The following is a 54,760-nucleotide window of genomic DNA, read 5'->3' as shown; positions in this document are numbered from 1 at the left end:
ATTGCGCCTATCGAGTGGCCTTAGACTAAGCCGCCTTCGCCAATCGCAACTGTTGCTCCTCGATTTTCTTGTGAAGGATTGTGACCCATTCGCCATGCACATCGTGCTTGCGACAATAATCCAGTATCGTTTTCAATTCTGTAAGCTGGGCAGGCACCTTAACTGATATAGTGCGGATCATGTCGGCCTCGAATGGTTCATTGAAGCACTCGGGATTCGGCACCCCCACTGCCATGAAGTTAAGGCGAGTCCGCACGCATTTTTCGCAGCGGCCGCAGTTCACGGCCTGATCTTGTCCCTCCCAGCACACTTTGAGGGTGCGTTTCGCGATGGAGTTAGTGGCGACAAGGGCGGCCTTTTCGGTTCGCGAGTAACCGGCTCCCTCGTGGACTAAATCCAAGCCTGCGCCGGACAACAAGTAATCAGTCGCCGGCGTAGATCCCCATGGGAATACGAGGTTGTCGTATGGTTCGGAGCTTCCGAACAGGGCGTAGGAGTAATCCTTGTAGAACAGGTGCATTACGCCGGCTGCCTGGGCGGCAAAGCTGTGTTCCCAACTCTGCAACTCATACTGTCGAATGTTGGTTTTCACCAAGTACGGCTTGATCTTCAAGCCTGACAATAATGGTTCCACGCGCGACACGAGCCGGTCAAAGGCTTCATCGTTATCGTAGCGAACGTCGAAGCCGTGGATCATTACAGATGCTTTGAGCGGGTACGTCCAATTGTGCGACTGAGACTGGCGGACTGCTAGAAAGGTTGCGTCTAAGCCGCCCGAGAAGGCTGACAGCGCTGTCTCACTGCGCCGAAGGGAAAGCCAGAAGTCGCCAACCTCTTTCTTGGCTGAGATTTTGCACGCTTTGTATCGGTCGGGCATCAGACAAGCCCACGCCTCCTGGAATGCATGAGCATTTCGGATTGCCTTGCGGCTTACAGGAGCGTCAATCTCGAATACGTCAAAGCCTTCCATCGCCACGAAAAGGAAAAGAAACATCAGGCCATCGTGGAGAGACGAGGGTTTGAAGCCTGTATATCCTTTCAGATGGAAGTAGATGCCGCCGTCTTGTACTTCGCGCGGCAGGCCGTCGCCAATCAGAAAAACGCGGATCACCGTATCGTTTCCCGTTTTCTCTACGGCGGTTTTTAGGAGAAGCTTTCTCATGTYTGACGCAGTCCAGTGGTTGTGCGTCAATGTAATAACCCGCCGGCAGATTGCGAGCAAGGCATGCCCGGCCGGCGCACCCCAAGACATGTGCACCGGCCCGCGACTGGCTGCTGAAGTGAGCGCCTTGCCGCAACCCTTATGTGGTCGTTTGAAGATGCTGGATCAAGCCAAGCATAGGACCGGCAAGTTTGGACGCCTGCCGGCCCTACAGTCGCGGATAATAGGCGGGTGGAGGTGCCGCGACGGTACCCAACGAGGTACGGCAACCGCGAGTTCCTACCACCTTTGGATGATGACCTTAAGCATAGGACCGGCAGTCCGTGCTCCTGCCGGCCCACGGTCGCGGAGGAGAAACGATCCAAGGAGCCCGCGACGTCAGCCAAACTCGCCGCTTCGGGGCAAGTTCCAAGTGAGAGATAAAGAGGCCCGACATAGGCTCACGATACCATATCGAGCCCCGCCGCTAGGGATTGGGGTCTCTTCACGGCGGCTCAATCCTACACGCCGCTGTGTCGAAGAAACCCATAAAAAATGAGGGATGAAAAGAGAGGTCTGGGCGGGCTGCGATCTCCTCCCTGACCTCTCTGCCGCGTCGGGTCGGGGAGGACTGCCACGGCGATAACTGCGTATGACCGCCATTGCCTCGGCGCAATCTGTTCCTCTGGATCAGGTAAATATCAAATGAAAGAGGCCTGGTGGCTGCTACTCCACCAGGCCTCACGGCTGCGAATTTCGATCGAGGGAGATGGGCGTTCGCAGCGGCACATAGAACACCGTTCGTCCTGAATCGGTTCCCTCGACGTCGAATTAAATGTGATCCTGGCGCCGAGGCAGCGTTCCGCGACTAAATCGCGCCCTTTTGCCTGTCGTGAGCCCCAACGCTCACCTGGGGCATCTGGCCACAGCCGGTGAGCACCGTCAGTACCTCGACTTCTACGGTGAGGCCGGATTCGTGAACCCTGCGAATGGCTTTGTTCAGGATCCGCATGGCCTCTACCATCGCTTCTTCGGCTTCGGCGCGTTCGTCCAGTGTCGAAAGTTCAATGCTCATTTAGCGCTCCCTAGGCCGGCGAAAGGTAACAGCCATCCCGGCGATTGATAATTCCTAGCACATAATCAGGAGAGAAAACCATGTCACGACGCATCAACGCGGCGGCGGATTCCTATTACGTTTATCGCCCGATGCTCGACCTCATCGGCTTCACGGAAGGCACCGACAAGGGCGACGGCTATAACGAAACGCTTGCCTATGGCGCTTATACCGACGGCGATGTGAACCTCGTCGCGATGACGCTGGCGAAGCTCGACGCACTGCAGTCGCAGATGCTCAAGCATCCGAAGAACAAGCTGAACTCGTCCGCCTGCGGTCGGTATCAGATTGTCCGCACCACGGCTCGCAAGATCCGGAAGGACTTGCCCGATCGGTACCCGGCGACCCGCAAGTTCGACCAGGAATGCCAGGACGAGATGGCCTGCTACCTGCTCGGCATCCGTGGGATCGACAAATACCTCGCCGGCCGGCTCAGCGAGGACACGCTCATCAATAACCTCGCCAAGGAATGGGCGAGCCTACCGACGACGGCGGGCAAGGGGCACTATGGCGGCCAGCATGCCGCGGTCTCAACCCTCAAGGTCCGTTCGGTCCTGGCCGAGGTGAAGCGACGACACGCGGAAGGCCAGCCGATCGAGACGGTCGAAGTATCGGTTGAAAAGCCAGTCGTGCCGGAAAAGGTCGAGGAGAAGGTGAAGGAAAAGTCGAACTGGCTGACCTGGCTGACCGGCGGTGGTGGTCTGAGCACCATCGGCCTCGGTTGGCTGGCTGGCATGGATTGGCAGGCGATCGTCGCCGGCGGCGTGGTTCTGGTGGTCGTACTTCTCCTTTTCGTCCTGCTTCGCAGCCAGATCATCGCCGCCGTTCGAGAGATCAAGGCGGAGGTCGGCTGATGGCTGCTCTCTCGCGAAAGCTTCGGAGCGTCGAGGGCGGACGGCTGATGTTCTGGTGCCCAGGCTGTGATGGAGCACATCAGGTAGGCGTCGGCACCGGTCCCGGTCCTCGATGGGGATACAACGGCAATCCCGATGCGCCGACTTTCACACCTTCCGTTCTCGTAACCTACAACGGGCCCGACGCTGGCGTTGATGGTGCGCCGCCGGCCGTCTGCCATTCCTTCGTAACGGATGGGAGAATCCAGTTCCTCAGCGATTGCACCCATGCGCTCGCGGGGCGGACAGTCGATATTCCGGATTGGGAGGAGGCGTGATGACCTTCTTCGACTGGATGAAGCTCGGCGTCGGCGGTCTCGTCGGCGCCGCCCTGGTGGCCGCTCCTGCCTATTTCTACGGGCGGCAAGAAGCGACCGAGGCCGCCAAGATCGAAGCGGCCAAAAACGCCCTCAATCGCATCGAGAACCTGGAGAAGAACAATGCGAATTTCCGCAAGCTTTCGGATCGCGATCGTTGTCTTGTTTTCATGCGTGACAGCGGCTTGCCAGAGCGGGAATGCGACTGACGGCTCCGGCTATCAGATCGTGCGCTTCTCCGACGCTCAGGCGGCGCGGCTGGCCTCGCGGGATGCCACGGCAGGCCCGGCGATCGCCTCCAACAACGATCAGTGCCGGCAGGATGCCGGGTGCCGGAAGTAGGCYAGTTCACCGTCTTCCCCGGCGCTCGGATAACCGATCGCATCATTCGCGTGAGGTCGGGCTCACGCTCTTCACCTTCATCCGGATTGCAAACGGGGCAGGGCATTCCGGCCGCGCCGCAATGGCATGCCTTCGGGCCAGCCCAGGGCTTGTTCGGGTGAGCCTCACAGATCCAACCGGTATCGTCGCACTTATCGCATCGCATATCGGCACCATTCATATGCCGCAGCATTATACAGGGGACAGAACGTGGCACCAGCGGATGATAACGCGATGCATCAACAGATCGGCTCACTCACTGCCAAGGTAGATATGATCCTGGAGACTATGCGGAGGTCGGAAGAAAAGTCGGACGTCAGCCGCGCCTCCATGCATCGCCGGATGGACGAGATTGTCGATCGGGTGAGCAAGGTGGAAGCCTCGGTCGATACCGTTCAGGATGACGTGAAGGATATGAAGCCAGTCACCGAGGATGTGAGAAGGTGGAAGCTCATGGGCATGGGCGCCCTGGGTATGATGGGGATCGCCGGGATTGCCTTGGGCGTTTCCTTTGCCGACGTATTGAAGAGAATTGCGGGACTTCTCATGGGGCGCTGATCAGGCGCTCTTTCGAGCATTCCTCTTGATCTCTTCCCACTGTGGATAGTGTTCGAAGCACCACCATGTGACCGGCTCCGCCCTGGTCCTGGCAAAGCCAAACCCTCCCCACTGCCCACATCCGTCAATGCAGCAATAGTGATTTACGTGAACCGATGCCTCCGGCTGGCTGGTTCGTCCTTCGTCGGCCATGCTGCTGCTCTCCTGCGTTCAGTATTCGGTTTCCTGGGCGTTCCACCAACAGATTTCTATGGCGTCGGCTTCCTCCGGCGGTTCATCCCAATCGGCAGGAAAGCATTCCCACCACAAGGCGAGAGCGGCCTCGCGTGAGGCTGTGTCGGGCGGAATAACCTTCCCGTCGGCGAGCCATTCGCCATCTTCTCGCCGCTCCATCTTCTTGCGCCCGATCAAGGCGGCCAGCTCCACATCGACTTCGCGATCCGGCGCCTTCATTGTCGAGAGCCGTTCCATAAGGCGGCGATAGCGGATTTTGGGCTCTCTGGTTTCCCACTCAATCCTCCGCATTTCTCGTGCCCAGGCCTCCAGGTCGAGTTCCATCGCACTTCTCCCTTGAGCTACAGCAGCAAGCCTTGCGGCTCCGGCGCTGCTTCCTCGCGTTTCGGCAAGAGCACCAGTTCATCATCGGGCAGGGGCCTTTGCAGCTTCCTTGCCTCTTCCCAGGGTGCTGTTAGCCAGGTCTCGATCTCATCCTCGTTCCGCAGGATCACCGGCATTGCCTTCTGGTGGATAGGACCGACGACACCGTTCGGGTCTGTCGTCAGGAAGCCGAACAGGTCGCATGTGATCAGCCCGTCCTTGACCTTGCGGACACATTCCCAATCCTTCACCCAGATCCCGGCGAAGAACATCAGCGGTTCGCTTTCGTCGCCGGCGAACCATGCGTTCGGGATGCGGCCACCTTCGGCACTGGCCGGATCGGGTTCGGCAAATCGGGTGAACGGAACCACGCAGCGGTTTGCCTCTCCGAGCCACCGGCGCCAGTGCTGACTATCGACGCGGCGGATATTCGTCGTTCCGCGGTCGGGCTCCATCTTCAGCAGCTCATTGAAATCCACTTCCTTGCCCTTGGCCCGCAGCTTGTCGGCCCTCTTGCTCGCCGCGTCCATGAGCGCCTTTTGCGAGCTTGGCATTCCCCACCGCACCCATGCCGCCTCGCGCTCTCCAGCGTTGTTCCTGACGATCGGTGCCATCTGGTCCGGATAGACGTCCAAGGACGGCTGCAGGTTGCCCAGGCGGTCGAAGGACTTGGTCAGCCGCCGCATGGCTTCCTGGTTGGTCGAAACGTTGTAGAGATTGCACATTCCGCCTTTCTCCCCTTAAAGCTTCGTGTCGCGCCAGATCGGCTTTTTCACCATCCTGATTTCCACGAGCTCGCGGATCCGCATGCCGGCGATCTCGCTACCCATCACGTTCTTGAACTCCACTGCCATGTAGTCTTTCCGGCCGCATTTCTCACAGTAGAACCGGCGGTGGAGCTTCAGGACATGAACATCGCCCACGAGCTTCAGAATGTCCAACGGGCGGTACATCCTCGTGATCTTGCACCAGCAACACGACATTTTGACATACTGGCCGGCTGAATGCGCATCGGTCAGCCTGGGTATCTGCGCTTCCACCCTCGGATGGGCAAAGCCCTTGTATTCGACGCTAGGCATCCTTCCTCTGTCTGCCTTCCCGCACAGCAAGTTCCCTGGCCGTCATAATCATCTGTTCGCTCATCCCCGGCCATGTCCCAGCGAGCTGAGCATCATAGCAATCCTCGGCCGCCTTCGCCGCGAGCCGCGGCGTATCGGCAATTCCTGAAGCAGCGCAAAGCGCAGGACCATGCGGATATTCCGACAGGTCCGCGAACCATTGCCAAAATCCCATGTGATGCTTTTGGATGCTACCTACGCGCCATTCGCCATCGAAACCGGCAAAGTGGTCAGGCGCCTCCGGGTCGGTAAGACGCCATTTATACCGTGGGTCAGGACCTTCGGTTTTAGGCATGATCCCACCTCAAACAATCTGCGGACACGACTTCTCCTTCGCGCCGAAGCGCGTTCTTCTTTTGTAACTTTTCATAGGGAGCGCCGCCGCAATGCGGCTCCGATGTTCTGATTATGTTCTCATCCGATGCGATGAGTCAATGATGAATGTTATTAAGAGCTCGCTGATGTAATATCGGGCATGACCAAGCGCCCAAAAAAGCCAGCCTCCAAGCCGCTGCTCAATGAAACCGATCTGCCGCTCCAAAGCCGGCCGATCCGCAAGCGCGATCCCAAGCAGCCGCAACTCCCTTTCGATCCTATGCCCGAGCGGGTAGAGCCGTGCCTCGCGCTCCTGAAACCGAAGGCACCGCATGGTCCTGAATGGCTCTATGAGATCAAATGGGACGGCTACAGGCTGGCGGTGCATATCGAGCCGAACCGCGTTCGAATTCTTACCCGGAACGGCCATGACTGGACGCACCGGTTTCCGGCGATCGTTGACGCGGCGAAGGCGCTAGGCCCGACGACGATGATCCTGGACGGGGAAGCGGTCGTCCTTGACGAGCATGGCCTGCCGAACTTCGGCATGCTGCAAAACTCGCTCGGCGGCCGGGGCGGCAAGCTTCCCTCGCGAAACTCGCTTCTCTACGCCTTCGATCTCCTCTACTTCGACGGCCATGATCTGAGGGGCATGGAGTACGAGGGCCGGCGATCGATGCTGGAAAGCCTCCTCGTGGGCGCTGACGGCTCTATCCGGCTTTCCGAGACCTTTGACAACGATCCGGATGAAATGCTGCGCCGCGCCTGCCAATCGGGCCTGGAAGGCATCATCGCCAAGCACCGGGATCGGCCGTATCGATCCGGACGCACCGGCGACTGGCTGAAGATCAAATGCGTCCTCAGCGACAGCTTCACGGTCGTGGGCTACGAGCCATCGACGAAGGTGCCGGGTGCGATCGCAAGCCTTCTCCTGGCTGCGTATAAGGGCGTGGATCACGTCTATGTCGGCGGGGTAGGAACCGGCTTCAGCCAGGACGAGGCGAGGCGTCTCAAGAAGCAGCTCGACAAGCTCAAGACGAGACTGCCGCCAGTGATGATCCGCGGCAAGAACCTGGTGCTGACCGCTCCGGCACTGATCGCTGAAATCGAGTATCGTGGCTGGACCCATGACGGGAAGCTTAGGCATCCATCATTCAAAGGGATTAGGGACGAAGCGGACGCGGGTGATGTCTATCGCCTGCCCGATTGAAATCTATCAATATTGGCAGATGGCGATTTTGGGGAATATGGCCTATCCCAAGTGAGAACGGCACAGCAGGGAGGACTCGCCGTGGGGATTGTAGTTTACGGATACCAGATCATTCCGGGCGACGACGAGGATCTTCACTTCGCCACCACGCTAGAGGCGTGCATGAAGGATGCATCCGACCTTTTGAAGGATTTGCGCAATGATCCGGAGGTCAGCCCAACCGAGTTCGGCGCCAGAGCGGTATATGAATGCACCCTGAAGATGTCGGACCCTGCAACCCTTGTTGCCTTCCTCAATGAGCACACAGAAGCGATCGAGAATTGCATAACGGACCGTAAGCTGGTGACCGTCGTCGGGACTTAGGCGCAACTATTCGAGCTTCCGCTTCAGCGCGTACAGTAGCGCCTCCACTTCGGCATTCGCGCCGGCTGCCAGCATGAGGTTGTCCGCGACCTCGATGATCGCCGTTAGAACCTCCGTCTCCTCCCATCCCGCCTTCACCGCACCCTCGATGAGATCCTGCAGCGGTATCTCAACCGCCATCTGGCAAAACAGGTGTCGGTTCTCGTCTCCCATGGGGAGGGTTGGGGAAGGGATGTCGCTCATAGAGGAGAGGATAGGGCGGTTTCGAGATCGCAAAAGGTGAGGGGACGGCTTAAAATTCGATAATCAAATCAATGGTGCTTGGATTCCCCTCACCATTGGCGATTTTCATTGAAAACACTCATAAATTTGGAACTTCTGGCATTCCTACAGGGGTCGCCACTATCCCGCTTTTTTAGCCGGGCGCCCAAAGGGAACCACGGCTGTCGTGCGCTTCCTGCTTTGCAGCATATCGGTGGCATCATCGATAACTCTGGAGATTTCCCGCCAAGCTTTTTGATGGAGCCCGAACCTTCTTCGGATCGGGTTTTCATATTCTATGGTGGTCTGGAAAATATGCTCGCCTCGGCGGTCGAGTGTGCTTTGTACGCAGATAGCAGGGCTTAGCTGGAAAACTTCGTTTTTCTTCCAGAACGCACCCCGTCGTCCAAACAGGAACGTATCCACCGGATCGAGGGTGCCTTGCCTGCTAAGGCTTACAATGATTTCGGCAGCGCGTCGTGACATGATGTATCCCGCAGCACCGAAATGAGAGCTATGCAGTCGGTGAATGTCATACCCCTCCCAGGAGTGAAGGGAGTGCTTCGACAATCTCACGGGGCTTGCAAATGTTTCGAGCTTCAGGATACCGATGTCCCGGGGAATAGCCATTCTTCCGGAGAGAATGTCCGCAGCGTTATCGGAAAGATATATGTCATCCTCGAATACTGCTGCGTATTCGCTGTTTCCTTCAAGGAAATATTCCCAGCATTTTCCATGGCTCAGGAAGCAAGCTATCTCGGTGGGCTTTAAAAACCGCCACTGCCCGCTTTGTAGCGGTATTGCCCCACTTTGGCGGCCGTCGATCGCTGGAATTCGTTCACAGGCCAAACCAAGCTTGGCAAACTGATCCTGCATATGACGCCACCGGTCGGTGGAGCGATCCAGGTTGATAACGAGAATCTGCATAAAACTCTATTAGCTAGGTGAATATAGCCATGAACTTGTTGAAATATACGGTAGCAGCGGCAAACTATTCAGGTCAATGCCAAGCAAGAGCCAGTCGTGTGGCATCTTGCTGATCCTGTTGACTTGCCCACGGGTTCGCGGTGTCGTCCGAGTCTGCAGCAAATGGGCAACGCGGATGGATCAATTCCATGTTTGCGAAAATTTCGGCTTGGGATGAGCCGCTTCCACTCTTATATTAGCGATGCATCGGTTCCGCCGTCATGTACGGGGAAGACCGGATTTGGATTTCGCGGGCAGGACCCACGAAACGCGTCAAGCACATTCAATGGCTTTTAACCGGGCGGCTTCGGCTGCCGTGGCGGGTAGATTATTTGATTTCGTCCGGGGGTTCTCATGACCAAGACGATTCGCGCCGGCATGGCGGCCATGGTTTCCATTCTTCTTGCAGCGGCTCCGGCAGTTGCCGATAGCGGGCGGCTGATCTGGCAACCGGCCAAGAATTCGGACACCAGTTATTCGGTGAAGATGGGCATGCGCTTGCCGACCAGGCTCGAGCCCGAGGCTGGTATCAATATCGGGATGTCGGCCTCCAAGGGCGGGAGACTGGTGGAGACCCCGGTCAATGTCTGGGGCAAGGTGAAGACCCGGGTCATTCAGAGACCCGCCTATGAAAGCAACCGCGACATCGATTTGTCCTTCGATGCGCTGCACGGCAGCGGCGCAATCACCATGAACTACTATGACAAGCGCGTCGCGACGCCGACGATCGATGTCGAGCGGCGCAGCAGCTATGCGATGCGCTATGATGGCCTCGCGCAGGAGTGGTGCGGGTTGGAAACGAGCCAGTCGCTGCGCATCGCGCGCCCCGGCACGCTGGGGACCGCTCTTGTCGTGAAGGGCAGGGCGGCCGACAATTTCGGAACGCTCGGCGCCGATCTCGGGCTGGAGCAGAAATTCGGGAAGAATATGACCCTCAGCGGCTCCGTCGGGCGGACGACGACTTCGACCGATACCGCGGTCAACGTGAACGCCCGCTATTCCTTCACCTGGTAGCAGCAGCGCGCTCCTCGAACAGGTATCCTCGAAAAAAAAGGGCGCCTTTTGGCGCCCTTTTTCTTGAAAGTCCCGATCAGTGCAGGATCTGGCTGAGAAAGAGCCTGGTGCGCTCGTGCTGCGGATTGTCGAAGAATTCCGCGGGCGAATTCTGTTCGACGATCTGTCCCTGGTCCATGAAGATCACGCGGTTGGCCACCTGGCGGGCAAAGCCCATTTCGTGAGTGACGCAGAGCATGGTCATGCCTTCCTCGGCAAGGCTTACCATGGTGTCCAACACTTCCTTGATCATTTCCGGATCGAGTGCCGAGGTGGGCTCGTCGAAAAGCATGATCTTCGGGTTCATGCAGAGCGACCGGGCGATCGCCACGCGCTGCTGCTGGCCGCCGGAAAGCTGGCCGGGATATTTATGCGCCTGCTCGGGGATCTTCACGCGCGCGAGATAGTGCATGGCAATCTCTTCCGCCTGCTTCTTCGGCATCTTGCGGACCCAGATCGGCGCGAGCGTGCAATTTTCCAGGATCGTCAGATGCGGGAAGAGGTTGAAGTGCTGGAACACCATGCCGACCTCGCGCCGCACCTCGTCGATCTTCTTGAGATCGTTGGTGAGCTCGATGCCATCAACGACGACGCGGCCGGACTGATGCTCCTCGAGGCGGTTGATGCAACGGATCATCGTCGATTTTCCGGAGCCCGACGGGCCGGCGATGACGATGCGCTCGCCGCGCATGACCTTGAGGTTGATGTCGCGCAGCACGTGGAAATCCCCGTACCACTTGTTCATCTTGATGATATCGACGGCGACGTCGGTGTCGGAGATCGTCATTTTCTTGGGTTTGGCTTCTGCCATCTTTTTCCCCTTTGTTATCGTTTGCTGCCAGCTCAGCGCTTATGGCCGGTGTCTAGATGCCTCTCCATGAAGGCGGAGTAGCGCGACATGCCGAAGCAGAAAAGCCAAAAGATGAAGCCGGCGAAGATGAGGCCGGTCAGCGGCGTGACGGGCGTGATCCAGGTCGTATCGGTGAAATTCAGGCGCACGATGCCAAGCAGGTCGAACATGCCGATGATCGACACCAGCGAGGTATCCTTGAAGAGACCGATGAAGGTATTGACGATGCCGGGAATGACCAGCTTCAACGCCTGCGGCATGACGATCAGCCGGATTTTCTGCCAATAGCTCAAACCGAGCGAGTCCGCGCCTTCGAACTGCCCCTTCGGAATGGCCTGCAGACCGCCGCGGATGACTTCGGCCATGTAGGCGGAGGCGAAGAGCGCCACGCCGACGAGGGCGCGCAGGAAGTTGTCGATCGTCCAGCCGGTCGGCAGGAAGAGCGGCAGCATCACGTTCGCCATGAAGAGCACGCTGATCAGCGGCACGCCGCGGATGATTTCGATGAAGCCGACGCAGAGCGTGCGGATGATCGGCATGTTGGACCTGCGCCCCAGCGCCAGGAGAATGCCGATCGGCAGCGAGACGGCGATACCCACGAAGGACAGGATCAAGGTGACCATCAGGCCGCCCCAGAGCGGGGTTTCCACCTCCCGCAGCCCGAACGCACCGCCGTGCAGCAGGAAGAAGGCGACGATAGGCAGGACGCCGAAAAGCAGTATGGCGTTGAGACCCTTGCGCGGCAGCTTCGGAATCAGGATCGGCACCAGGAGCGCGATGAACATGACGCCGACCAGTATCGGGCGCCAGCGTTCGTCATAGGGGTAGCGTCCGAACATGAACTGCTGGAAGCGGTCCCCGATGAACGCCCAGCAGGCACCTTTCCAGCCGTCGGGCTGGATGCCGCCCTGAGCGATGGTCGTGCATGCGCTTCGGTCGGTGCCCGACCAGACGGCGTCGAAGAACAGCCAGTCGAGCACGCCGGGCAGCGCCCAAAGCAGGAAGACGATTGCCAGCACGGTGAGGATCGTATCCCTCGGCGTTGCGAGCAGGTTTGCCTTGATCCAGCCTGGGACGCTCCTGGTGCTGAGCGGGGCCGGCTCGGCCGGCAGCATTTGAGGGCGGACGAAAGCGACGTTCTTTGCGCTCATGATCTTATCTTTCCACCAGAGCCATCTTGGCGTTGAACCAGTTCATGAACAGCGAGGTCAGAATGYTGATGGTGAGATAGACGGTCAGCATGATGAAGATCGCTTCCACGGCTTGTCCCGTCTGGTTGAGGGTCGTGCTGGTCGTGGAAAAGAGTTCGGGAAAGCCGATTGCGACACCGAGCGAAGAGTTCTTCGTCAGGTTGAGGTACTGGCTGGTCAGCGGTGGAATGATGATGCGCAGAGCCTGGGGAACAACCACCAGGCGGGTCGTCATCGCCGGTTGAAGTCCGAGCGCGGAGGAAGCTTCTGTCTGCCCCTTCGGCACGCCGCGGATGCCGGAGCGGATCACTTCGGCAATGAAGGATGCCGTATAGAGCGACAGAGCCAGGTAGAGGGCGACGAATTCGGGCAGGATACGGGCTCCGCCCGTCATGTTGAAGCGGCCGGCAATCGGAGGGTCGAAGGTGAGGGGAGCCCCCGCAGCCAGGAAGGCAAGGATCGGCAGCCCGACGACAAGCCCGATACCCGTCCAGATGATGGGGAACTGCTGCCCCGTTGCCATCTGTCTCTTCGTTGCCCATTGCGCGACCGCGAGCGCGGCGATGATGCCGAGCACGAAGGCGATCGGAACGGCGACCGCACCTTCTCCCCAAATCGGTTTCGGGAAGGCGAGACCTCGGTTGTTGAGGAATATGTTGAACGGAAGGGCGATCGAATCCCTGACCTGCGGCAGGGTGTCGAGCACGCCCTTATACCAGAAGAAGATCACGAGGAGCACCGGGATATTGCGGAAGACTTCCACATAAACGGTGCAAAGCTTGGCGATCAGCCAGTTGCTGGAAAGGCGCCCCAGACCGACGAGAAAGCCGATGATCGTGGCGGTGACGATGCCGAGGGACGCCACCAGCAGCGTATTGAGAAAGCCGACCACGATGGCGCGGCCATAGGTGGAGTCGTTCGTGTAGGGGATCAGCGTCGTGCTGATGTCGAAGCCGGCGCGGCCGTTGAGGAAGCCGAACCCGGACGCCGTACCGGCGCGCGCAAGGTTCTCTGTCGTATTATCGAATATCCACCAGCCGGAGATGACGACGATTGCGAGTGCGAGTATCTGGAAGAAAATACCCCGATATTTGGGGTCGTAGACATAGGACCGGAGAGTCCTCGCCTCGGGAGGCGCGAGTGCAGCGTCTGTCATGCTAGCCAAATCCCCTTATGACCTTGTTCAGGCCTTCTTTTTCTTATGCGTTTTTATGAGTTCTCATGAGAGATAAGGCGGCCGGGGCCGCCTTATCAATTCACGATCCGGAGATCAGCGGACCGGGGGCGCGTATTGCAGGCCGCCCTTGGTCCAGAGAGCATTGAGGCCGCGCTCGATCTTCAGCGGCGTGTTCTGGCCGATATTGCGCTCGAAGACCTCGCCGTAATTTCCGACCTGTTTGATGATGTTGTAGGCCCACTCGTTGGTGAGGCCGAGGTCGGTGCCGATCTTGGTGTCGGCTTCGACACCAAGGAAGCGGCGGATGTCGGGGTTGGTCGATTCCTTCATCTCGTCGACATTGGCCTGGGTAATGCCGAATTCCTCGGCCTGTACCAAAGCGAAGCCGGTCCAGGTCACGATATCGAACCACTGGTCGTCACCCTGGCGGACGGCCGGGGCGAGGGGCTCCTTGGAGATGATTTCCGGCAGGATCATGTGATCGTCCGGATTGGAAAGCGACAGGCGCAGGGAATAGAGGCCGGACTGGTCGGTCGTGTAAACGTCGCAACGGCCGGCCTGATAGGCGGCGTTGACTTCCTCGAGCTTCTCGAAGACCACCGGGTTGTACTGCAGGTTGTTGGCCTTGAAATAGTCGGCCAGATTGAGCTCGGTGGTGGTGCCAGACTGAACGCAAACCGCGGCGCCCGACAGTTCGAGGGCAGACTTCACGTTCAGGCTCTTCGGAACCATGAAGCCCTGGCCGTCATAGTAGTTGACATAACGGAAGTTCAGGCCAAGCGCGGTATCGCGGTTGATCGTCCAGGTCGTGTTACGTGCAAGCACGTCGATTTCGCCCGACTGCAGCGCCGTGAAGCGGACCTGCGCGGTGGTCGGCGTGTACTTCACCTTGGTCGCATCCCCGAAGACGGCGGCGGCGATGGCCTTGCAGTAGTCGACGTCGAAACCCGTCCAGTTGCCCGACGCGTCCGGTGCCGCGAAGCCGGCAAGGCCGGTATTGACGCCGCACTGAACGAAACCCTTGGCCTTGACATCAGCGAGCGTAGCCGCGGAGGCAGCCGAGCCGAGGCCCATGACTGCAGCGCCAATTGCGGCTGACAGAAGCGTCTTTTTCATTTTCCCAACCTTTATCTGTTTCTTGAATTGATACACCGCGCCGCTCCCCTTGTTCTTTGAAATGCAGCCGGCGGCCCGCTGACCCTCCCGGCGCGAGCATTCCTATCTCATTCGTAAATATCCGCATGGTCAAGTGTCGCTCGTCCGAATTGCGGCGGAAACGAGGTAAATTCGTTAATCATGCCTGATTTGGGAGCAGATGATTATCAATTGAGCATCCGTTGCCGAAAATCTCGCCCGTGATCGCGCAGTGGTTGTCGTCGCGGTTCGGGACAGACTGCAACGGGGTTGACCCGCTCTGAACCGGCTGCAACAAAACAGCGTCGTTAATTTCCTTAATGAAAGCTTCCCCGAGAGATGAAGAAGAAAGATAGCTTGCTCGCCGATGCCGGTCCCAACACCCGTCTGGCGCATATCGGCCATGATCCCCACAGCTTTCACGGCTTCGTCAATCCGCCGGTCGTGCATGGATCGACGGTTCTTTTTCCCGACAGCCGGACCATGGAAACGCGAGCGCAGAAATATACCTATGGCACGCGCGGAACGCCGACCACAGATGCGCTGTGCAGGGCGATCGACGAACTCGAAGGTTCGGCGGGGACGATTCTCGTTCCGTCGGGGCTGGCGGCCATCACCGTGCCGTTCCTGGCCTTTCTCTCCGCCGGGGACCATGCGTTGATCGTGGATTCCGTCTACACGCCCTGCCGGCATTTCTGCAATACAATGCTGACGCGGCTCGGCGTGGCGGTCGAATATTACGATCCGGAAATCGGCGCTGGRATAGAAACGCTCATCAGGCCCAACACCAAATTGATCCACACGGAGGCGCCGGGCTCCAATACGATGGAGATGCAGGATATCCGCGCTATCGCGGATGCAGCGCACCGGCACGGCTGCATCGTGACCATGGACAATACATGGGCGACGCCGCTCTATTTCCGGCCGCTGGATTTCGGGGTGGATATCTCGATCCACGCAACGACGAAATATCCTTCGGGCCATTCCGATATCGTGATGGGCTCGGTCTCCGCCAACGACAAATACTGGCCGCGGCTTCAGGAGGCGACGATCACGCTCGGCATCTGCGGTGCGCCGGACGATTCCTATCACATCCTGCGCGGCCTGCGGTCCATGGGAGTGCGGCTCGAACACCACCAGAAAAGCGCGCTTGCGATCGCCGAGTGGCTGGAAGGCCGGGAAGACGTGGCAAGGGTTCTCCATCCGGCACTGCCGAGCTTTCCCGGCCATGCCATCTGGAAACGCGACTTCAAGGGCGCGAGCGGCGTCTTTTCCTTCGTGCTGAAGGCGGATGCACCGGAGAAGTTCAAGCCCAAGGCGCATGCCTTCCTGGATGCGCTCTCGATCTTCGGGCTGGGCTATTCCTGGGGCGGCTACGAGAGCCTCGCGGTCCATGTGAACCTTTCCGACCGCACAATCCGGAAAGCACCGGAGGAAGGGCCGGTGATCCGGCTGCAGATCGGGCTCGAAGATGTCGCCGATCTCAGGAGGGACATCGAGGCGGGATTTGCGGCAGCCGCCGCCGTCTGATCAGTCGGGGATGCTGTAGCCGTAGAGCCAGTCGAAATCCGCCGCGAGCGATTGCGGCGGACGCAGCGACAGAACGACGTCGCGGCCGAACCTGAGGGGACCTCGGGCATGGTAGGCGAAGCGGTTGAACGCGCCGCGTGCTCTCACGCGGGCAATGCGCGCGCCCCGCTCGGTTTCGAATTCGGAAAGGGCGCGCACGAGGGGCAGGGGGCCGGCAACCTTCGCCGCCAGCGCAAAAGCGTCCTCGATCGCCATGGCCGCGCCCTGAGCGGCGAAAGGCATCATGGCGTGGGCGGCATCGCCGATCAGCACCATGTCGCGACCATTCTGCCAGCGCCCCGCGCTCACCTCGTAAAGCGGCCAGAAGATCGGCTGAACGGCCTCTTCCAGCATGGCGATGATTGCCCTGTTCCAGCGCAGGAACTGCCGGAGCAGCATCCGCCGCTGGCTATAGGTCGTTTCCGCTTCCCAGGTCTCCCCGGGGTTCATGCCCGAAGCGATCGCCACGATGTTGAAACCGCCGGTCTCCTTCAGGGGATAGGATACCAGATGGCTCGAAGGGCCGAGAAAGGCGGTGACCGCATCCTTTTTCAGGAAAGAGGGGGCGGCGACATCCGGGATGGCGAAGCGCCAGGCGATATTGCCTGAAAAATTCGGCACCGGGGCATTGGAAACCCGTGCACGGGTCTTCGACCAGACACCATCGGCCCCAATCACGAGATGAGGCTCCCGGCCGGCCTGAATCGCAAGCGCCCGGGGATCCGTATCCTTAATCCGGCTGCCGAGATGCAGGCGGCAAAGCGGGTTGGTTTCGACTGCGTTCAGCAGGGCGCGTTGCAGGGTGGAGCGGTGCAGCACTCCGTAGGGAGCGCCCCAGCGATGGCGGGCGAAAGCGCCGGCCGGCATATGGGAAAGGGGGCGCAGCGTCGTGCCCGAAACGAGCTCTATCCGCTCGGGCTCGGTCCAGGCCTTCTCCAACTCGTCGAGGACGCCAAGCCTCGCCAAAATGCCGGTGGCGTTCGGCGAAAGCTGAAGGCCCGCGCCGACCTCGGTGAGCGCTGGCGCCTGTTCGAAGATATCGGAAGCTATCCCGCGTCGCGCAAAGGCGAGCGCAGCGGCAAGCCCGGCCATTCCGGCGCCGATGATCGCAACTGTTTCGACGGGCATCGCCTATGCCGCGCGCAGGAAGGTCAGGCAGCCTTGACGTGGAAGACGCAACCCGGAGGGTCGGTCTGGTCCGCCTTGAGCGCCGGATTGTACCGGTAGAGCGTGGAACAGTAGGAGCAGACCTTTTCCACGTCGTCGCCCATGTCGATGAAGATATGCGGATGATCGAAGGGCACGGATGCGCCGGTGCACATGAATTCCTTCACGCCGATCTGGATCAGCCGATGTCCGCCGTCGTTCTGGAAGTGGGGAATGCCGTGTCCCGCCATGATGATCTCCGTAACTTAAGATTTCGGCCGGACATTATCGCTCCCGACCGCGAATGTGTAGTGATAAAAACCGACAGCCGGCGGGCCATTTTGCCGCTATCGGCGCGGCTCTCCACCGGGTGGATAGAAGCTCTTGCTTTCGAACCGAAACTTGTGGCCGCACAGGCAGCGCAGCATGTATTTCTTCGGATCGCGCGATGCGAATTCGGTGAAGAAACCTTTCGGCATTTCATCGACGGTAAAGCCGCGATCCTTGCGGCGCGGGTCGTCGTCCTCGGAAACTTCCGCAAAGCCGTTGTGGCCGCATTGGGGGCATTCGAGCTTGCGGGAATAGCGGTCGCGTGCTGCCAAAATTCCTGTCCTTTTCGTTCGGCCTGCTTATAGCGAGGGAGTTCGCTGGAGGGAAGCCAGGCGGCCGGCGGAAAATCTGCGGGCGAGGGTTCATTCCCCCGGAGCTATCCTCTATGGTCGCGCAAAAAAAACGGACCGCCGACAATGAATCTCAATGCGCCTTCCTTCTCTTCCTTTTCCCACGACGGATTGAAGCTCGCCTATTTCGACGAGGGCGATCCCTCCGGCGATCCGGTGCTGCTGATCCACGGTTTCGCATCCAGCGCGCTCGTCAACTGGGTGCATCCCGGCTGGCTTAAGACGCTCGGCGATGCCGGCTACCGGGTGATTGCCATCGACAATCGCGGCCATGGCACGAGCGACAAACCTTATGACGTCGAGGCGTACCGCCCGTGGGTGATGGCTGACGACGCGGCCGCGCTGCTCGATCATCTCGGCATTCCCGAGGCGCATGTCATGGGCTATTCGATGGGCGCGAGGATTTCCGTATTCCTGGCGCTGCGCCATCCCGAGCGCGTCCGCTCGCTGGTACTCGGCGGACTCGGTGCCGGCATGACGGAGGGCGTGGGCGATTGGGACCCGATCGCGGACGCGCTTCTGGCGCCTTCCCTGGATGATGTCGAACACGCCCGCGGGCGCATGTTCCGTGCCTTCGCGGACCAGACGAAGAGCGACCGGGCGGCGCTTGCCGCCTGCATTCGCGGCTCGCGCGATCTGGTTTCGCGCTCAGACATGGGGCGCATCGAGGCGCCGACGCTGATTGGTGTCGGGACGAAGGACGATATTGCCGGGTCGCCCCAGGAGCTTGCCGCGCTGATGCGGAACGCCCGTGCGCTCGATATTCCCGGCCGCGATCACATGCTGGCCGTCGGGGATAGGGTCTTCAAGAAGGCGGTTCTCGATTTCTACGCGGAAATCCGGACCTTGCCGTAATCTCATAGCTAGGATCAACGGAATGCGATTTCGCTCCCATTGGTCTTCCTGTAAGATTATTCTATATGAAGTCGCCTATGGAAAACATGGAGACGGCGATGGCCGCGAGAACCGAAATCCGCCAGAGGGACATGGTTTCCGCCGTGGACCCGATCTGGGATACGATGCGCCAGGAGGCCAAGGCCGCCGCGGAGAGCGATCCGCTGCTGGCCGCATTCCTCTATTCGACCGTGCTGAATCACCAGTCGCTGGAAGAATGCGTCATCCATCGCATCTGCGAGCGGCTCGATCATCCCGACCTGCAGGCGGTGCTGCTGCGCCAGACCTTCCTCGAAATGCTGGCCGACCGGCCGGAATGGGGCGCGGTCCTCAGGGTCGACATTCAGGCGGTCTACGACCGTGATCCCGCCTGCGTTCGATTCCTCGAGCCCGTCCTTTATTTCAAGGGCTTCCATGCCATCCAGACCCACCGGCTGGCCCATTGGCTGCTTGAGTGCGGCCGTCGCGATTTCGCGCTCTATCTGCAGAGCCGCTCGTCCAGCGTCTTCCAGACGGATATCAATCCGGCTGCGCGTATGGGCAAGGGCATATTCCTCGACCATGCGACCGGCCTCGTCGTCGGCGAGACGGCGGTCATCGGCGACAATGTTTCCATCCTGCACGGCGTGACGCTCGGCGGGACGGGCAAGGAAGGTGCTGACCGGCATCCGAAGATCGGCAACGGCGTGCTGATCGGCGCGGGCGCCAAGATCCTCGGCAATATCGAGATCGGCAGCTGCTCGCGCGTCGCGGCCGGCTCCGTCGTGTTGAAGCCGGTGCCTTCGAAGTCGACGGTTGCGGGCGTTCCGGCCAGGGTGGTCGGCACGGCGGGATGTTCCGAGCCCGCGCGCCTGATGGACCAGATCTTGATGTCCGAGGACTGAGTTCCGTTCCGCTGCCTGTCGGCGGCGGATGCTTTGCTGCCTTTACTTTCGCCTTTATACCGTGCCAAAAGCGCCGCAACGCGAAAAGCAACGGAGAAGCTCGTGAAACCGGACGAAATCAAGAAACTCGACGCCTATTTCAAGCGCACGTTCAACCCGCAGGTCGTTGTGAAGGCTCGCCCGCGCAAGACCGATTCCGCCGAAGTCTATCTGGGCGAGGAATTCCTGGGCGTCGTCTATATCGACGATGAGGACGGCGACCGGTCCTACAATTTCTCCATGGCGATCCTCGACGTCGACCTCTGATCGGCCGCAGAACGCACTCTCATGCAGYGGGCCTTCACGGGCCCGTTTTTTGTTCCCCCGCCATTCTTGTGCGGCGCACAATTCCGGCTTGACTTTGATGGGGCGAGGCACTTCTATCAGTGTTTCCGAATGAACAAGGGGCATGCCATGTTTCATTTCGACGATGCCGAGAGGACGACCAGGGAAGCGATGGACGCCATGCTGAAGAGCTATTCCGAGATGGCCAAGGGGTTCCAGGCAATCGCCGTCGAGGCGAACGATTACTCCCGCAAATCCTTTCAGGACGTGACGGCCTTCATGGAGGCCTTCGTCGGTGCCCGCAGTGTCGAAGCGGTCTTCGAGCTGCAGGCCAATTATCTGAAGTCGTCCTACGAAGGTTTCATTGCCGAGGCGACCAGAATGAGCGAAATCTATGCCGATCTTGCCAAGGCCGCCTACAAGCCGTACGAGGCGCCCATTGCGAAGCCTGCAAACCCGGCGGCGACCGCCGCCGCCTGAGCGGCCATATCGAAAAACGATCAACGGCCCTCCTCGTCAGAGGCCGGCGTCGCTTCGCGGCGCCGGCTTTTTCATTTCCACTCCCCGCGGCCGGAGTTTTCCGCCGCTAATGCACACGGGTTAGCGGATTAGTGATTGCGCGGCGGCGAAGGGGGCTTAAAATCTGCGTCCAATGAACTAAGTTAGTAAAAATCTGATGTCCGGCCGGAAACCGTTCGGAACTTCCACCGGATGATTGGGGAATGAATGAAGATGATCGCAGAGCCGATCTTGATGGAACGTGAAAAAGGTACGGACGGAGACAACGGCAACCGGGGAACTTCGGTTATCACCCGCACGAAGCCGAAGACCAAGAAGCCAAATCTCTATCGCGTGCTTCTCCTGAATGACGACTATACGCCGATGGAATTCGTCATTCACATTCTGGAGCGTTTTTTTCAGAAGGATCGCGAGGCGGCGACGCGCATCATGCTCCACGTTCACAACCATGGCGTGGGGGAATGCGGAATATTTACATACGAGGTGGCGGAAACCAAAGTGAGCCAGGTCATGGACTTCTCCCGGCAACACCAGCATCCGCTGCAATGTGTCATGGAAAAGAAGTGAGGAACCCCACGTGCCAACTTTTTCGCCTAGTCTTGAAAAGGCGCTGCATCAGGCACTGACCTTTGCCAACGAGCGGCATCACGAATATGCTACGCTCGAACACCTGCTTCTGGCGTTGATAGACGACGCGGACGCAGCGGCGGTCATGGGCGCTTGTAACGTCAATCTCGAAGTCCTGCGCAAGACCGTTAGCGACTATGTCGATAACGAGCTTTCCAATCTGGTCACCGGTTACGACGAGGATTCCAAGCCGACCTCCGGCTTCCAGCGCGTCATCCAGCGCGCGGTGATCCACGTCCAGTCTTCCGGCCGCGAGGAAGTGACCGGCGCAAACGTCCTCGTCGCGATCTTCGCCGAGCGGGAAAGCCATGCGGCCTTCTTCCTGCAGGAGCAGGAAATGACCCGCTACGATGCGGTCAACTACATCTCCCACGGCATCGGCAAGCGTCCGGGCTCCTCCCAGGTCCGTCCGCCGCGCGGCGCCGAGGAGGCCGATCCGGATTCCAAGCCTGCCCGCGAGCAGGACGAGGGATCGGCCAAGAAGCCGCAGGATGCCTTGAAGGCCTATTGCGTCAACCTGAACGACAAGGCCCGCGAGGGCAGGATCGATCCCCTTATCGGCCGCAATGCGGAAGTGAACCGCACCATCCAGGTGCTGTGCCGCCGCTCCAAGAACAACCCGCTCTATGTGGGCGACCCCGGCGTCGGCAAGACGGCGATCGCCGAAGGCCTCGCCAAGCGGATCGTCGAAGGCAAGGTGCCGGAAGCGCTTTCCGATGCCACCATCTTCTCGCTCGACATGGGCACGCTGCTCGCCGGCACGCGCTATCGTGGCGATTTCGAGGAGCGGCTGAAGCAGGTTGTCAAGGAGCTCGAGGAATATCCGGGCGCGGTGCTTTTCATCGATGAGATCCACACCGTGATCGGCGCGGGCGCCACCTCGGGCGGCGCGATGGATGCGTCGAACCTCCTGAAGCCGGCGCTGTCTTCGGGGGCGATCCGTTGCATTGGGTCGACCACCTACAAGGAATACCGCCAGTTCTTCGAGAAGGACCGGGCGCTCGTTCGCCGCTTCCAGAAGATCGACGTCAACGAGCCGTCGATCGACGATGCGATCGAGATCATGAAGGGGCTCAAGCCCTATTTCGAGGACTATCACAAGCTTCGTTATACCAACGAGGCGATCAAGTCGGCCGTCGAGCTTTCGGCGCGCTACATCTCCGACCGCAAGCTGCCGGACAAGGCGATCGACGTGATCGACGAGACCGGTGCGGCGCAGATGCTGCTGCCGGCCTCCAGGCGCCGCAAGCTGATCACCGAGAAGGAAATCGAAGCCACGATAGCCACGATGGCACGCATTCCGCCGAAGACCGTTTCCAAGGATGACGAGATGGTTCTCGCCAACCTGGAGAAGGAGCTTCGCTCGGTGGTCTACGGCCAGGACAAGGCGATCGAGGCGCTTTCGACCGCGATCAAGCTTGCCCGCGCGGGCCTGCGCGAGCCGAACAAGCCGATCGGCGCCTATGTCTTCTCCGGCCCCACGGGCGTCGGCAAGACGGAAGTCGCCAAGCAGCTTGCCTCCTCGCTCGGCGTCGAACTGCTGCGCTTCGACATGTCGGAATATATGGAACGCCACACCGTCTCGCGGCTGCTCGGCGCACCTCCCGGCTATGTCGGCTTCGACCAGGGCGGCCTCCTGACCGACAGCGTCGATCAGCATCCGCATAGCGTGGTCCTGCTCGACGAGATCGAGAAGGCGCATCCGGATATCTTCAACATCCTGCTGCAGGTCATGGACCATGGTTCGCTGACGGACCACAACGGCAAGAAGATCGATTTCCGCAACGTCATCCTGATCATGACGACCAATGCGGGCGCTTCGGAAATGGCCAAGGCCGCCATCGGTTTCGGTTCGTCCAAGCGCACCGGGGAAGACGAGGAGGCATTGAACCGCCTCTTCACGCCGGAATTCCGCAACCGCCTGGATGCCGTGATCCCGTTCGCGCCGCTGCCGACGGAAGTCATCCATCAGGTCGTGCAGAAGTTCGTCATGCAGCTCGAGACGCAGCTTTCGGAACGCAACGTCACCTTCGACCTGCACGAGGATGCGATCGCCTGGCTTGCCGAAAAGGGCTACGACGAGAAGATGGGTGCCCGGCCGCTCTCGCGCGTCATTCAGGAGCACATCAAGAAGCCGCTCGCCAACGAGATCCTGTTCGGCAAGCTGCGGAAGGGCGGCGTGGTGAACGTCACGGTCGGCAAGAAGGAAGACGGCAAGGATGGCCTCATCCTCGAAGCCATTCCGGAGACCGCGCCGGTGAAGCCGAAGCCGGAAGCCGAGGTGAAGGAGGCGGCCGAAGAGGCCGCCCCCAAGGCAAAGGCCAAGGCGCCGAAGAAGTCCGGCAAGGACAAGGACGGCGGCTCATCGGCCAAGGCGCGCGCCATGGTCGATGCCGATGTGATCGCTTCGGAAGAGCCGCCCAGGACATCGCCCCGCAAGGGCAGCACCGTTCCCAGGGTGCCGAAGAAGAAGTGAGGCTGGCGTGATCCAGCCGGACAATGCCGGGCTCGTCCCGGCATTGTCGTTTCTGTATTGAAGTCCATTTGCGCCCATCCGGATTTTTCATGTCCATAGACAGTGATACGCGGCCCGCTTCGTTCTGGTTCTACACCGGAATGAAGGGCATCACTTCGCTGCCCGCCCTCATACTCATGACGTCCTTCGTCGGGTTCAGCGCGTTTGCACTGGAGGCCGGGATCTCGCGCGGCGAAGCGATGTTCATGACCTTCGGCATATGGGCTCTGCCGGCGCAGATGATCCTTGTCGGCATGATGACCACCGGGGCGCCGCTCGCGGCCTGCTTCCTTGCCGTAACGCTGTCGTCCATCCGCATGATGCCGATGGTCGCCTCGATCGTGCCCGAGATGCGCACGCGGCTGACGCCGACCTGGCTCTTGCTCTTCGCTTCCCATTTTATCGCCATAACGGCCTGGGTTTTCGCTCTTCGAACCCTCCGCGACGTGCCGCGCGAGCATCGCGCCGTCTATTTCCTTGGATTCGGCCTGACGCTGACGACGATCAACACCGGCATCGTCGCCATCTGCTACGGGCTGGTGTCGCAGTTTCCGCCGCTCGTCGCCGGCACGCTCTTCATGCTGACGCCAGTCTACTTCGTCGCCTCGATCTGGGCGACGGCGCATCACAGCGTGGTGAGGCTCGCTTTCATGGTCGGCATCGTCGGCGGACCTTTTATGGCGCTGGTGGCGCCTGAATTCGACGTGCTCTATGCGGGGATCGGCGGCGGCACGGCCGCCTATCTCATCGACCGGTTCTATATCCGCCGGCGCAGGCGGACAGGGAGCGCGCGATGACCGAAGTCTGGTGGTGGAGCTATCTGGTGATCGCGGTGGCGGGCTTTCTCGCCACGGATATCTGGCGGTGGCTCGGGGTTCTGAGCGGCAATCGCCTGAAAGAGGATTCCGAAGCGCTGCATTGGGTGAGGGCGGTGGCGACGGCACTCGTCATGGCCGTCACCGCCAAGCTCATCGTTTTTCCAACGGGAACGCTTGCGGGCTCGCCGCTATGGCTGCGGCTGGCCGCTGCGGGCCTGGGCTTCGTCGCCTTCCTCGTCTCCGGCCAGAAGGTCGGCGTCGGGGTCGCGGTCTCCATGGCGCTTCTTGCAAGCGGGCTCTGGTGGCTCGGCTTCTGACGCCGGTGGGGTAGCCCGGGTCAGTTCCCGAGCTTGCCGATGATCTTTTCCGCCTGAGACGCGAGCACCTCATTATCCTCCATCTTGCCCGAATGGGGCTTGAGCGGCAGGCCCTCGTAGCGGGGAATGACATGGAAATGCAGGTGATAGACGGTCTGGCCGGCGGCTGGCTCGTTGAACTGGATGACCGTGATGCCGTCCGCCTCGAAGGCTTCCTTCGCTGCCTTGGCAAGCTTCTGGACGATCGGGACAAGGTTCGACAGAACCGTGGGGTCGGCATCCAGAATATTGCGTGAAGGTGCCTTCGGCACGACCAGCAGATGGCCTGGCGATTGCGGCATCACGTCCATGAAGGCGAGCGTATGGTCGTCCTCGTAGATGCGGTGGCAGGGGATTTCGCCACGCAGGATCTTCGCGAAGATGTTGTTCTCGTCGTAGGTCTGGCCGCTCATGGTAATGTCCTCTCCTTGATTGGTGAACGCGGTCGCGCCGGGCTCAATCCTGTTCCTGTTGCCGCTCGCCCTTGCGGAACGGGCTGTGCTCGGACAGGTATTCGCTCATATACTCCACCTCGTGGCGTTCGCGCTCGAGATAGTCGGCGACCGCCCGCCGAAGACCTTGATGGGCGATGTAATGCGCCGAATGGGTGGTGACAGGCAGGTAGCCGCGCGCCAGCTTGTGCTCCCCCTGCGCGCCCGCTTCCACCCGCTTCAAGCCCTTCGCCAGCGCGAAGTCGATCGCCTGATGATAGCAGACCTCGAAATGCAGGAAGGGATGATCCTCGATACAGCCCCAATGACGACCGTAAAGCGCGTCGCCCCCGATGAAGTTGATGGCGCCGGCGATGTATTTTCCCGCGCGCTTTGCCATGACGAGCAGGATGTCATCCGCCATCCGCTCGCCGATCAGCGAATAGAAGCTGCGGGTGAGATAGGGACGCCCCCATTTGCGGCCGCCCGTATCCATGTAGAAGGCGAAGAACTGGTCCCAGACATCTTCCGTAAGGTCCTTGCCGGTCAGCCAGTCGATGGTGATGCCGTTCTCGACCGCGGCCCGGCGCTCCTTCTTCAGCGCCTTGCGCTTGCGGGAAGCCAGCGTTTCCAGAAATTCGTCGTGATCGGCATAGCCCTGGTTGATGAAATGGAACTGCTTGTCGGTGCGATGCAGATAGCCAGCCTCCTCGAAGGCGGGTAACTCCTCTTCCGGCAGGAAGGTCACATGCGCGGAAGAGACGCCGAGCTGACGCGTCACCTCCTGGAGACCGGCGGCAAGCGTCGCGCGGGTGGCGTCGGGATCATAGCCGGCGGAGACGAGGAGGCGAGGTCCGGTTGCGGGCGTGAAGGGCACGGTGCATTGCAGTTTCGGATAATAGCGCCCGCCGGCCCGTTCGAAGGCATCCGCCCAGCCATGGTCGAAGACGTATTCGCCCTGGCTATGGCTTTTCAGATAGCCGGGAATTGCTCCGATCAGCGCTCCCGCATCATTCTCCAGAAGCAGATGCTGCCCAAGCCAGCCGGTCTTTGCGGCAGCCGAACCCGATCCTTCCAGAGAGGAAAGAAACGCATGGGAAATGAACGGATTATAAGGGATATCTAAAGAAGTATTCGAGGTGCCGGAAAGGCGCGACCAGCTTTCCCGGTTGATCGCGCAGAAGGATTTTTCGATGCGGATGGTGAGGTTGCCGGGCATTTAGGCGGAGGCCATCTCCCTTGGGTCAAAACCCTCGAATGTCATCTGGTCCGCATATTTATAGGTATGTTCGCGGGCCATTACATCCCTCACGGTCCAGGTGATCACCGGAATTTGCGCCTGTCTCTGTCCGGTGACGAAGCTGTTCGGCAGATGCGCCCAGTGATAGGAGATGAAATCGAGTCCGAGCTGCATGGCTTCGTCGTGCATGAAGAAATCCTCCGGCTTGTTTCCCTCCGCCGTAAGACCGAGCGGATAGGGAGCGCCTGCGGCTTTCAGCTCCTTCAGGAGGTGATGATCGAAGCTCATGAGGGCAACCTTGCCCTGATAGCCTTCCAGCACTTCGAGAACGGCTTCGATAAAGCCGTCATCCTCGCCTTCACGGCCCTTGAGCTCGATGACGAGCGGCACCTTTCCGGCGACGATGGCCAGCATCTGCTTCAGCGTGGGGATCCTGTCCTTCGTCCCGCCGACGGCGAGCATGCCGAGTTCGGCCGAGGTGCGCTCGCGCACATCGCCCTTGATGCCGCAGAGCCGCTGGAGGTCGTGGTCGTGAAAGACCACCGGCACGCTGTCGGCGGCGAGCTGGAGGTCGCATTCGATGGCAAAGCCCGCTTCCACCGCCCGGGAGAAGGCGGAAAGCGTATTCTCCCAGACGGATTTGTTCATGTCGTGATAGCCGCGATGGGCGACCGGCAGTTCCCTGACCCAGGAAGCGGAAGTCATGCTTCGATCTCGATGATCGCGTCGATTTCGACGGCGGCGTTGAGCGGAAGGGATGCCATGCCGACGGCGGCGCGGGCATGCTTGCCGGGCTCGCCCAGCACATTGGCGATGAGGTTTGAAGCACCGTTCATCACGAGGTGCTGTTCGGTGAAATCGGGCGTCGAGGCGATGAAGCCGTTGAGCTTCACGATGCGGCGTATCCTGCCGAGGTCTCCGGCAAGTGCCGCCTTGGCCTGGGCGAGGATGTTGATCGCGCAGAGTTCGGCGGCGCGCTGGCCCCTTGCAACGTCCACGTCGCGGCCGACCAGTCCGGTCACCGCAACTTTGCCATCTTCGATCGGCAATTGTCCCGAAAGGAAAAGAAGATTGCCGCTGATGGTGAAGGGCACGTAATTGGCTGCCGGCGCTGCTGCGGCGGGAAGCGTGATCCCCAGTTCCTTCAAGCGGCTATCGATGGCATCGGACATTTTCGGCTCCCGGTTTCGTTGTAATGTCTTCCAAAATCCTGCATCAAGCAGATAAGCTTGCTTGATGGCGTTCTTATAACACCGAGCCCTGAGTCCAACAGGAGATAATGAATGTATCGCATGAGCTTCGGGGCCATCCTGACCGCCGCGTTCGCCCTGGGCGGAACGATTTCCGCAAATGCCGGAGCGGAAAGCGCCCGAATGCTCGTGCCGCATCGCGCCGTGTATAATCTCAAGCTCAAGGAAGCCTCCGAGCGCTCCGGCATCGAGGGCATGTACGGCCGGATGGTCTACGAATTCACGGGCTCAGCTTGCACCGGCTTCACCACGAATTTCCGTTTCGTCACCAAGATCAGCACCGGTGAGGAAACGCGCATGACCGACCAGCAGACGACCACGTTCGAAAATGCGCTGGCCCGCGAGTTCCGCTTCGAGACGAAATCCTTCACGGACGAGCAACTCGACAAGGAGGTGAGGGGGGAAGCGGTCGCGGGGGAGAGCGGCGTGAAGGTGGAGATAAGCCAGCCGGAGCAGCGGCAGGTGGACCTCGCGACCAGCGATTTTCCGACCGAGCACATGTTGGATGTCATCGAGAACGCCAAGAAGGGCAATCGCTTCTTCGAATCGCGGATTTTCGACGGTTCGGAAAACGGCGATCAGAGCCTCATGACCACGACCGTAGTCGGCAAGGAGCAGGCGCCGGCGCCGGGGGATGCCGATGCGGACAAGGCGGGGGAGTTCTCCAAGACTCCCTATTGGCCCGTCACCATCTCCTATTTCAATGAAGGCACGAACGGTGACGCCACGCCAGTCTACAGCATGTCCTTCAAGCTTTACGGCAACGGCATTACCCGCGACCTCACTATGGACTATGGTGACTTCGTGCTGACCGGCAGCCTGGAGAAGCTGGAAATGCTGGACAAGGGGCCGGAGAACTGCTCCGAGCCGAGATAGGTCCGAAGTTCCGGAGAATTCATTCAACCTGTTGACATTTCGATTGAATTTTCCCTCTTTGTCATATCTCCCAACCCAAGAGGAGATAAGACATGCACCACCATTTTTCCTATATTGGTTCCGGCCCCTACTGCTATGCGAACTCCTTCGCGATGATGTTCGGCGATCACGCGCCGTCGACGGCGGTGATCGAATTTGCGACCGGCAGCCCCTTCGGCATGCAGCTGATCGGCGGCAAGCAGCCTTTCTTCGATCCGTATGGCTGGGACCCGGAAAAGGGCTTCGACGATGCCCTGCGTGCGCTCGGCTGGACTTCCAACGTCACCAAGTGCCGCTCCTCCGAGGAAGCGCTTCGCAATCTCGAACTGGCCCTGCGGGATGGTCCGGTCTGGGTCGGGCCCGTCGAGATGGGGCATTTGCGACACCAGCCGGGTATGACCGGGCCGATCGGCGCCGATCATTATGTCGTTGTGCTGGAGGTCTCCGGGGGCAGGGTGCTGATGCACGATCCGCAGGGCTATCCCTATGCGTCGCTGCCGCTTGCGGATTTCATGGAGGCCTGGCGCGCCGAGACGCTCGATTACGGCGAGCCCTATACCATGCGCACCGGCTTCGAGCGGCTGAACAGGGTTTCGGAGGAGGACACGATCCTGGCCTCGATCCCGTCGGCGATCCGGTGGCTTTCCATGGAGGGAAATCACAAGATGCCCGCGGGAAGTCTAGGCAATGGCGAGGCCGCCGAGGAGCTGGCGCGACAGATCGGGAATGGCTGCGACGACGAACTCCGGGGGCACTTCATTCACTTCGCGGTACGGGTCGGCGCGCGCCGGGCGAACGATGCCGCGGTCTGCCTCCGCCGGATAGGCTATCTCGAGGCATCGGCAGCGGCCGCCGTGCAGGCGCAGATCATAGGCTCGCTCCAGCATTCCTTGACCATGCGCGAGGATGCTGCTGCGGCCGCCTCGCTGCGCCGGCTTGCTCCCACCTATGAAAAGCTGCTTTCGGCGTTGAAGAAGGCGAGCTGACATCGTTTTGGCCAGCAAGGGCCGTTACTTTTTCTTCGCGGCCCTTGCTTTTCCGGCTGATCGACTGTAAGGGCAGCCCCATTCCACACGTGAGGCATGGGATCGTCCGGGAGAAATCCGGGCCATTCCGCCGGTGGCAGGTCCGAAGGATCTGCTGTTCGCCTTGCGGAGGTTCAACCGGAAAAGGAGAAAAAGGCATGGCATTGCCTGATTTCAGCATGCGCCAGCTTCTGGAAGCTGGTGTTCACTTCGGCCACCAGACCCATCGCTGGAACCCGAAGATGAAGCCGTACATCTTCGGCGATCGTAACAACATCCATATCATCGACCTCGCGCAGACCGTTCCGATGCTGTCGCGCGCCCTGCAGGTCGTTTCCGACACGGTAGCCCGTGGCGGCCGCGTTCTCTTCGTCGGCACCAAGCGCCAGGCTTCCGAGCTGATCGCCGATTCGGCGAAGCGTTCGGCCCAGTACTACGTCAACTCCCGCTGGCTCGGCGGCATGATGACCAACTGGAAGACCATCTCGAACTCGATCGCCCGTCTGCGCAAGCTCGACGAGATCCTCAACGGCGAAGCCCAGGGCTTCACCAAGAAGGAGCGTCTGAACCTGGAGCGCGAGCGCGAGAAGCTCGACAAGGCTCTCGGCGGTATCCGCGACATGGGCGGCACCCCGGACCTGATGTTCATCATCGACACCAACAAGGAAAAGATCGCCATCGATGAAGCCAAGCGCCTGGGCATCCCGGTCGTCGCCATCATCGACTCGAACTGCGATCCGGACCTGATCGACTATCCGATCCCGGGCAATGACGACGCTTCGCGCGCTGTCGCTCTCTACTGCGACCTGATCGCCCGCGCTGCCATCGACGGCATCGCTCGCCAGCAGGGCGCTTCGGGCCGCGACATCGGCGCTTCCGCCGAAGCCCCGATCGAGCCGGCTCTCGAAGGCGAATCCGAAGCCTAAGGCCAAGGTCGGAGCGGCTAAAGCCGCTCCCGCTTCCCAATTCGACCGAGGCCAGAGAGAAGATCCCTGGCCTCGGTGCGTTTGACGACCTGTCCGCCCGCGGCTTTCGCGGTTGAGGCGACAGGCTGGTGATGATCTTCATCACCCTGTCATACTTCCGGGTACATTCGTTCCCAAAACCTTGAGTTCGCCGAGGTTTTCCGGCGGCACGCAACATGAACCGACAAGAGGCTCACAATGGCTGAAATCACCGCTGCACTGGTGAAGGAACTGCGCGAAAAGTCCGGCGCAGGCATGATGGACTGCAAGAAGGCGCTGGCTGAAAACAACGGCGACATCGAAGCAGCAATCGACTGGCTGCGCGCCAAGGGTATCGCCAAGGCCGACAAGAAGTCGGGCCGCACGGCTGCGGAAGGCCTGATCGGCGTTGCAAGCGCCGGCACCAAGGCGGTCGTCGTCGAAGTCAATTCCGAAACCGATTTCGTCGCCCGTAACGAAGCCTTCCAGACGATCGTTCGCGGCGTTGCCGACGTGGCGCTCACCACCGACGGCACCGTTGAAGCCGTGGGCGCCGCCACCTATCCGGCGACCGGCAAGTCCGTCACCGACACGATCAAGGATGCTGTCGCCACCATCGGCGAAAACATGAACCTGCGCCGTTCGGCCCTGCTGTCGGTCGAAGACGGTGTTGTTGCGACCTACATCCACAACGCCGCAGCCGACCGTCTCGGCAAGCTCGGTGTTCTGGTCGCGCTGAAGTCGACCGGCAACAAGGAAGCCCTGAACGCCATCGGCCGCCAGGTCGCCATGCATATCGCCGCGACTGCGCCGCTGGCCATCCGCGCCGAGGAAGTCGACGCGGCCGTCGCCGAACGCGAGCGCAACGTCTTCATCGAGCAGTCCCGCGCTTCCGGCAAGCCGGATGCCATCATCGAGAAGATGGTCGAAGGCCGCATGCGCAAGTTCTTCGAGGAAGTCGCCCTTCTCTCGCAGGCTTTCGTCATCAACCCGGAAGTGACCGTCGGTGAAGCCGTCAAGGCTGCCGAGAAGGAAGTTGGCGCGCCGATCGAAGTGACCGGCATGGCCCGCCTGCTGCTTGGCGAAGGCGTAGAGAAGGAAGAGACGGACTTCGCAGCTGAAGTGGCCGCGGCCGCCAAGGGCTGATACAGCCTACCTTATCCTGTCAAAAGCGGAGGGCACCGGGTGACAAGCCGGTGCCCTTCGTGTATCCGCAGGCGGTTTGATATTTTCTCCGGCAGTTCGATTTCAAGGAGCCTTCATGTCGCCCGATCCCATCTACAAGCGCGTCCTCCTCAAGGCTTCCGGCGAAGCGCTCATGGGCAGCCAGGGTTTTGGCATTGATGTCGCGGTTGCCGATCGCATCGCTTCCGATATCGCTGAAGCCCGCACCATGGGCGTCGAGGTCGGCGTGGTTGTCGGCGGGGGCAACATCTTTCGCGGCGTGGCCGTGGCTTCCAAGGGCGGCGACCGGGTGACCGGCGACCACATGGGCATGCTGGCGACCGTCATCAACGCGCTGGCGCTCGCCACGTCGCTCCGCAAGCTCGATATCGAGACGGTGGTGCTTTCGGCGATCGCCATGCCGGAGATCTGCGAGAGCTTTTCGCACCGCCGGGCGCTGCACCATCTGGAGCAGGGCAGGGTGGTGATCTTCGCCGGCGGCACCGGAAACCCGTTCTTCACGACCGATTCCGCCGCCGCCTTGCGCGCAGCCGAGATCGGCGCCCAGGCGATCTTCAAGGGTACGCAGGTGGACGGCATCTATTCCGCCGATCCGAAGAAGGTTCCCGATGCGACCCGCTTCGAAACGCTGACCCATGGCGAAGTCCTGGAAAAGGGACTGGCGGTAATGGATGTGGCGGCGGTGGCGCTCGCCCGCGAGAACAGCATCCCGATCATCGTGTTCTCGATCCACGAAAAGGGCGGTTTCGCTGAAATCTTGACCGGCGGCGGTCGCAAGACCATCGTATCGGACAACTGAAGCGCGGCAGGGAAACTGCCGGACAGACAAATGCAGGGAGTAGTTGCATGAGTGACGCAATCGATCTCAACGACATCAAGCGCCGCATGGACGGCGCCATCAACGCCTTCAAGAGCGATATCGCATCGCTGCGCACCGGCCGCGCCTCGGCAAACATCCTGGACCCGGTAACGGTCGAGGCTTACGGGGCCCGTGTGCCCCTGAACCAGGTCGCCAACATCACTGTGCCCGAGCCGCGCATGCTCTCCGTCTCCGTCTGGGACAAGTCGATGGTCGGCGCGGTCGACAGGGCGATCCGGGAGTCCAATCTTGGTCTCAACCCGATCGTTGACGGCCAGAGCCTGCGCATCCCGCTTCCCGAACTCAACGAGGAGCGCCGCAAGTCCCTGGTGAAGGTGGCGCATGACTACGCCGAAAAGGCCAAGGTCGCGATTCGCCACGTTCGCCGGGATGGCATGGACGGCCTGAAAAAAGCCGAAAAGGACGGCGTTATCGGGCAGGACGACAGCCGCTCGCAATCGGAGAGGGTTCAGAAGATGACGGATGACACGATTTCCGAAATCGACCGCTTGCTTGTGGAGAAAGAAAAGGAAATCATGCAGGTCTGATACGAGCTCGCGTGTTGACCTGCCTTCGCCCGCCGAGGAACTGCTCTGAATATGGCCACTCCCGATCTTCCGATCATACCCGAACACGTCGCCGTCATCATGGACGGAAACGGACGCTGGGCGAACAAGCGCGGCCTGCCGCGCGCGGTTGGCCATAGCAAAGGCGTAGAGGCCGTTCGCGAAACGGTGCGCGCGGCGGGCGAGGCGGGGGTCCGGTATCTGACCCTTTTCGCCTTTTCATCGGAAAACTGGAGCCGTCCGGAAGACGAGATCAACGATCTCCTCGGCCTTCTGCGCAGATTTATCCGGCGTGATCTCGCCGAGCTCCACCGGGAGAACGTGCGCATCCGGGTGATCGGCGACAAGCAGAACCTCAGGGGCGATATCCTGCCGCTCCTGCTGGAAGCCGAGGAAACGACCCGCCTGAACACCGGCCTCACGGTCGTCATCGCCTTCAACTACGGAGCGCGCAACGAGATCGCGCGGGCGGTCGCCAAGCTTGCCCGTGAGGTTGAGGCCGGCCGCCTGAAGGCCGACGATATCGACGCGCGGAGCATCGGCGACAATCTCGACACTGCCGGAATTCCGGACCCGGACCTCATCATCCGCACCAGTGGCGAGGAGCGCCTGTCGAACTTCCTGCTTTGGCAGGCCGCCTATTCCGAACTGGTTTTCCTGCCGGAGTACTGGCCGGACTTCAACCGGCAGCTCTTTTTCGATGCGCTGAGGGTCTTCGCATCCCGCGACCGGCGATTCGGAGGTCTTTCGGCGAAGACTGCCGCTGCTGCGGTGGTCGGCTGATGGGATCGGAACTCAAGCGCCGGATCGTTTCGGCGATCGCGCTGGCGGCTGTCGTATTGGCCGCGACATTGGCGGGCGGTCTGTGGTTCCGTCTCATAGCAGCGCTGATGACGCTGCTCATCTACTACGAATGGTCGACGATCACCCGGCTGGATGAGGTTGCCTTCCGCGGCAACATGTTCGGCTGGGTGGCCGCGATCCTTATCGCGGTCAATATCGCCTTCGGCGAGGCGTCGCTCAACGTTCCCCTGCTCGGCGGGTTCACGATCACGGCCCTGCTCCTCGTCCCCCTCGGCAGCGCCAACTGGTGGCTGCCGGGCGGCGTTCTCTATGCGGGGCTTTCCGGCGTTTCGCTTGCGGCGATCCGCGGGGCCGACCAATCCGGTTTCGTGGCGACGCTGTTCGTCTTCGCGGTCGTCTGGGCGACCGATATCCTTGCCTATTTCATCGGGCGGGCGCTGAAGGGGCCGAAGCTCGCGCCGAAGATATCGCCGGGAAAGACCTGGTCGGGAGCCATCGGCGGGGCGGTTTCGGGCGTGATCGCCGGCTCGGCCGTCGCCTCCCTCGTCTTCTATCGGCTCTCGTTCTGGACGCTGGCGCTCGCGCTGCTGCTGTCGGTTTCCAGCCAGATCGGTGATCTCTTCGAATCGTTCATCAAGCGTCGATTCGGAGTGAAGGATTCAAGCCATCTCATTCCGGGCCATGGCGGGGTCATGGACCGGGTGGACGGCCTCGTTTTCGCCTGTTTCGCGGCCTTTCTTTTAACGCTTGTGTATGGGGCTTCGGCAGATCATCCTGATGCGTCGGTGGCGAGCTTCCTTTTCGGACTCTGACCGGCGCAAACGACGAAACGGACATGGCGATGGCGATTTTCGGACTGATCACTGGCTATATCATTCCCTTCATTCTGGTCCTGTCGCTGCTCGTCTTCGTTCACGAGATGGGTCATTACCTGATTGGCCGCTGGTGTGGCATTCGGGTGACGGCGTTTTCCGTGGGCTTCGGGCCGGAGATCGCCGGCTTTACCGACAGGCACGGCACGCGCTGGAAACTCTCGGCCATACCGCTCGGTGGCTATGTGAAATTCTTCGGCGACGATGATGTCGCCAGCCTTCCGGACGCCAGCGGCCTTGCGGGAATGACGGAGGCCGAAAAGGCGACGACGCTCGCCGGGGCGAAACTCTGGAAGCGCGCGGCGACCGTGGCCGCCGGGCCGATCGCCAATTTCCTGCTCGCGATCGCCATTTTCGCCGTCTTGTTCGCCACCTATGGAAAGGTCGTCGCCGATCCGGTGGTGGCCGAAGTTCGTTCGGAAAGCGCCGCGGCTTCCGCTGGCGTGGAGCCGGGAGACCGGCTGGTCGCGCTCGACGGGACGCGGATCGACACTTTCGACGACGTTCGCCGCTATGTGAGCGTGCGGCCGGAAACGCCGATCGTCGTGACGGTGGAGCGCAACGGCCGTGAACTGGACCTGCCCATGGTTCCCAAGCGCGAGGAGATCACCGATCAGTTCGGCAACAGGATCGAGCTCGGGATCATCGGCATCGTCACCAATGGCGAGCGCGGCAATTTCCGCGTCCAGACGTTCTCCCCGATCGCAGCCGTCTCCGAAGGGGTGAAGGAGACCGGCCACATCATCACCGGCACGTTCCGCTATATCGGCAATCTCGTCACCGGCCGCATGAAGGCCGATCAGCTCGGCGGTCCGGTGCGGGTAGCCCAGGCTTCCGGCCAGATGGCGACGCTCGGGGTCGCGGCGGTCATCCAGCTTGCCGCCGTGCTTTCGGTTTCCATAGGTCTTCTCAACCTGATGCCGGTGCCGGTACTTGACGGCGGGCATCTTGTTTTCTACGCAATCGAAGCGGTTCGGGGAAAGCCGCTCGGGGCAGGGGCGCAGGAGATCGCCTTCCGCATCGGAATGGCCATGGTGTTGAGCCTGATGGTCTTTGCAACCTGGAACGACATCAGCAACCTGATCGGGTGAGGGCCTTCATTTTAAATGATAAACCCTTTGTTTACCTTGTTTTGAAGAGTTGCGTGGCCATTGGGTCACGCCTCGGAAGGAAGTAAACAGAAATTAACGCGATGCCTTGCTTGTAGAGCAAAAGCAGGTAAAACGACACACGTGGCCGGAGTCGGGTTCCAACCCGCTGAGGACAACGGGAAAAGGTAAGAATTGAAAATGAAGGCTGGTTCAAAGTTTTTGAACGCAGTGTCGGCGTTTGCGCTGTCTGCTGGTGTAATCGCGTCGGGCGCGGGTGTTTTGGTACTTGCTTCCGCACCGTCTGCTGAAGCGGCAGTTATTCGCAGTGTCCAGGTTCGGGGCGCCCAGCGCTCCGGCGAGGAGGCGGTCCGTTCCAATCTGACCATTCAGCCGGGCGTCAGCTTCTCGGATGCTGACATCGACGAATCGGTCAAGCGCCTCTACGCAACCGGCTACTTCTCCGATGTCCGAATCAGCGTGTCGGGCAGCGCGCTCGTCGTGACGGTGAGCGAGAACCAGCTCGTCAATCAGGTGGTCTTCAACGGCAACCGCAAGATCAAGGACGACAAGCTGCAGTCGGTCGTCCAGACGCAGGCTCTGGGTCCCTACAGCGAAGCGCTGGTCAACGCCGATATCGAACGCCTGCGGGAAGCCTATTCCGCGACGGGCCGCAGCGATGTCGAAATCACCACCCAGGTGGTTCCTGTCGGTGAAGGCCGCGTCAACATCGCTTTCGTCATCAATGAAGGCGAGCGCACGAAGATTTCCAACATCAACTTCGTCGGTAACCAGGCCTATGGCGACGGTCGTCTCCAGTCGGTCATCACCACGAAGGAATCGGGTCCGCTTTCCTTCCTGACCCGCAAGGACGTCTACAACGAGGACAAGCTGCGCGCCGATGAAGAGGCGCTGCGCCAGTTCTACTACAATCATGGTTATGCGGATTTCCGCATCATCTCCTCCGAGGCCGTTCTCGACGAGTCGACCAACCAGTACAACATCACCTTCACGGTGGAGGAAGGCTCCCGCTACAAGTTCGGCGACATCTCAGTGGAATCCACGGTCGATGGCGTGAACTCCGCGGACCTGCAGGGTCTGGTGCGCACGCATGCCGGCGACGTCTACAACGCTCGCGAAATCCAGCGGTCGATGGAAGAGATTTCCCGTCGCGTGGCTGCGGCAGGCTATCCGTTCGCCCGCGTCACGCCGCGCGGCAACCGCAATTTCGATACGCAGACCATCGGCGTCTCCTATCTGGTCGACCAGGGCGAGCGCGCCTATGTCGAGCGCATCGAGATCCGGGGTAACACCCGCACGCGTGATTACGTCATTCGCCGCGAGTTCGACTTCAGCGAAGGCGATGCCTTCAATCAGGAGATGATCTCGCGCGCCAAGCGCCGTCTGGAGGCGCTGGGCTACTTCACGAACGTCAACATTTCCACGTCGGCCGGCTCTTCGCCCGACCGTGTCGTGGTCGTGGTCGACGTCGAGGATCAGCCGACCGGTTCGTTCGGCATCGGTGCCGGTTATTCCGCCGGCGGCGACGGCCTCATCCTCGAAGCCTCGATCGAAGAGAAGAACTTCCTCGGCCGCGGTCAGTTCATCCGCGTCGCAGTGGGCGGCGGTCTCGACGATGCGCGCAGCTACACGCTTTCGTTCACCGAGCCCTACTTCCTCGGTTATCGACTGGCTGCCGGCTTCGACATCTTCAAGAACCAGACCTCGTCGGAAGATTATTACGATTACGACGAGCAGGGTGTGACGTTGCGTGTGACCGCGCCGATCACCGAAGAGCTGGCGACGACGTTCCGCTATACCTACAAGCAGATCACCTACGAGGGAGAAGACGACTGGGAAGTCGGCAGCAATCTCTCGGAGCCCTATCGTGATCTGATCAGGCATGGCGAGTTCGTCCAGTCGTCGGTTTCGCAGACGCTGACCTACAATACGCTCGACAGCACGACCCTGCCGCGCGAAGGCATCTATGCAACCCTTACGCATGAATATGCCGGTCTCGGCGGAGACTCGGAGTTCTACAAGATCACCGGTCGCGCACGTTACTTCCACATGCTGTCGGATGAAGCGGACATCATCGGCTCTGTGGCCGTTGGCGCCGGTCATGTCGTCGCCACGGGTGATTCGCTCAACGTCTTCGATCAGTTCATGATCGGCGGACGCCAGATTCGTGGTTTCAAGAACGATGGTATCGGACCGCGCATGCCGAACGGCGACCCGCTTGGCGGCACGACCTACTTCAACGCGTCGGCTGAAGTTTCCTTCCCGATGCCGGGCTTCCCGCAGGACTTCGGCCTGCGCGGCGCGCTCTTCGCCGATGCCGGTTCGCTCTGGGGCAACGAGGTTGCCAATAGCGGCGGTGTGGTCGGTACGGACTCTTCGATCCGTGCGTCCGTTGGCGTCGGTGTGACCTGGGCTTCGCCCTTCGGCGCGCTTCGCTTCGACTATGCCGTACCGGTCGCGAAGGAAGACTTCGACGAGACCCAGGAATTCCGGTTCAGCATGGCGAACCAGTTCTGATCACGCCCGTCCAGAACTGCGGACAAAAACTGTTCTGGAGCTTAAAGGCTTGATGGAGAACAATGAATTCTTTCCGCCCCATGGTGGTGTGAGCCTGCGCGAGCTGGCTGCCCATCTTGGGGCAGAACTGCTTGATGAATCGGCAGGGGACCGGCTGATCTACTCGGTGGCGCCGGTAGCTCGCGCGCGGGAAGGGCAGCTCTGCTACATCCTTTCACGCAAGAGCAAGGACGAGCTCGCGACCTGCCGGGCTTCCGCCATACTTTGCGATGCGGCCTTGCGGTCGGCAATTCCCGAGCACATTCCCGTTCTTCTCAGCAAAACTCCCCATGCGGCATTCGCCCAGGCGGGAGCGTTGCTGCACCCGATAGCGATGCGTCCGGCGCCGGTCACGTCGCAGGCCGAGGGAATTTCTCCGGCCGCCTTCGTTGACCCGACCGCCAAGCTCGAGCCCGGCGTCCATGTGGAGCCGATGGCGGTGATCGGCGCGCGCGCCGAAATCGGCTCGGGCACCCGCATCGGCGCGGGCAGCGTCGTCGGCGCGGATGTCAAGATCGGCCGGGATTGCACGATCGCAGCCGGCGCCAGCGTTCTGGCGGCGTTGATCGGCAATGGGGTCATCATCCATAACGGCGCGCGTATCGGCCAGGATGGCTTTGGTTTCGCACCCGGTCCCAGAGGCATGCTGAAGATCGTGCAGGTAGGCCGCGTCATCATTCAGGACAATGTCGAGATCGGCGCGAATACGACCGTCGATCGTGGTGCCATGGACGATACGGTCATCGGCGAAGGTACGAAGATCGACAATCAGGTTCAGATCGCCCATAACGTGCAGATCGGACGTCATTGTGGTATTGCCAGCGGCGCCGGCATCGCCGGCTCCACCAAAATCGGCAATGGCGTGCTGATCGGCGGTGCTTCGGGCATCAATGGTCACATCACCATCGGTGATGGCGTGCAGATAGGCGCCATGAGCGGTGTCGTGGCCGACGTGCCCGCGGGCGCGCGCTATGGCGGTATTCCGGCCCGGCCGATGAAGGATTTCCTTCGCGAGGTGGCGGAGAAGATGGCGCGCTCCGACGAAAGGGCAAAACGCAAAGGAGAAAAGAATGACTGATGAGACCAAGCCGGTCCTCGGCGCGGCCGATATTCAGGAAATCATGAAGCTTTTGCCGCATCGCTATCCGTTCCTGCTGGTCGACAAGATTATCGAGATCGACGGGGACAATTCCGCGATCGGCATCAAGAACGTGACGGCGAGCGAACCGCATTTCACCGGACATTTCCCGGAACGTCCGATTATGCCGGGTGTTCTTCTCGTAGAAGGCATGGCGCAGACCGCCGGCGCCATCTGCGCGCGCAAGGAAGGCGAGTGCGGGAACCTGGTCTATTTCATGACCATCGACAATGCCCGTTTCCGCAAACCCGTCGTGCCCGGAGACCGTGTCGAATATCATGTGCAGAAGCAGAAGCAGCGGGGCAATATCTGGAAGTTCCACTGTGACGCCAAAGTGGATGGCGCCCTGGTTGCGGAAGCCGATATAGGCGCGATGATCGTGCGTAAGGACGCAGAATGAGCAAGATCGCTGCCAGCGCGCGCATTCACCCGCTTGCCCTGGTCGAGGACGGTGCCGTCATCGGCGAGAATGTCGTCGTCGGCCCTTTCTCGCAGGTCGGTCCGCGCGTCGTGCTGAAGGACGGAGTGGAGCTGATCTCCCATGCGGTGGTGACCGGCAATACGGAGATCGGCCATAATTGCCGCATCTTTCCGATGGCGGTGATCGGCGGTGTTTCCCAGAGCCTTCATGAAGCGGGCGAGGATTCGTCCCTGACGGTCGGTGACAACTGCACCATGCGCGAAGGCGTGACGATGAATTGCGGCACGGTGGGCGGCGGCGGCAAGACGGTGGTTGGCAGCAACTGCCTGTTCCTCGCCAATTCCCATGTCGCGCATGACTGCCAGCTCGGCAGCGGCATCGTCATGTCGAACAATGTCATGCTCGCCGGCCATGTGCATGTCGGAGACCGCGCCATTCTCGGCGGCGGCTGCGCCGTGCACCAGTTCACCCGTATCGGGCGGCAGGCCTTCATCGGCGGGCTGTCTGCCGTGAACTACGACGTCATTCCTTATGGCATGCTCAACGGCAATCCGGGAATTCTCGGCGGGCTCAACGTGGTCGGCATGACCCGCGCCGGTATCGAGCGCGCCACGATCCATCGGGTGCGCCGCGCCTTCAAGCAGATATTCGAGGGCGAGGGCAATATCCGCGTCAATGCGGCTGCGATCCGGAACGAATACCAGGATTGCGCGGAAGTGATGGAAATCCTCGACTTCATCGCCGCGGATAGCGACCGCGCGCTTTCGTCGCCCTATCGCGGCAAGGGCTGATGCCCATGGCCGCGCCTGCAAGCCTCGCGGCAAAGGGCCGGCTGGCCATCATTGCGGGAAACGGCCTCCTGCCGGTGCATCTGGCAGAGGCCGCGCGGGCTGCGGGGGAAGACCCGTTCATCATACTTCTGAGGCATGAAACCGATCAGCGTTTCGAGGGTTTCGAGACGACTACCATGGCGATTGCCGATATCGCCGGCTTCAATCGGATTCTTCGTCAGCACGGCATTGACCGCGTCGTGCTTTCCGGCGGCGTGACGCGCCGACCGGAATGGAGGGATGTCCGGCCGAACTGGAAGATGCTGCGCAAGCTGCCTGCATTGTTCCGCACGCTGGTCTCCGGCGGCGATGACGCCCTGCTGCAAATGACGATCGGCATACTCGAAGCTCAGGGATGCCGGGTCATCGGCGCCCACGAGATCGCTCCGAACCTGCTTGCAAGGGTCGGCCCGCTCGGCAGGCAGATCCCCTCCGACGAGGATCGCCGCGATATCGAAGCCGCCGCTGAGGCCGCCCGCCGGCTGGGCGAACTCGATATCGGGCAGGGTGCGGTGAGTGTGGGCGGTCGCGTCGTTGCGCTCGAGGGCGTGGAAGGCACGGACCGGATGCTGGAGCGTGTCGCGGGCTTGAGAGCCGAGGGGCGGATTTCGAGCCGCCGCAAGGGCGTGGTCGTGAAGCTCTGCAAGCCTCAGCAGGATGTTCGGGCCGATTTGCCCTCCATCGGCCCTTCGACGGTTCGCAATGCGGCCGCGGCCGGGCTCGCCGGCATCGTCGTCGAGGCGGGCCGCGCCCTGGTTCTGGAAGAAGCTGCTCTGATCGCGGCGGCCGATGAGGCGGGGCTTTTCGTTTGCGGTATCGATCCCGGCTTGGCCGGCGGAGGTTTGTGATGGCGGAGACGCTGAAAGTCGCTGTCGTCGCCGGCGAAGTGTCCGGCGATCTCCTGGGCGGCAACCTGATTGCGGCCTTGAAGGCGGCTCACGACGGGCCGGTCGAACTTGTCGGCGTCGGAGGTGAGGCGCTGGAGGCGCAGGGCCTGCGCTCGCTCTTCGATTTTTCCGAACTGTCCATCATGGGGCTGACACAGGTTCTTTCGCGCCTGCCGGGCCTGATCAGGCGTATCAACCAGACGGCCGCGGCCATTATCGCCGCGAGACCCGATGTTCTCGTCATCATAGACAGCCCGGATTTCACTCATCGGGTCGCCAGGAAGGTGCGCGCAGCACTGCCCGGTCTTCCCATTGTCGATTATGTCTGCCCGAGCGTATGGGCGTGGAAGGAATACCGCGCCAAGGCAATGCTCGACTATGTCGATCATGTGCTTGCGGTTCTGCCCTTCGAGCCGGAAGCGATGCGACGTCTCGGTGGCCCGGAAACGAGCTTTGTCGGCCACCGGCTGACGGACGAACCGGAACTCGTGAAGGTTCGCGGTCTTCGCGCCGCGCGCCCGGTAAAGGCGAAGGAAGAGCAGCGGACGATCCTGCTGCTGCCTGGCTCCCGTTCCGCCGAGATCAAGGCGCTTCTGCCGGTCTTCGGAGAGGCCGCAGCGGAATTCGAGGCGCGCAACGGCCCCACCCGTTTCCTGTTGCCGACGGTTGCGCGCCAGGAGAAGCTGGTGCGCGAGATCGTCGGGACACTTCCGGTGAAGCCGGAGATCGTGACGGGCGAGGAGGGCAAGTGGACCGCCTTTGCGGAAGCCGATGCCGCGATCGCCGCCTCGGGCACGGTCATTCTGGAACTTGGGCTCGCCACGGTTCCGGTTGTTTCCGCCTATAAGTCGGACTGGCTGATCACGATGCTGTCCAAGCGGATCAAGATCTGGTCGGCGGCCCTGCCGAACCTCATCGCCGATTATCCGATCGTGCCGGAATATATCAACGAGGTGGTGCGTCCCGGCAGTCTTTGCCGTTGGGCGGAGCGGCTTTCCGCCGACACCGCCCAGCGCCGCGCCATGCTGGAGGGCTTCGATCTCGTCTGGCAGCGGTTGCAGGTGCCGGTGCCTCCGGGCGAGGCGGCGGCGGGCATCGTTCTGCAGGTCCTGGAAAACAAGAAGCCCGGTCATCGCTGACCGGGCTTCCTTGTTTTTGCAGACTTGAGGTGTCGTTAGCGCTTGGAGATCGGCAGGTAATCGCGCTTGGCTTCGCCCGTGTAGAGCTGGCGCGGACGGCCGATGCGCTGCTGCGGATCTTCGATCATTTCGGYCCACTGGGCGATCCAGCCGACCGTGCGGGCGAGCGCGAACAGCACCGTGAACATGGTGGTGGGGAAGCCCATCGCCTTCAGCGTGATGCCGGAATAGAAGTCGATGTTCGGATAGAGCTTCTTTTCGATGAAGTATTCGTCGGTGAGCGCGATGCGCTCCAGCTCCATGGCGACCTGTAGAAGCGGATCGTCCTTGTGGCCGAGTTCGCCGAGCACTTCATGCGTGGTCTTCTGCATGATCTTGGCGCGCGGGTCGTAGTTCTTGTAGACCCGATGGCCGAAGCCCATGAGGCGGAACGGATCGTTCTTGTCCTTGGCGCGGGCGATGTATTCCGGAATACGGTCGACGGTGCCGATCTCGGTCAGCATGTTGAGCGCCGCTTCATTGGCGCCGCCGTGAGCCGGGCCCCAGAGGCAGGCGATGCCGGCCGCGATACAGGCAAACGGGTTGGCGCCCGAAGAGCCGGCGAGACGGACGGTCGAGGTGGACGCGTTCTGCTCGTGATCGGCATGAAGGATGAAGATGCGGTCCATGGCGCGCGCCAGTACCGGGTTCACCACATAGTCCTCGCAGGGAACGGCGAAGCACATGTGCAGGAAGTTCGAAGCGTAATCGAGATCGTTCTTCGGATAAACGAAGGGCTGGCCGATATGGTACTTATAGGCCATGGCGGCGAGCGTCGGCATCTTTGCGATCATGCGCAGGCTGGCGACCATGCGCTGGTGCGGATCGGTGATATCCGTGGAATCGTGATAGAAGGCCGAAAGCGCGCCGACCACGCCGCACATGACGGCCATCGGATGGGCATCGCGGCGGAAGCCGGTGAAGAAGCGGCTCATCTGCTCGTGCACCATCGTGTGGTGCGTGACGCGGTAATCGAAGTCCTTCTTCTGGGCGGCGGTGGGCAGTTCGCCGTAAAGAAGCAGGTAGCAGGTCTCAAGGAAGTCGCCATGCTCGGCGAGCTGCTCGATCGGATAGCCGCGATGCAGAAGGATGCCTGCATCACCATCGATATAGGTGATCTTGGATTCGCAAGACGCCGTCGAGGTGAAGCCTGGATCGTAGGTGAATGCGCCGGTGTTCTTGTAGAGGGCGCCGATATCGATGACGTCCGGACCGATCGAGCCCGATCGTACCGGCAGCTCCACTTTCTTATCACCCAAGGCGAGGTTTGCGCTCTTATCCGTCATGCTGATCCTCCAACTTTTTGGCGGCATGGCGCCCTAAAAGCGCCATAAGGGTTAAGCGTCACGAGTTTAGCTATATGATCCGAGAGCGGATGCCAAGCTATCCTGACGGGAAATTGTGCAGCGCGAAAACATATTAGGCACTGGTCTGGCAGCTGGAAGTTGCAAGGCGGCCGACCCGGCAAAAGCCCGCAAAACATGGGTTTGCATCCGCAGTTGACGGTTGCGCCGAGCTGCCGCACTCTGCACTTAGGGCTTGTATTGCGGGTGGGGCGTGGATGCCGGTGGAAAAGGAGGTTCCGGATATCGCGGAGAGGGCGAAGGGGCGCCCGCTGCATGCCGAACCTTCGGTAGAACAAGACATCTTTCTGCCTGCTTTTTTAGCAGATCCGCGAGGCGCGGTGGCCGCGTCGGACATGCGGCGGCCAACCACGATCAACCGTGGGTTTGCCGCGCGGGCCGCGGAAGGCCTTCAGCGCCTCCGGTGCCTCGTTCCCGCGATGATCCGCGAAGAGGCGGCGCATGGTCACGGATTTTTGTTCGTGCCCGTCGTGATCGGCGCAGGCGCCGCCTTCTGGTTCAGCCTGCAGAAGGACCCGCTCTTTCCGCCGCTTGCCCTTGCATTCGTCTTTTTTGCGGCCGTCGCGCTTGCGACCCGCTACCGTCCGAGCCTCTGGAGCATCGCTTCACTTGCGCTGACACTCTTCCTCGGCGGTATGATCCTTGCCCAATTGGAGACCTGGCGCCGCTCGACGGTTATCCTCGACTCGCCGGTGACCACCATGATCACCGGCCGCGTGGAACGCCTGGAGCCGGACGGGCAGGGGCGGTGGCGCTATATCGTCCGTCTCACCGCCACGGCGGACCCGGTGCTGCGCCGTCCGCCGGAGAAGGTGTCGCTCCTTGCGCGCAGCCGCCATGAGCCGATCGCAAGCGGGGAGGTCATCACCGGAAGGGCGCGGCTCTCGCCGCCCTCCGGGCCTGCCTTGCCCGGCCTCGTGGATTTCGCTTTTTCCGCCTATTTCGACGGCATCGGCGCGGTGGGCTTCTTCTACGGCGCGCCGAAGCAGGGGGGAGCGGCCGGAGAGGYGGCCGCCCCCTGGTTGGGCGAGATGGAGCGGAAGCTCTTCGATCTGCGCAGCACGATCGCCTCGCGCATCCGGGAGGTCGTTCCCGGCGATGCGGGCGCCTTCGCCGCCGCGATCGTCACGGACGAGAGGCGGGCGATCTCGAAGGAGACGACCGAGGCGCTTCGCGTTTCAGGCCTTGCCCATATAGTCGCGATCTCCGGTCTCAACATGGCGCTTGCCGCAGGCATCTTCTTCGTCGGCGTGCGGACGGTGCTGGGGTTTTTCATGGGCTTCGCGCAAGCCTGGCCGGTGAAGAAGATCGCGGCCTTCGGCGCGCTCCTCATGGCGACCGCCTATTACCTGATTTCCGGTTTCGCGGTTTCGGCGGAACGCGCCTATCTGATGATGGCGGTCATGCTCGTCGCAGTGCTTTTCGACCGCGCCGCCATCAGCCTGCGCAATGTGGCACTTTCCGCGCTCGTCATCATCGCGATTTCGCCCTCCGAGATCATGGGGCCGAGCTTCCAGATGTCGTTCTCCGCAACCGTCGCACTGGTGGCCGGCTATGCGCTCTGGAAACGCCGTGCCGCGGGGCGGGAACCGGAAATATTCCCCTTGCGTCACCCGGTGGTGACGCCTTTGCTGACAAGCTGGAATTTCATCGCCGGAATATTCGCGACCTCGCTCATCGGCGGGCTTTCCACCGCGATCTATTCCATCGAGCATTTTCACCGGATCGCCACCTACGGGCTGGCTGCCAATCTCGCCGCCATGCCGATCATCTCCTTCCTCGTCATGCCGGCGGGGCTTGCCGGCATGCTCCTGATGCCGTTCGGCCTGGAAGAACCTTTCCTCAAGCTCATGGGGCTAGGGCTTGAGGCGGTGATCGCGGTCGCCAGGCATGTAGCTTCCTGGGGAGGCGATATCGGAGCCGGGCGCCAGCACCCCTGGTTCATGCCTGTCGCGACCTCAGGCTTTCTGCTCCTGACGCTGCTCAGAACCAGGCTGCGGCTGATCGGCCTGCCCATATTCGCCGCGGCCGTGCTTCTCTCGTTGCTTGGGCGACCGGCCGCTCCACCCGACCTGCTGATTGCCGAGGACGGAACCATGGCCGCCCTGACCGAAGCGGACCGGACGGCGACGAACCGCACCCGGCCGCCGGAGTTCATCTTCTCGCAATGGCATCGTGCCTTGCTTCTGGAACCTCCAGAAGGTCCTGTCATGTCCCTGATTGGTGACAAGATCGCAAAACCGTCCACGGACGCTGCTGAGCGCCGCGATTTAACCTCCGAAGAGGTGGCGAGCGCGCGCGAAAGGTTGCGGAATGCGCTTGCCTCGGCAGATCCGGCTCGGTTCAGCTGCGAGCCGAAGGCCTGGTGCGCCGCAAAGACCTCGCAAGGCGCCGGCATCGTGATGGTGGAGGACTGGCGGCTGACGGGCGTGGCCTGTGATGTCGCGGCCATCGTCATAGCGCCGCGCGCAAGGTTCAATCATTGCCGCTCCGGCGCGCTCCTCTTCAACGGCAAGACCTTGCGGCGGACCGGAGCCCTGGAAATGGAATTCAACGGTAGCGGCGATCCTCGGCAATGGACTATCCGCGCCGCCATGGACGAAAAAGACCGCTCTTGGAGCCGCCATAGCCATTACGACTGGCGAAGCGGCGATTACGATGCTGCGCTGCCGGAGCCGCTGGCGGAATTTCTCAGTGATAGCGGCGGATGAGGCCGACCAGCTTCCCCTGGATCTTGACGCGGTCCGGTCCGAAGATGCGCGTCTCGTAAGCCGGATTGGCCGCCTCGAGAGCGATGGAAGCGCCGCGCCGGCGGAAGCGCTTCAAGGTCGCTTCCTCGTCGTCCACCAGGGCGACGACGATGTCACCGGGATGAGCTGTATTGGCGTTGCGGATGATGACCGTATCGCCGTCCAGAATGCCGGCCTCGATCATTGAATCACCCTTGACCTCGAGGGCATAATGCTCGCCCGCGCCCAGCATTTCGTGAGGCACCGCGATATCGTGGGTATTGTTCTGGATCGCCGAAATCGGAACGCCCGCAGCAATGCGGCCCATTACCGGCACCGAAGCGGAATTGGACTGCTCTTCGGCGGCCTTCGGAGGCGCGGGTGCAGGCTTCGGCTTGCCGAGACTGCCCTCGATAACGCTCGGTGAAAAGCCCCGCCGCGGCTGCAGGCTCGGCGTATAGGCTTCCGGAAGCTTGATGACCTCCAGGGCGCGGGCGCGGTTCGGCAGGCGGCGGATGAAGCCTCTTTCCTCCAGGGCGGTAATCAGCCGGTGGATGCCCGATTTGGAGGCCAGATCGAGTGCGTCCTTCATTTCGTCGAAGGACGGCGGGACGCCGGATTCCTTCATGCGTTCATGGATGAACAGAAGCAATTCCTGCTGTTTGCGCGTGAGCATGGCGTCGAACCCTTGAATCGGAAACAAATCCAGAACGGACACTATATGTTCCATATGTGTTCCGCAAGTCCCTAAATTTCCGTGAAAATCCCATGAATTTCGTTGAGGCGAACCACAAGGAGCCGCCTCGTCTGGCCGTTGTGAGCGTGCGCACCATATATTCAGACTTCTGTTCCATCCGCGTGTTTTCCGGAGTTGCCGTGAGTTCCCCAAGACCGATCGATCACCTCGTCCTGCCGGTATCGAATCTCGCAGCCGCCAGAAGCCGTCTTTCCGAGCTCGGTTTCACCGTCGCGCCGGATGCCGATCATCCATTCGGCACCCGCAATGCCTGTGTTTTCCTCTCCGATGGCAGCTATCTGGAGCCGCTGGGGGTCGCCAATCGCCGGCAGGCGTCGGGAACGGCAAAGCGGGGCAACGTCTTTACCGCGCATGATCTGGAATTCCGCGGCGGCAGGCATCGCGAGGGCCTGTCGGCGCTCGTCGTCGCATCCACGGACGCGGCGGCGGATGAGGAGCGATTTCGCCGGCACCGCATGTCCAGGGGCGAGATGCTGCATTTCTCCCGCCCGGTGACATTGCCGGATGGCTCGGTATCTGAGGCGAGCTTTCGTCTCGCTTTCGCGGCGGATGAGCGCGCGCCGGATTTCCTGATGTTCGCCGCCGAGCGTGTCAATCCCTTGCCCGCCAACCGGGGCGATCTGGAACGGCATGCGAACAATGTCGTCGGGCTTAGCCAGGTTGTGCTGTCCGCGCCGGCGCCTTCGGATTTTGCAGCCATGCTGGAGACGGTGATGGAAACCGGAGCGGAGGCAGAGGCCGAATCGGATGCCGTTCGCCTCCAGGCCTCGAATTGCGCGGTCCGCATCGTGCCGGATGGCGAGCTCGAGCCCGAATTCGCGCTCGCGCCGAATGGCGATCCTTCCGGCCTTCACGGCCGAGCCATAATTTTCCGGGTTGCCGATCTTGCCGTGACAGAGATCACCCTTGCTGCTAATGACGTCGCGTTCATCCGCAAGGCAGGCCGCGTTCTGGTCGCCGCGGCGCCCGGCCAGGGCGTATTGTTCGGTTTCGAGGAGTGATGATGGAAGTCTCCGCCAATACTGAGGTCTTCGCCGGTGAAGGTGAGGGGCGCGTCCTGTTTTCGCAGAAGTCGCGGCTGTCGCTGATCGCCGGCCCTTGCCAGATGGAGAGCCGCGATCATGCCTTCATGATGGCGGGCGCGCTGAAGGAGCTTTGCGCCAAGCTCGGCATCGGCCTCGTCTACAAATCCTCCTTCGACAAGGCGAACCGCACCTCCCTTTCGGGCAAGCGCGGCATCGGGCTCGAAAAGTCCATGGAAATATTCGCCGACCTCAAGAAGGAATACGGCTTTCCGGTTCTGACCGACATCCATACCGAGGAACAGTGCGAGATCGTCGCAAAGACCGTCGACATCCTGCAGATCCCGGCCTTCCTGTCGCGCCAGACGGACCTCCTGATCGCCGCCGCCAAGACCGGCCGCGTCATCAACGTGAAGAAGGGCCAGTTCCTGGCGCCCTGGGACATGAAGAACGTGCTTGCCAAATTCACCCAGAGCGGCAATCCCAATGTGCTGCTCTGCGAGCGTGGGGCTTCCTTTGGCTATAACACGCTCGTCTCCGACATGCGCTCGCTGCCGATCATGGCCTCGCTCGGCGCGCCCGTGATCTTCGATGCCACCCATTCGGTGCAGCAGCCGGGCGGGCAGGGCGGTTCTTCCGGCGGACAGCGCGAATTCGTGGAAACGCTGGCGCGGGCGGCCGTGGCCGTCGGCGTCGCCGGTGTCTTCATCGAGACGCATGAGGACCCGGACAATGCGCCGTCCGATGGCCCGAACATGGTTCACCTGAAGGATATGCCGCGGCTTTTGGAAAAGCTGCTCGCCTTCGATGCGGTGGCCAAGGCGGCATAAAAACGCCCATCGGCTCCGCATTGTAATTTTCATGTCATCGACTATGAGACATGGTCAGTGACCCCCAATGGACGTCAACTCGAGGGAGAGACCTTTGACCGCCATCACCGATATCATCGCCCGTGAAATCCTCGACAGCCGCGGCAATCCCACCGTCGAGGTGGATGTCTATCTGGAAGACGGCTCCATGGGACGCGCCGCGGTTCCCTCCGGAGCGTCCACGGGCGCGCATGAAGCAGTCGAGCTCCGCGATGGCGGCAAGCGCTATAACGGCAAGGGCGTGGAAAAGGCGGTAGAGGCGGTCAATACCGAAATCTTCGATGCTATCGGCGGCTTCGATGCCGAAAGCCAGATCCATATCGACAAGACGCTGATCGCGCTGGACGGCACGCCGAACAAGTCGCGCCTCGGAGCCAACGCCATCCTTGGCGTTTCGCTCGCCGTCGCCAAGGCTGCCGCCGATTCGGCCGGCCTGCCGCTTTACCGCTATGTCGGCGGCGCCGGCGCACACGTCCTGCCGGTTCCGATGATGAACATCATCAACGGCGGCGCGCATGCCGACAACCCGATCGACTTCCAGGAATTCATGATCCTGCCGGTCGGCGCCGATACGCTGCGCGATGCGGTCCGTGTCGGCTCGGAGATCTTCCATACGCTGAAGAAGGAACTGCATGCCGGCGGTCACAATACCAATGTCGGCGACGAAGGCGGCTTCGCGCCGAACCTGAAGAGCGCGCCTGAAGCGCTCGACTTCATCATGAAGTCGATCGAAAAAGCCGGTTACAGGCCGGGTGAGGACGTTTATCTCGGCCTCGACTGCGCCTCGACCGAGTTCTTCAAGGATGGCAAGTACGTCATGGAAGGCGAGGGCCGCACGCTGGAATCCGGCGCGATGGCCGACTACCTCGCGGAACTGGTTGCCAAATACCCGATCATCTCGATCGAGGACGGGATGGCCGAGGACGATTGGGACGGCTGGAAGACGTTGACCGACAAGATCGGCTCGAAGTGCCAGCTCGTCGGCGACGACCTGTTCGTCACCAACTCCGCCCGCCTGCGCGACGGCATTAAGATGGGTGTGGCCAACTCCATCCTCGTCAAGGTCAACCAGATCGGCTCGCTGACGGAGACGCTTGATGCGGTCGAGACCGCCCACAAGGCGGCCTATACGGCCGTCATGTCTCACCGCTCGGGCGAAACGGAAGATTCCACGATCGCCGATCTCGCAATCGCCACCAATTGCGGTCAGATCAAGACCGGCTCGCTTTCGCGGTCCGATCGTACGGCCAAGTACAACCAGCTCATCCGCATCGAGGAAATGCTGGGCCCGCAGGCTGCCTATGCAGGCCGGAGCGTTTTGAAGGCCTGATCCTGATTGTTATTCCTGAATTGAAAGCCCGCGCCACAAGCGCGGGCTTTCGCATTTCGTCATGGTCAACCATTGCTTAAGCATGTTCTGTCAGTTTGAAGCCTCGTAATGCGTGACGAGGTTGGTAAGGCATGTGGACCAGGCATCATAAGCAGAGAAAGTTCGGCCGTTTCGTACTTCCCGCCATAACTGTCGCCTTCCTTTCCTATTTCGGCTATCATTCCGTTCATGGCGATCTGGGTCTGATCGCGACCGACGAGTTCGAGCGCCAGCGAGTGGCCCGCGCAGCCGAACTTGCCAAGCTCACGGAACGGCGCGAGGCGCTCGAGCGCCAGGTTCAGCTTTTGAGCGACGGATCGCTGGAAAAGGACATGCTGGACGAGACCGCCCGCTATCAGCTCAACGTCTCGCGCGGCGATGAGATCGTCATTTTCAACGATTATTTCTGATTAACCGGAATTCGGTTAATTGGATATTTCCTTGTGTTTTCAGCTGCTTGTGCGGAATGCGAGCCATGCATTTATAGCATTGCTGGGGTCGCCTTTCTTCCCTATGCTGCGCGCCGAACGAACCTAGTGCAGCACGCAAGGGAGGGATGAATGGCGCCGAGCAAAAACGCGTCTGTATCCGGCCGCAGATCCGCGGCAAAGTCTGCTACCAAGACGACCTCGAAACCCGCTCCGAAGGAATTCACCGGCAAGAACACGCCGGATTTCGGCAAGGAAGAGGATCTTCACGCCTATCGCGAGATGCTTCTGATCCGCCGTTTCGAAGAGAAGGCCGGCCAGCTTTACGGCATGGGCTTCATTGGCGGCTTCTGTCATCTCTACATCGGCCAGGAAGCCGTCGTCGTCGGCATGCAGATGGCGCAGAAGGAAGGTGATCAGGTCATCACCGCCTATCGCGATCATGGCCACATGCTGGCGACCGGCATGAACGCCCGCGGCGTCATGGCGGAGCTTACGGGACGTCGGGGCGGCTATTCCAAGGGGAAGGGCGGCTCGATGCACATGTTCTCCAAGGAAAAGAACTTCTACGGCGGCCATGGTATCGTCGGCGCGCAGGTCTCGCTCGGCACCGGTCTTGCCTTTGCCAACAAGTATCGCGGCAATGACGCCGTCTCCGTCGCCTATTTCGGCGATGGTGCCGCCAACCAGGGCCAGGTCTACGAGAGCTTCAACATGGCCGCTCTCTGGAAGCTGCCGATCGTCTACATCGTCGAGAACAACCGTTATGCGATGGGCACTTCAACGGCCCGCGCCACGGCGCAGTCCAACTATTCGCTGCGCGGCTCGGGTTTCGGCATTCCCGGCATCCAGGTCGACGGCATGGACGTTCGCGCCGTGAAGGCCGCGGGCGACGAAGCCCTCGAACACTGCCGTTCCGGCAAGGGCCCGATCATCCTTGAAATGCTCACCTATCGCTATCGCGGCCACTCCATGTCCGACCCGGCGAAGTATCGCTCCAAGGATGAAGTGCAGAAGATGCGCTCGGAAAACGATCCCATCGAGAAGGTCAAGAACCGCTTGATCGAAAACGGCTGGGCCAGCGAGGACGAGCTGAAGACGATCGACAAGGATATCCGCGACATCGTTTCGGACTCCGCCGATTTCGCACAGAACGAACCGGAGCCGGATGTATCCGAGCTCTATACCGACATTCTGCTTTGATCGCGGGGAGGGAACCGTAATGCCAATCGATATTCTTATGCCCGCCCTTTCCCCGACCATGGAGGAAGGCACGCTCAGCAAATGGCTGAAGAACGAGGGTGACAAGGTCACCTCCGGCGACGTGATCGCCGAAATCGAGACCGACAAGGCGACCATGGAAGTGGAAGCCGTGGATGAAGGCGTGATCGGCAAGCTGCTCGTTGCCGCCGGCACCGAGAACGTCAAGGTCAACACCAAGATTGCCGTGCTGCTCGCCGRGGGCGAGAGCGCCGACAGCATCGACGTCGCCGCCGAGGCTCCGAAGCCGGAAGCTCCTGCCGTTGCGCAGGAGGAAAAGCCGACCGAGACCGGCTCCGCCGCCGCTCCGGTACCGGCACAGCCGAAGGTCGAGGCCGCTTCCGATCCGGATATTCCGGCCGGGACCGAAATGGTGACGATGACGGTGCGCGAAGCGCTGCGCGACGCCATGGCGGAAGAAATGCGCCGCGACGAAGACGTCTTCATCATGGGCGAGGAAGTTGCCGAATACCAGGGCGCCTACAAGATCACGCAGGGCCTCCTGCAGGAATTCGGTCCGCGCCGCGTCGTAGACACGCCGATCACCGAGCATGGCTTTGCCGGCGTGGGCGTGGGTGCGGCCATGGCCGGCCTGAAGCCGATCGTCGAGTTCATGACCTTCAACTTCGCCATGCAGGCGATCGACCAGATCGTCAACTCCGCCGCCAAGACGCTTTACATGTCCGGCGGCCAGATGGGCGCTCCGATCGTGTTCCGCGGCCCGAACGGCGCTGCTGCCCGCGTCGCCGCCCAGCACAGCCAGGATTACGGCGCCTGGTACAGCCACATTCCGGGCCTGAAGGTCGTTCAGCCCTATACGGCGGCGGATGCGAAGGGTCTCCTCAAGGCGGCCATCCGCGATCCGAACCCGGTCATCTTCCTGGAAAACGAAATCCTCTACGGCCACTCCTTCGAGGTGCCGAAGCTCGATGATTTCGTGCTGCCGATCGGCAAGGCCCGCATTCACAAGCAGGGCAAGGACGCCACGGTCGTCTCCTGGGGCATCGGCATGACCTATGCCACCAAGGCGGTCGATGAACTCGCCAAGGAGGGCATCGACGTCGAACTGATCGATCTGCGGACGCTTCGCCCGATGGACCTRCCGACCGTCATCGAATCGGTCAAGAAGACCGGCCGTCTCGTCACCGTCGAGGAAGGCTTCCCGCAGTCGTCGGTCGGCACCGAAATCGCCACCCGCGTCATGCAGCAGGCATTCGACTATCTCGATGCGCCGATCCTGACGATCGCCGGCAAGGACGTTCCCATGCCCTATGCCGCGAACCTCGAGAAGCTGGCGCTGCCGAATGTCGGCGAAGTCGTCCAGGCAGTCAAAACCGTCTGCTACAAGTAAGGGGAGGGTATCGCGATGCCCATAAACATCACCATGCCCGCCCTTTCGCCGACCATGGAAGAGGGCAATCTTTCCAAGTGGCTGGTCAAGGAAGGCGACAAGGTTGCCCCTGGTGACGTGATCGCCGAGATCGAGACCGACAAGGCGACCATGGAAGTGGAAGCCGTCGACGAGGGGACGGTCGCCAAGATCGTCGTCCCGGCCGGCACGGAAGCGGTCAAGGTCAACGCCCTGATCGCCATCCTCGCTGGCGAAGGGGAAGACGTGAAGGCGGCGGCTGCCGGCGGCGGCGATGCCCCGAAGGCCGAAGCCAAGGCGGAAGCAGCCCCCGCTCCGAAGGCGGAAGCCGCACCGGCCGAAAAAGCCTCGGAGGCTCCGAAGGTTCCGGTGACGGACGCAGCTCCGGCACCGTCCACGCCTGCCCCGACCGC

Annotated in this window: 61 protein-coding genes (2 of these 61 running past the window's edge); 40 read left to right on the top strand and 21 right to left on the bottom strand. The window is 61.1% G+C overall.

Translation table 11 applies throughout. The features are described 5' to 3' along the window. On the top strand, positions 1-24 hold the end of the coding sequence (locus LCM4573_RS11680; RefSeq protein WP_071006453.1) for a hypothetical protein. 306 nt of this gene lie to the left of the window's left edge; only the last 24 of its 330 coding nucleotides appear in the window; its start codon lies off the left edge, out of view; the stop codon is at positions 22-24. Position 25: 1 nt separating this feature from the next. Here LCM4573_RS11680 and LCM4573_RS11675 read toward each other — a convergent pair whose 3' ends face one another. Continuing rightward, positions 26-1,162, bottom strand: a complete 1,137-nt coding sequence (locus LCM4573_RS11675) for a hypothetical protein (protein ID WP_071006452.1) — start codon at positions 1,160-1,162, stop codon at positions 26-28. An 847-nt stretch (positions 1,163-2,009) separates the two neighbouring features. Next, the gene (locus tag LCM4573_RS11670; protein WP_071006451.1) at positions 2,010-2,216 is read right to left on the bottom strand and encodes a hypothetical protein; all 207 of its coding nucleotides are present in this window, start codon (positions 2,214-2,216) and stop codon (positions 2,010-2,012) included. 80 nt (positions 2,217-2,296) lie between these two features. On the opposite strand from LCM4573_RS11670, the gene LCM4573_RS11665 reads away from it, so the two are divergent. From LCM4573_RS11665 to LCM4573_RS11650, 4 genes are all read left to right on the top strand, one after another. Next, on the top strand, positions 2,297-3,109 hold the full coding sequence (locus LCM4573_RS11665; RefSeq protein ID WP_071006450.1) for a hypothetical protein: 813 nt from the start codon (positions 2,297-2,299) through the stop codon (positions 3,107-3,109). Continuing rightward, entirely contained in the window at positions 3,109-3,426 is a 318-nt protein-coding gene (locus LCM4573_RS11660; protein WP_071006449.1) for a DUF6527 family protein, read from the top strand. Before LCM4573_RS11665 ends, LCM4573_RS11660 begins: the two co-directional genes overlap by 1 nt. Next, positions 3,426-3,674 (top strand): hypothetical protein, encoded by a 249-nt coding sequence (locus tag LCM4573_RS11655; protein WP_071006448.1) that lies wholly within the window; start codon positions 3,426-3,428, stop codon positions 3,672-3,674. Before LCM4573_RS11660 ends, LCM4573_RS11655 begins: the two co-directional genes overlap by 1 nt. Positions 3,675-4,080: 406 nt before the next feature. Then, the gene (locus LCM4573_RS11650) at positions 4,081-4,404 is read left to right on the top strand and encodes a DUF1515 family protein (protein WP_071006447.1); all 324 of its coding nucleotides are present in this window, start codon (positions 4,081-4,083) and stop codon (positions 4,402-4,404) included. 210 nt (positions 4,405-4,614) lie between these two features. Here LCM4573_RS11650 and LCM4573_RS11645 read toward each other — a convergent pair whose 3' ends face one another. Genes LCM4573_RS11645 through LCM4573_RS11630 form a run of 4 tightly spaced genes read right to left on the bottom strand, consistent with a single transcriptional unit; the run spans position 4,615 to position 6,414 of the window. Then, a complete protein-coding gene (locus LCM4573_RS11645) occupies positions 4,615-4,962 on the bottom strand; it encodes a hypothetical protein (RefSeq protein ID WP_071006446.1) in 348 nt (115 codons plus the stop codon). Between the two features lie 17 nt (positions 4,963-4,979). Beyond that, complete coding sequence (locus LCM4573_RS11640) at positions 4,980-5,726, bottom strand: SOS response-associated peptidase (protein ID WP_071006445.1); 747 nt, start codon at positions 5,724-5,726, stop codon at positions 4,980-4,982. Between the two features lie 15 nt (positions 5,727-5,741). Beyond that, entirely contained in the window at positions 5,742-6,080 is a 339-nt protein-coding gene (locus LCM4573_RS11635) for a hypothetical protein (RefSeq protein WP_071006444.1), read from the bottom strand. Beyond that, the gene (locus LCM4573_RS11630; protein ID WP_071006443.1) at positions 6,073-6,414 is read right to left on the bottom strand and encodes a hypothetical protein; all 342 of its coding nucleotides are present in this window, start codon (positions 6,412-6,414) and stop codon (positions 6,073-6,075) included. Before LCM4573_RS11630 ends, LCM4573_RS11635 begins: the two co-directional genes overlap by 8 nt. Before the next feature lie 180 nt (positions 6,415-6,594). Between LCM4573_RS11630 and ligD the strand changes: the two genes are divergently transcribed. Beyond that, positions 6,595-7,644 carry a non-homologous end-joining DNA ligase gene (ligD, locus tag LCM4573_RS11625; protein WP_071006442.1) on the top strand — a complete coding sequence of 350 codons (1,050 nt, stop codon included), beginning with the start codon at positions 6,595-6,597 and terminating at the stop codon, positions 7,642-7,644. An 81-nt stretch (positions 7,645-7,725) separates the two neighbouring features. Then, entirely contained in the window at positions 7,726-8,007 is a 282-nt protein-coding gene (locus LCM4573_RS11620; protein WP_071006441.1) for a hypothetical protein, read from the top strand. A 6-nt stretch (positions 8,008-8,013) separates the two neighbouring features. On the opposite strand, the gene LCM4573_RS28070 is transcribed toward LCM4573_RS11620, so the two are convergent. Continuing rightward, entirely contained in the window at positions 8,014-8,187 is a 174-nt protein-coding gene (locus tag LCM4573_RS28070) for a hypothetical protein (protein ID WP_157895500.1), read from the bottom strand. Between the two features lie 222 nt (positions 8,188-8,409). Further along, on the bottom strand, positions 8,410-9,195 hold the full coding sequence (locus LCM4573_RS11610; RefSeq protein ID WP_071006439.1) for a glycosyltransferase family 25 protein: 786 nt from the start codon (positions 9,193-9,195) through the stop codon (positions 8,410-8,412). A gap of 393 nt (positions 9,196-9,588) precedes the next feature. Here LCM4573_RS11610 and LCM4573_RS11605 point away from each other — a divergent pair, with 393 nt between their 5' ends. Continuing rightward, positions 9,589-10,248, top strand: a complete 660-nt coding sequence (locus tag LCM4573_RS11605) for a hypothetical protein (RefSeq protein WP_083347404.1) — start codon at positions 9,589-9,591, stop codon at positions 10,246-10,248. A 76-nt stretch (positions 10,249-10,324) separates the two neighbouring features. Here the strand turns inward: LCM4573_RS11605 and LCM4573_RS11600 are convergent, their stop codons facing one another. The 4 genes from LCM4573_RS11600 to LCM4573_RS11585 all read right to left on the bottom strand — a co-directional run bounded on the left by LCM4573_RS11600 (position 10,325) and on the right by LCM4573_RS11585 (position 14,620). Beyond that, on the bottom strand, positions 10,325-11,098 hold the full coding sequence (locus LCM4573_RS11600) for an amino acid ABC transporter ATP-binding protein (RefSeq protein ID WP_071006438.1): 774 nt from the start codon (positions 11,096-11,098) through the stop codon (positions 10,325-10,327). A 32-nt stretch (positions 11,099-11,130) separates the two neighbouring features. Then, positions 11,131-12,288 carry an amino acid ABC transporter permease gene (locus LCM4573_RS11595; protein ID WP_071006437.1) on the bottom strand — a complete coding sequence of 386 codons (1,158 nt, stop codon included), beginning with the start codon at positions 12,286-12,288 and terminating at the stop codon, positions 11,131-11,133. A 4-nt stretch (positions 12,289-12,292) separates the two neighbouring features. Continuing rightward, entirely contained in the window at positions 12,293-13,483 is a 1,191-nt protein-coding gene (locus LCM4573_RS11590) for an amino acid ABC transporter permease (protein WP_071006436.1), read from the bottom strand. A 114-nt stretch (positions 13,484-13,597) separates the two neighbouring features. After that, positions 13,598-14,620, bottom strand: a complete 1,023-nt coding sequence (locus tag LCM4573_RS11585) for an amino acid ABC transporter substrate-binding protein (RefSeq protein WP_071006605.1) — start codon at positions 14,618-14,620, stop codon at positions 13,598-13,600. Between the two features lie 357 nt (positions 14,621-14,977). Here LCM4573_RS11585 and LCM4573_RS11580 point away from each other — a divergent pair, with 357 nt between their 5' ends. After that, a complete protein-coding gene (locus tag LCM4573_RS11580) occupies positions 14,978-16,168 on the top strand; it encodes a cystathionine beta-lyase (protein WP_071006435.1) in 1,191 nt (396 codons plus the stop codon). Here LCM4573_RS11580 and LCM4573_RS11575 read toward each other — a convergent pair whose 3' ends face one another. The 3 genes from LCM4573_RS11575 to LCM4573_RS11565 all read right to left on the bottom strand — a co-directional run bounded on the left by LCM4573_RS11575 (position 16,169) and on the right by LCM4573_RS11565 (position 17,955). Then, on the bottom strand, positions 16,169-17,335 hold the full coding sequence (locus LCM4573_RS11575; protein ID WP_071006434.1) for an FAD-dependent monooxygenase: 1,167 nt from the start codon (positions 17,333-17,335) through the stop codon (positions 16,169-16,171). Between the two features lie 23 nt (positions 17,336-17,358). Next, complete coding sequence (locus tag LCM4573_RS11570; protein WP_071006433.1) at positions 17,359-17,604, bottom strand: zinc-finger domain-containing protein; 246 nt, start codon at positions 17,602-17,604, stop codon at positions 17,359-17,361. 96 nt (positions 17,605-17,700) lie between these two features. Then, the gene (locus tag LCM4573_RS11565; protein WP_071006432.1) at positions 17,701-17,955 is read right to left on the bottom strand and encodes a hypothetical protein; all 255 of its coding nucleotides are present in this window, start codon (positions 17,953-17,955) and stop codon (positions 17,701-17,703) included. Between the two features lie 144 nt (positions 17,956-18,099). Here LCM4573_RS11565 and LCM4573_RS11560 point away from each other — a divergent pair, with 144 nt between their 5' ends. The 8 genes from LCM4573_RS11560 to LCM4573_RS11525 all read left to right on the top strand — a co-directional run bounded on the left by LCM4573_RS11560 (position 18,100) and on the right by LCM4573_RS11525 (position 24,931). Further along, on the top strand, positions 18,100-18,888 hold the full coding sequence (locus tag LCM4573_RS11560) for an alpha/beta fold hydrolase (RefSeq protein ID WP_071006431.1): 789 nt from the start codon (positions 18,100-18,102) through the stop codon (positions 18,886-18,888). 98 nt (positions 18,889-18,986) lie between these two features. Then, the gene (gene cysE, locus LCM4573_RS11555; RefSeq protein WP_071006604.1) at positions 18,987-19,811 is read left to right on the top strand and encodes a serine O-acetyltransferase; all 825 of its coding nucleotides are present in this window, start codon (positions 18,987-18,989) and stop codon (positions 19,809-19,811) included. Positions 19,812-19,913: 102 nt separating this feature from the next. Beyond that, positions 19,914-20,117 (top strand): DUF3126 family protein, encoded by a 204-nt coding sequence (locus tag LCM4573_RS11550; RefSeq protein ID WP_071006430.1) that lies wholly within the window; start codon positions 19,914-19,916, stop codon positions 20,115-20,117. Between the two features lie 147 nt (positions 20,118-20,264). Beyond that, positions 20,265-20,615 carry a phasin family protein gene (locus LCM4573_RS11545; protein WP_071006603.1) on the top strand — a complete coding sequence of 117 codons (351 nt, stop codon included), beginning with the start codon at positions 20,265-20,267 and terminating at the stop codon, positions 20,613-20,615. A gap of 252 nt (positions 20,616-20,867) precedes the next feature. After that, the gene (clpS, locus tag LCM4573_RS11540) at positions 20,868-21,221 is read left to right on the top strand and encodes an ATP-dependent Clp protease adapter ClpS (RefSeq protein ID WP_071006602.1); all 354 of its coding nucleotides are present in this window, start codon (positions 20,868-20,870) and stop codon (positions 21,219-21,221) included. 10 nt (positions 21,222-21,231) lie between these two features. Then, the gene (gene clpA, locus LCM4573_RS11535) at positions 21,232-23,757 is read left to right on the top strand and encodes an ATP-dependent Clp protease ATP-binding subunit ClpA (protein ID WP_071006429.1); all 2,526 of its coding nucleotides are present in this window, start codon (positions 21,232-21,234) and stop codon (positions 23,755-23,757) included. An 89-nt stretch (positions 23,758-23,846) separates the two neighbouring features. Next, positions 23,847-24,593 carry an AzlC family ABC transporter permease gene (locus tag LCM4573_RS11530; RefSeq protein WP_071006428.1) on the top strand — a complete coding sequence of 249 codons (747 nt, stop codon included), beginning with the start codon at positions 23,847-23,849 and terminating at the stop codon, positions 24,591-24,593. Next, positions 24,590-24,931: an AzlD domain-containing protein gene (locus tag LCM4573_RS11525; protein ID WP_071006427.1), complete on the top strand. Its 342-nt coding sequence runs from the start codon at positions 24,590-24,592 to the stop codon at positions 24,929-24,931. The genes LCM4573_RS11530 and LCM4573_RS11525 overlap by 4 nt, the downstream gene beginning before the upstream one ends. Before the next feature lie 20 nt (positions 24,932-24,951). Here LCM4573_RS11525 and LCM4573_RS11520 read toward each other — a convergent pair whose 3' ends face one another. The 4 genes from LCM4573_RS11520 to LCM4573_RS11505 are packed head-to-tail and all read right to left on the bottom strand — an operon-like array spanning position 24,952 to position 27,813. After that, on the bottom strand, positions 24,952-25,383 hold the full coding sequence (locus tag LCM4573_RS11520; RefSeq protein WP_071006426.1) for an HIT family protein: 432 nt from the start codon (positions 25,381-25,383) through the stop codon (positions 24,952-24,954). 43 nt (positions 25,384-25,426) lie between these two features. Further along, positions 25,427-26,620, bottom strand: a complete 1,194-nt coding sequence (locus LCM4573_RS11515; protein WP_071006425.1) for a GNAT family N-acetyltransferase — start codon at positions 26,618-26,620, stop codon at positions 25,427-25,429. Beyond that, entirely contained in the window at positions 26,621-27,346 is a 726-nt protein-coding gene (locus tag LCM4573_RS11510; protein ID WP_071006424.1) for a glycerophosphodiester phosphodiesterase, read from the bottom strand. Further along, entirely contained in the window at positions 27,343-27,813 is a 471-nt protein-coding gene (locus tag LCM4573_RS11505; RefSeq protein WP_071006423.1) for a RidA family protein, read from the bottom strand. Before LCM4573_RS11505 ends, LCM4573_RS11510 begins: the two co-directional genes overlap by 4 nt. Before the next feature lie 111 nt (positions 27,814-27,924). Between LCM4573_RS11505 and LCM4573_RS11500 the strand changes: the two genes are divergently transcribed. The 15 genes from LCM4573_RS11500 (at position 27,925) to lpxB (ending at position 43,141) form a co-directional block, all read left to right on the top strand. Next, the gene (locus tag LCM4573_RS11500) at positions 27,925-28,767 is read left to right on the top strand and encodes a cell envelope integrity EipB family protein (protein WP_071006422.1); all 843 of its coding nucleotides are present in this window, start codon (positions 27,925-27,927) and stop codon (positions 28,765-28,767) included. Between the two features lie 92 nt (positions 28,768-28,859). Next, positions 28,860-29,792, top strand: coding sequence for a hypothetical protein (locus LCM4573_RS11495; RefSeq protein ID WP_071006421.1), 933 nt, complete (start codon positions 28,860-28,862; stop codon positions 29,790-29,792). 197 nt (positions 29,793-29,989) lie between these two features. Next, positions 29,990-30,757 (top strand): 30S ribosomal protein S2, encoded by a 768-nt coding sequence (rpsB, locus tag LCM4573_RS11490; protein WP_046792158.1) that lies wholly within the window; start codon positions 29,990-29,992, stop codon positions 30,755-30,757. Between the two features lie 237 nt (positions 30,758-30,994). Then, positions 30,995-31,921 carry a translation elongation factor Ts gene (gene tsf, locus LCM4573_RS11485; RefSeq protein ID WP_071006420.1) on the top strand — a complete coding sequence of 309 codons (927 nt, stop codon included), beginning with the start codon at positions 30,995-30,997 and terminating at the stop codon, positions 31,919-31,921. A gap of 115 nt (positions 31,922-32,036) precedes the next feature. Continuing rightward, positions 32,037-32,759 carry a UMP kinase gene (pyrH, locus tag LCM4573_RS11480; protein WP_071006419.1) on the top strand — a complete coding sequence of 241 codons (723 nt, stop codon included), beginning with the start codon at positions 32,037-32,039 and terminating at the stop codon, positions 32,757-32,759. Positions 32,760-32,806: 47 nt separating this feature from the next. Then, on the top strand, positions 32,807-33,367 hold the full coding sequence (gene frr / locus LCM4573_RS11475) for a ribosome recycling factor (protein WP_071006418.1): 561 nt from the start codon (positions 32,807-32,809) through the stop codon (positions 33,365-33,367). A gap of 51 nt (positions 33,368-33,418) precedes the next feature. After that, positions 33,419-34,168: an isoprenyl transferase gene (locus LCM4573_RS11470; RefSeq protein WP_071006417.1), complete on the top strand. Its 750-nt coding sequence runs from the start codon at positions 33,419-33,421 to the stop codon at positions 34,166-34,168. Beyond that, complete coding sequence (locus tag LCM4573_RS11465) at positions 34,168-35,001, top strand: phosphatidate cytidylyltransferase (protein ID WP_071006416.1); 834 nt, start codon at positions 34,168-34,170, stop codon at positions 34,999-35,001. The genes LCM4573_RS11470 and LCM4573_RS11465 overlap by 1 nt, the downstream gene beginning before the upstream one ends. A 29-nt stretch (positions 35,002-35,030) precedes the next feature. Next, entirely contained in the window at positions 35,031-36,152 is a 1,122-nt protein-coding gene (gene rseP, locus LCM4573_RS11460) for an RIP metalloprotease RseP (RefSeq protein ID WP_071006601.1), read from the top strand. A 198-nt stretch (positions 36,153-36,350) separates the two neighbouring features. Then, on the top strand, positions 36,351-38,687 hold the full coding sequence (gene bamA, locus LCM4573_RS11455; RefSeq protein WP_071006415.1) for an outer membrane protein assembly factor BamA: 2,337 nt from the start codon (positions 36,351-36,353) through the stop codon (positions 38,685-38,687). 52 nt (positions 38,688-38,739) lie between these two features. Then, the gene (lpxD, locus tag LCM4573_RS11450; RefSeq protein ID WP_071006414.1) at positions 38,740-39,804 is read left to right on the top strand and encodes a UDP-3-O-(3-hydroxymyristoyl)glucosamine N-acyltransferase; all 1,065 of its coding nucleotides are present in this window, start codon (positions 38,740-38,742) and stop codon (positions 39,802-39,804) included. Next, positions 39,797-40,264, top strand: a complete 468-nt coding sequence (gene fabZ, locus LCM4573_RS11445) for a 3-hydroxyacyl-ACP dehydratase FabZ (RefSeq protein ID WP_071006413.1) — start codon at positions 39,797-39,799, stop codon at positions 40,262-40,264. The genes lpxD and fabZ overlap by 8 nt, the downstream gene beginning before the upstream one ends. Then, positions 40,261-41,076 (top strand): acyl-ACP--UDP-N-acetylglucosamine O-acyltransferase, encoded by an 816-nt coding sequence (gene lpxA, locus LCM4573_RS11440; protein WP_071006412.1) that lies wholly within the window; start codon positions 40,261-40,263, stop codon positions 41,074-41,076. Before fabZ ends, lpxA begins: the two co-directional genes overlap by 4 nt. 5 nt (positions 41,077-41,081) lie before the next feature. Further along, a complete protein-coding gene (locus LCM4573_RS11435; RefSeq protein ID WP_071006600.1) occupies positions 41,082-41,963 on the top strand; it encodes an LpxI family protein in 882 nt (293 codons plus the stop codon). Next, complete coding sequence (lpxB, locus tag LCM4573_RS11430) at positions 41,963-43,141, top strand: lipid-A-disaccharide synthase (RefSeq protein ID WP_071006411.1); 1,179 nt, start codon at positions 41,963-41,965, stop codon at positions 43,139-43,141. The genes LCM4573_RS11435 and lpxB overlap by 1 nt, the downstream gene beginning before the upstream one ends. A gap of 35 nt (positions 43,142-43,176) precedes the next feature. Here lpxB and gltA read toward each other — a convergent pair whose 3' ends face one another. Beyond that, the gene (gene gltA / locus LCM4573_RS11425) at positions 43,177-44,466 is read right to left on the bottom strand and encodes a citrate synthase (RefSeq protein WP_071006410.1); all 1,290 of its coding nucleotides are present in this window, start codon (positions 44,464-44,466) and stop codon (positions 43,177-43,179) included. Positions 44,467-44,879: 413 nt separating this feature from the next. Between gltA and LCM4573_RS11420 the strand changes: the two genes are divergently transcribed. Further along, positions 44,880-47,255, top strand: coding sequence for a ComEC/Rec2 family competence protein (locus tag LCM4573_RS11420; protein WP_116285464.1), 2,376 nt, complete (start codon positions 44,880-44,882; stop codon positions 47,253-47,255). Here the strand turns inward: LCM4573_RS11420 and lexA are convergent. Then, positions 47,236-47,949: a transcriptional repressor LexA gene (gene lexA, locus LCM4573_RS11415; protein ID WP_071006598.1), complete on the bottom strand. Its 714-nt coding sequence runs from the start codon at positions 47,947-47,949 to the stop codon at positions 47,236-47,238. The genes LCM4573_RS11420 and lexA overlap by 20 nt on opposite strands. A gap of 200 nt (positions 47,950-48,149) precedes the next feature. Here lexA and LCM4573_RS11410 point away from each other — a divergent pair, with 200 nt between their 5' ends. The 7 genes from LCM4573_RS11410 to LCM4573_RS11380 all read left to right on the top strand — a co-directional run. After that, positions 48,150-49,031, top strand: a complete 882-nt coding sequence (locus LCM4573_RS11410) for a VOC family protein (protein ID WP_071006597.1) — start codon at positions 48,150-48,152, stop codon at positions 49,029-49,031. A 2-nt stretch (positions 49,032-49,033) separates the two neighbouring features. Continuing rightward, complete coding sequence (kdsA, locus tag LCM4573_RS11405) at positions 49,034-49,882, top strand: 3-deoxy-8-phosphooctulonate synthase (RefSeq protein WP_407071728.1); 849 nt, start codon at positions 49,034-49,036, stop codon at positions 49,880-49,882. 94 nt (positions 49,883-49,976) lie between these two features. Beyond that, a complete protein-coding gene (gene eno, locus LCM4573_RS11400) occupies positions 49,977-51,251 on the top strand; it encodes a phosphopyruvate hydratase (RefSeq protein ID WP_071006408.1) in 1,275 nt (424 codons plus the stop codon). 131 nt (positions 51,252-51,382) lie between these two features. Beyond that, positions 51,383-51,700: a septum formation initiator family protein gene (locus LCM4573_RS11395; RefSeq protein WP_071006407.1), complete on the top strand. Its 318-nt coding sequence runs from the start codon at positions 51,383-51,385 to the stop codon at positions 51,698-51,700. Positions 51,701-51,850: 150 nt separating this feature from the next. Continuing rightward, positions 51,851-52,921, top strand: coding sequence for a pyruvate dehydrogenase (acetyl-transferring) E1 component subunit alpha (pdhA, locus tag LCM4573_RS11390; protein ID WP_071006406.1), 1,071 nt, complete (start codon positions 51,851-51,853; stop codon positions 52,919-52,921). Positions 52,922-52,940: 19 nt separating this feature from the next. Next, positions 52,941-54,329 carry a pyruvate dehydrogenase complex E1 component subunit beta gene (locus LCM4573_RS11385; RefSeq protein WP_071006405.1) on the top strand — a complete coding sequence of 463 codons (1,389 nt, stop codon included), beginning with the start codon at positions 52,941-52,943 and terminating at the stop codon, positions 54,327-54,329. A gap of 15 nt (positions 54,330-54,344) precedes the next feature. After that, positions 54,345-54,760: the start of a pyruvate dehydrogenase complex dihydrolipoamide acetyltransferase gene (locus LCM4573_RS11380; protein WP_071006404.1), read on the top strand. It continues 949 nt past the right edge of the window; only the first 416 of its 1,365 coding nucleotides appear in the window; it begins with the start codon at positions 54,345-54,347; the stop codon falls past the right edge of the window.

It is taken from the genome of Rhizobium sp. LCM 4573 (assembly GCF_001854865.1).
Taxonomy (GTDB): domain Bacteria; phylum Pseudomonadota; class Alphaproteobacteria; order Rhizobiales; family Rhizobiaceae; genus Neorhizobium.
This window is presented reverse-complemented; position numbering and strand designations above follow the sequence as displayed.

Excerpts from the sequence above, each read along its gene's own strand:
- LCM4573_RS11665 (WP_071006450.1), top strand. The coding sequence starts at position 2,297 with ATGTCACGACGCATCAACGCGGCGGCGGATTCCTATTACGTTTATCGC.
- LCM4573_RS11505 (WP_071006423.1), bottom strand. The coding sequence starts at position 27,813 with ATGTCCGATGCCATCGATAGCCGCTTGAAGGAACTGGGGATCACGCTT.
- LCM4573_RS11570 (WP_071006433.1), bottom strand. The coding sequence starts at position 17,604 with ATGGCGGGACACGGCATTCCCCACTTCCAGAACGACGGCGGACATCGG.
- bamA (WP_071006415.1), top strand. The coding sequence starts at position 36,351 with ATGAAGGCTGGTTCAAAGTTTTTGAACGCAGTGTCGGCGTTTGCGCTG.
- LCM4573_RS11525 (WP_071006427.1), top strand. The coding sequence starts at position 24,590 with ATGACCGAAGTCTGGTGGTGGAGCTATCTGGTGATCGCGGTGGCGGGC.
- LCM4573_RS11465 (WP_071006416.1), top strand. The coding sequence starts at position 34,168 with ATGGGATCGGAACTCAAGCGCCGGATCGTTTCGGCGATCGCGCTGGCG.
- LCM4573_RS11605 (WP_083347404.1), top strand. The coding sequence starts at position 9,589 with ATGACCAAGACGATTCGCGCCGGCATGGCGGCCATGGTTTCCATTCTT.
- LCM4573_RS11435 (WP_071006600.1), top strand. The coding sequence starts at position 41,082 with ATGGCCGCGCCTGCAAGCCTCGCGGCAAAGGGCCGGCTGGCCATCATT.
- LCM4573_RS28070 (WP_157895500.1), bottom strand. The coding sequence starts at position 8,187 with ATGGCGGTTGAGATACCGCTGCAGGATCTCATCGAGGGTGCGGTGAAG.
- LCM4573_RS11600 (WP_071006438.1), bottom strand. The coding sequence starts at position 11,098 with ATGGCAGAAGCCAAACCCAAGAAAATGACGATCTCCGACACCGACGTC.
- fabZ (WP_071006413.1), top strand. The coding sequence starts at position 39,797 with ATGACTGATGAGACCAAGCCGGTCCTCGGCGCGGCCGATATTCAGGAA.
- lpxA (WP_071006412.1), top strand. The coding sequence starts at position 40,261 with ATGAGCAAGATCGCTGCCAGCGCGCGCATTCACCCGCTTGCCCTGGTC.
- kdsA (WP_407071728.1), top strand. The coding sequence starts at position 49,034 with ATGGAAGTCTCCGCCAATACTGAGGTCTTCGCCGGTGAAGGTGAGGGG.
- LCM4573_RS11675 (WP_071006452.1), bottom strand. The coding sequence starts at position 1,162 with ATGAGAAAGCTTCTCCTAAAAACCGCCGTAGAGAAAACGGGAAACGAT.
- LCM4573_RS11610 (WP_071006439.1), bottom strand. The coding sequence starts at position 9,195 with ATGCAGATTCTCGTTATCAACCTGGATCGCTCCACCGACCGGTGGCGT.
- ligD (WP_071006442.1), top strand. The coding sequence starts at position 6,595 with ATGACCAAGCGCCCAAAAAAGCCAGCCTCCAAGCCGCTGCTCAATGAA.
- LCM4573_RS11655 (WP_071006448.1), top strand. The coding sequence starts at position 3,426 with ATGACCTTCTTCGACTGGATGAAGCTCGGCGTCGGCGGTCTCGTCGGC.
- LCM4573_RS11650 (WP_071006447.1), top strand. The coding sequence starts at position 4,081 with ATGCATCAACAGATCGGCTCACTCACTGCCAAGGTAGATATGATCCTG.
- LCM4573_RS11395 (WP_071006407.1), top strand. The coding sequence starts at position 51,383 with ATGTGGACCAGGCATCATAAGCAGAGAAAGTTCGGCCGTTTCGTACTT.
- LCM4573_RS11635 (WP_071006444.1), bottom strand. The coding sequence starts at position 6,080 with ATGCCTAGCGTCGAATACAAGGGCTTTGCCCATCCGAGGGTGGAAGCG.
- LCM4573_RS11575 (WP_071006434.1), bottom strand. The coding sequence starts at position 17,335 with ATGCCCGTCGAAACAGTTGCGATCATCGGCGCCGGAATGGCCGGGCTT.
- lpxB (WP_071006411.1), top strand. The coding sequence starts at position 41,963 with ATGGCGGAGACGCTGAAAGTCGCTGTCGTCGCCGGCGAAGTGTCCGGC.
- pyrH (WP_071006419.1), top strand. The coding sequence starts at position 32,037 with ATGTCGCCCGATCCCATCTACAAGCGCGTCCTCCTCAAGGCTTCCGGC.
- lexA (WP_071006598.1), bottom strand. The coding sequence starts at position 47,949 with ATGCTCACGCGCAAACAGCAGGAATTGCTTCTGTTCATCCATGAACGC.
- LCM4573_RS11660 (WP_071006449.1), top strand. The coding sequence starts at position 3,109 with ATGGCTGCTCTCTCGCGAAAGCTTCGGAGCGTCGAGGGCGGACGGCTG.
- LCM4573_RS11595 (WP_071006437.1), bottom strand. The coding sequence starts at position 12,288 with ATGAGCGCAAAGAACGTCGCTTTCGTCCGCCCTCAAATGCTGCCGGCC.
- LCM4573_RS11645 (WP_071006446.1), bottom strand. The coding sequence starts at position 4,962 with ATGGAACTCGACCTGGAGGCCTGGGCACGAGAAATGCGGAGGATTGAG.
- tsf (WP_071006420.1), top strand. The coding sequence starts at position 30,995 with ATGGCTGAAATCACCGCTGCACTGGTGAAGGAACTGCGCGAAAAGTCC.
- LCM4573_RS11515 (WP_071006425.1), bottom strand. The coding sequence starts at position 26,620 with ATGCCCGGCAACCTCACCATCCGCATCGAAAAATCCTTCTGCGCGATC.
- LCM4573_RS11530 (WP_071006428.1), top strand. The coding sequence starts at position 23,847 with ATGTCCATAGACAGTGATACGCGGCCCGCTTCGTTCTGGTTCTACACC.
- clpS (WP_071006602.1), top strand. The coding sequence starts at position 20,868 with ATGATCGCAGAGCCGATCTTGATGGAACGTGAAAAAGGTACGGACGGA.
- rseP (WP_071006601.1), top strand. The coding sequence starts at position 35,031 with ATGGCGATTTTCGGACTGATCACTGGCTATATCATTCCCTTCATTCTG.
- rpsB (WP_046792158.1), top strand. The coding sequence starts at position 29,990 with ATGGCATTGCCTGATTTCAGCATGCGCCAGCTTCTGGAAGCTGGTGTT.
- LCM4573_RS11545 (WP_071006603.1), top strand. The coding sequence starts at position 20,265 with ATGTTTCATTTCGACGATGCCGAGAGGACGACCAGGGAAGCGATGGAC.
- LCM4573_RS11640 (WP_071006445.1), bottom strand. The coding sequence starts at position 5,726 with ATGTGCAATCTCTACAACGTTTCGACCAACCAGGAAGCCATGCGGCGG.
- LCM4573_RS11495 (WP_071006421.1), top strand. The coding sequence starts at position 28,860 with ATGCACCACCATTTTTCCTATATTGGTTCCGGCCCCTACTGCTATGCG.
- lpxD (WP_071006414.1), top strand. The coding sequence starts at position 38,740 with ATGGAGAACAATGAATTCTTTCCGCCCCATGGTGGTGTGAGCCTGCGC.
- LCM4573_RS11500 (WP_071006422.1), top strand. The coding sequence starts at position 27,925 with ATGTATCGCATGAGCTTCGGGGCCATCCTGACCGCCGCGTTCGCCCTG.
- LCM4573_RS11470 (WP_071006417.1), top strand. The coding sequence starts at position 33,419 with ATGGCCACTCCCGATCTTCCGATCATACCCGAACACGTCGCCGTCATC.
- pdhA (WP_071006406.1), top strand. The coding sequence starts at position 51,851 with ATGGCGCCGAGCAAAAACGCGTCTGTATCCGGCCGCAGATCCGCGGCA.
- LCM4573_RS11510 (WP_071006424.1), bottom strand. The coding sequence starts at position 27,346 with ATGACTTCCGCTTCCTGGGTCAGGGAACTGCCGGTCGCCCATCGCGGC.
- LCM4573_RS11630 (WP_071006443.1), bottom strand. The coding sequence starts at position 6,414 with ATGCCTAAAACCGAAGGTCCTGACCCACGGTATAAATGGCGTCTTACC.
- LCM4573_RS11560 (WP_071006431.1), top strand. The coding sequence starts at position 18,100 with ATGAATCTCAATGCGCCTTCCTTCTCTTCCTTTTCCCACGACGGATTG.
- LCM4573_RS11520 (WP_071006426.1), bottom strand. The coding sequence starts at position 25,383 with ATGAGCGGCCAGACCTACGACGAGAACAACATCTTCGCGAAGATCCTG.
- frr (WP_071006418.1), top strand. The coding sequence starts at position 32,807 with ATGAGTGACGCAATCGATCTCAACGACATCAAGCGCCGCATGGACGGC.
- cysE (WP_071006604.1), top strand. The coding sequence starts at position 18,987 with ATGGCCGCGAGAACCGAAATCCGCCAGAGGGACATGGTTTCCGCCGTG.
- LCM4573_RS11670 (WP_071006451.1), bottom strand. The coding sequence starts at position 2,216 with ATGAGCATTGAACTTTCGACACTGGACGAACGCGCCGAAGCCGAAGAA.
- LCM4573_RS11585 (WP_071006605.1), bottom strand. The coding sequence starts at position 14,620 with ATGAAAAAGACGCTTCTGTCAGCCGCAATTGGCGCTGCAGTCATGGGC.